Below are 57,157 nucleotides of genomic sequence, written 5' to 3'. Positions count from 1 at the left end.
AGTGCTTTTTTGACCACCGTCTGTGTGGACTTTAAAACATCGAGTTTATCATTGTTTTCGTTTGCAGCATCTGTCGGCTTATCCGCTACCATCCATTTACCTCCTAATATCCGTGCATTCGCTTTCAGGGTTTTCTTTCAGTCAATAGTATACACTTTCACCTCTATTATGGAAAGCGTGTTTTGGCATTCCAGTGTCTTTTACCCAAACAACTTGTAAGCGATTGCACTCTCTATTAATTATCAAATTGGGATAGTTCTACGAATTTTTCAATAAGATCGTCGTAACTCCAGCCTATTTCTTTGGCGGAATCAGGGAATAAACTTGTAGGCGTCATCCCCGGAAGTGTGTTCACTTCCAAAATAATTGGCTCCTCGTTTTCATTAATTATGAAATCAACACGAGAATAAACTTCGCACCCTAATAATTGATGGGCTTTTACCGCTTCTTCTTTAAGTTGTTCGGTAAGACTATCCGGCAATTTGGCAGGAACAATATGTTCACTTCCACCTGGTTTATATTTTGAGTCAAAATCGTAATAATCATTCTTAGGGATAATTTCAATAACTGGAAGCGGCGTTTCTTTTCCTTTTCGACCGATAACCGGCACAGTAACTTCTCTTCCCTGAACATAATCCTCAACTAGAATAGTAGAATCAGACTGAGCTGCTGTTTGGACAGCTTTTTCAATTTGATCTTCATGTTTCACAATTGTTAGTCCTAGTGTGGATCCTTCCTGGTTCGGCTTAATTACAAATGGCGTAGGAAAATGCTTCTTTATATCTTCCACTATATCGCTCATATCCAATAAGCCAGCAACATCAAACGTTTTGCTGTTTGCAGTTTGAAGTCCATTTAATGAAAAGATCTGTTTCGATTTTGCCTTATCCATAGCTAAAGCTGATGATAATACACCTGAACCCACATAAGGAAGGTTAATCATGTCAAGCAAGCCTTGAATTTTACCATCTTCACCAAAACGTCCATGAAGTCCCAAGAACACAAGATCTACCTTTAATTCCAGTATATCTTTAATTTTTTCGGGGGAAAAATCTATTGCCGTTACTTCATGACCTTTGTTTTTCAACGCTTTTATTATTCCCTTACCTGTAGATAAAGAAACTTCCCGTTCTCCAGAAGTCCCTCCATACAATACTGCAATCTTCATTATGGACACTCCATTTCTTACCAGCTTAAAAATCTTAAATATCCTTATCTATAGTAACATGTTCTATAATGAGCTTCTATTAAAAATAAAAAGAACGAAGCTTAAAAAAGCATCGTCCACTTAAAAAGGATTAAGAAAAATGGTTTTTAATTGTATCGCACGCATTATCTTTCATAATTTGCTTTCCATATTCAGCGAGTCTATACGATGTAGCTGATGATGCAGAAGCAAATTCGGATAGTAAAGCGATAACTTGATCGATATCCAGGTGAATAATATCTTCATCCATAAGGAGCATATAGTAGTAATCATTGTAATAGTATACACTGCCACCCGTAACACCTAGCGTGTGTAAATGAATACCAGCTTGGATGACATGTTCAAAATCTTCAAATGAAAACATCATTTCTTTACTTTCATCCAATGTAACTTTCATTTCCATATAATCTTCTTCGTCTTCCATATCAGCTGGCTCAGTTTTGGTAACGACTATTAACATGCCTTGTGCCTGCAAAAGATAAACTTGCACAAGCAACACCCCTGTTAACTCAACCCCGAGTTCAATTCCCGCGTCATACATCATATCGCTGAAAATCCGATGGACTCTCGGAAGGTCACTCCATAATTCTTCTTTTGATAAACCTCTATCCAACAAATCATCAAAGGTGAGAAAAATTTTAAATTTTTCATTTGTCATTCTTTCAACTCGCACATGATCGCCCCCCTGTCACAATATGTGTTATCTATATAGTATGATGACTGATGCGATTATGGCACCTTTTTTCGAATTATATCTAATGTGTGTATACAGGGGCAACCTTTTTACTTAATCATTCATTTTCATTGCCGCTAATGTTTAGACAGCCAAGCTTCCCAATCTTTTTTAGTGTTACCGACAATGAAGGGCTCCATTCGCTTTTTTTCAAGTTCTGATAACTGATCATAAGCCATTCCGCCCAGTCCTATTTTCAACTCAGGAAACTGCTTCTGTAAAGATTCGGCCAGACTAACAGTAATAGGAATATTCTTCTTTAAAGTACAGGACATAAACATATACAACGGTTCTATTTCGTCTATAACGATATCGATGTCGCCGCCGGCAATGCTTTGTCCCAGGTAAATGACATCATATCCTTTACGTTTCATAAATAAAGCAAAGATCAACAGTCCAAGTTCATGACGCTCATTCGGACCGCATACGAGAAGAGCCTTAGGAAGCATTGCATCTGTAGGTATGGAGAGAAGCATCATCCCCATTCTGGAACGGAGGAAATGGCTTGCAAAATGTTCATGAGCACTGGTGATCCGGCTTTCTTCCCAAAGGTCTCCGATTTTCACTAATAGTGGCCCAATAATATCAATAGCTACTGTTTCCGGGGTAAACAAGCTGAAAGCATGATCCAATTTTTGCTGTGCTTCACTCTCTTCAAATGATAACAGTGCATTAAGAAGATCATCTCCCAAGATTTCTAGTTGATTACTGCTTTCCGTATTACTTGAAACGTTCACTGCACTTTCATTGCTTTCAAGGAGGGAAACTGCCTGGGATATAGTGAATCCTTTATCCACTTTTTCCATTAGCCACTTTAAGATTTTAATATGCTCATCTGAATACAAACGATGTCCAGCTTCGTTTCGTGATGGCCGTATCATTTGATACCGGCGCTCCCATGCTCGAAGAGTGCCGGGCTGAATTCCCACCATTTGAGATACAGCTTTAATATTATATTTTGCTTGCTTTGTCCCCATTCGTTTTCCTCCAACTCTTTCCTTTTTCTATAATTATATATGAATTATTGAGAACGTGTAAAATTTGTATATTCTTTATATAATATTTGAATAACCCTGTCAGGAGGATTTAATGGTAATGGAATGAAGTTCTGCTCTAGTTCCCAGACGCAAGGGTAGCAGCGATGTTCCATACCCCTCACTTATCAAAAGAGGAGGGATTTCAGATTCAAACCATCCGCCTCTTGTATAAGGACCTAAACCAAATAAGCGGATTTGACCACCATGAGTGTGTCCGCTTAGAACAAGAGCAAATTGTTTCTGATCTTCATGATTCATTTTCTGATAGACGTATGGATCGTGGACGCAAAGTATTTGATAATTGATTTGCTCTTTAATGTAGGCAGCCTGGCGTCTGGGCTTCATAAAATAAGGATCAATCCCACTTAATACAAACTCAGTATCCGATGGCAGGGTTACTACATAATCAGAATTAGAAATGACATGAATTTGATACTTATCAAGCACATCCAGAAGGTTAGCTTTTTCCAGTTCGTGGTCATTATTTCCGGGAATAAAATAGACAGGTGCTTTCCACTGCTTTAATTTATTTAGATTATTTTTCAATCTAGTAAGAGGTGTGCGCTTGTCAACCAAATCTCCGCCAATGATAACCACATCTACATTTTTCAACTTATTGAGTGTTTGTGTATTTATTTCACGGTTATGAATATCGGAAATAAATACAATATGCAGCTCTCGAAAATAAGGAAAGAATGGATCCTTAATCACATGCTCATCCAAGTGGTCGTTTTCTGCCCATAAATACATTCCTGCAAAAAACAACAACCCCATACTTGCTACTATTATGACACCAGTTAACACTTGCTCCACACTCCCATGATTAGAGTAAAATCAATCGTACCACAAAGATAACTCACAAAAAAACCGCTATGACCAAGTCATAGCAGTTTAATCTTTACACTTCTTTCACGCTTAAAATTCTAAATCCAGTCTTCTCCAGCTTGTTTGTGAATTGCTCTATATTATCTTTCTTCTCCACCTTTAGTACGATTCTTCGGGCAAGTTTATCCGTTTCATCAAAAGTAGCCAGAGATATGACATTTTCATGATAGCTTTTGATAATGTCGCCCAGTCTTTCAATTCGACCGCTCGACTCTTCCGATGTAAAAGCGATTCGAATGCCTCTTTTTTTAGCTCCAAATGCACTTTCAAACTGCTCAATTACATCAAAACGTGTGACAAGTCCCTGAAGATTTTGTTCTTTATCAACAACTGCCAGTAAAGGAAAACCTTTAAAAGCTGGTAATGTTCGTTCAAATACTTCCTCGTCATGGATATAGAAGTCATGATTTTCAGCAATGTCTCCTGCGGTCGTTTGATTTAAAAATGATTCTTTACTTTGCTCCGCATTAAAATATGCCCGATAAATAATTTCTTTTGAAACCATTCCTATGAACTTTTGACCATTAAGTACAGGCATGGCCTGGAGATCGTACTCATTCAATAATTCTAAAATGCCGCTTAACCGATCCTCTGTCTTTGCAGTGTATGATCGATGTGCAGGTTTCATAATACTTTTCACAAACATACGCTCACCTCTTCATATTCTATTATACATGCATTCTTCTTTAAAGCATTTCTCTAAAGACCGGGTTTATTCCTTCTTTTATTCGAATAGGACATGCTGGAGGATCATAAATTTTGATAATGAGCTCAGGAAGGGGATATAAATGTTTACTTTGATTAAGTGTTATCAACCATATCATGGTCCATTTGATCCATGTTCACCTCGAAAAATAGCTTGCTATCAAACTCCTCCCAATCTTTATGTTGGATTTCAGCAGCCAAACCTTCCCCAATTCCCATTGGAAAAAGCGCTTTACAAAGGAACGCTTTGGCCCTGCTTTTACGATCCGTATCCAACACCGCTCGGGAAAGGAGATCATTCATGAACAATCCATCCGAAGCTGCATCTAAAAGATACGAATTAATGGAAAAAATTCAAATGGTAGACTTTGCACTTGTGGAGCTCACTCTTTACTTAGATACTCACCCTAACGACTCTCAAGCCATCCAGCAATTTAACCAGCTCGCGGTTCAAAGCAGAGATTTAAAAACGAATTATGAAAAACATTTTGGACCATTGCGGCAATATGGGGCCAGTTTCTCAGGCTATCCCTGGGATTGGAAAGATAGTCCCTGGCCGTGGCAATTGTAAAGACGAAGAGGAGGGATTTAATGTGGTACTATGAAAAGAAATTACAATATCCAGTTAAAGTAACGGAATGCAACCCAAGACTCGCTAAGTATTTGATTGAGCAGTATGGAGGGGCTGATGGGGAGCTATCTGCCGCGCTTCGTTACTTAAATCAGCGTTACAGCATCCCTGACAAGGTAATTGGTTTACTGACTGATATAGGAACAGAAGAGTTTGCCCACCTGGAAATGATTGCTACCATGATCTATAAATTAATCATTTCCAAAATGCAACCTTTATTATGTATCCATTAAAGCCCCACATATGCCTTACATCCCCTGAAAGCTTACTTCAAGTTCTTCTTATCTTTCAATATGTTTACCCTGTCAATTTCCTCATTTACTTTTTCAAGAACCTCTTTAAAGAATCCAAACATGTCATCTTTATAAAGGTTAAATATGTGTTCCCGTCTTTCGGCAGTATTTTCTTGCACTCTCATAAATAGGTTATTTAATTTAAAAAGTGTATCAGCATCTAACTTTGTAACATAATACTGTATCATAAGTTCTTCTAGTAAGTCACTCTTATTTTGGGTGTTTTCAGACACTGCATTAAAAAGACCACCATAGAACTCAAAGCATTTTATCAGGTCAACTTGCAACGCTACATCTACCACCTTATCTAAATAATCTTCAGTTTCAGGTAATGACATACGATGGTAAATATTAGTAAATAGTCGGCTTCTATCAAAGTCATAGTACAATACTTCCAAATATTCTTCCTCAGTATCAAAATCTTCTCTTTCTGGAACCTTAACCTTCAAGATTCCCCTTTCAACATTTTCTCTAATTTTTTCCAACTCAACTATATATCTTTCCAAAGCTATTTTCGCCCTCATTAATGCAGGTAATTGATTAATTTGTTTTATTATATGTTCTTTTTCTAACTCTTTATTTGCTTGTTTTTCTACTTGTGAGTTCGCCACTATGTAAGCTACAAAAGCACTCAATATTCCACCTGAATAATTGCCCCAAAAACTTATCCAACTATCTTCATTTCCTTGTACTCTCCATCCAGAAAATTGTAACGCCGTATAATTAAAGATTATAGGAAAAAATAAAAAAACACAAAGCACCCACCAAAATTTCTTATTTTTTAAAATAGACAAGTAACCTTCCCCAATCTATATACAGTTATACCATCATTTTACAATAAAATGGAAAATAAAACATAAAAAAAAGACCTATTCAAAAAAAAAACAGGTCTTTCTTATCTAAGTTTCTTCCTTATTGCTTCGTATGCATAGTCGTTTAAAACGTCTTCTAAAGTAGTTCCGTATAATTTACATAAAGCTTCTACCCTCTTTTTAGAACCATGCCCATTCTCTAAATGATAAATAGGTTCAGCTTTGTTTTTCGCTTTAATTCCTATTTTCTCCCCTGCATCCTCTGCAAGTATCTTCTTTTCATTCCTTATTTCTTTTAATCCCTTGCCTATTTCCTTCTTTATATAATAAGGAAGTTTTGTGTAATTATCAGGTGTAATTTCCATTTCTTCATTAGAAGCTTCCTCAAATTCAACAAAGTCTTCAACCTGAATATTAAAGGTTTTCGCAATTGCCATTGCTAGTTCGACACTAAAGGTTTGAAGTACATTTCTTTCTAATTGACTGTAATGGTGGGTGCTTATATTCTGCCCCTTCTCCTGAAGTGAATTAATAATGTCTTCTTGCTTTAATCCCCTTTTTTTCCTTATATATTGTAAAACAGTCATGTCTTTATGTTCTTTTATTTTGATTGGCATGGTGTCACCCCACTCTGTTATGTATTATCTCATTATAAAACAAAAGAAAGGACAATATTAGTTTGCCCTTCCAAAAACTTGTGGCGATACGATTCCTTCAAATTGCAGTGGAATAATTTCACCATCGTATATTAGTTGTCCTTTGTATAATGGACTTTTAACAATTTTTTGTACTGTGGCATGGTTCCAATTCTTATTAGAAGGGGCAGGCGTTCCTTTGTCATTCATTTCCTGTGCAATCTTTCTATAACTCTTTCCATCATAAGCCCTCATTTTGAATATCTCACGAACAACAATAGCTTCTTCAGGTTCTTGATATAACTTTCCATCATCAGATACATTGTAGCCAAAAGGCTTCTTAGAGATATAAGCACCTGCTTTTAATTTAGCTTTCTTTCCCATGTCCAAACGTTCCTTAATATTTCTTCTGTCAATCTCCCCAAAGGTACTGAACATTTGGAAGCAAGCGTGTCCAATGTCTGTACTGGTATCTATATTGTAATTAGTGATATATAGATGAATAGGTTTTTCAAAGTCTTCTCTTAATGCGTAATATGTTTCCATCATCACCCTGAAATTTCTGCTAAACCTATCAGGGGAATAAACAAAAACCATATCAAATTCTCCTGCTTCAGCATCCTTCATAAGCCTTTGAAGTTGTGTCCTTTGCTTGGTTGCACCTGATTCACCTACTTCACGGTACACTTCCACCAGTTCACATTCTAGGAACTTACATGCTTTCTTACATTGACGTTCTTGTTCCTGAAGGCTTACACCTTCCACCTGCCCCTGTGTACTTACACGGCTATATATTACGGCTTTCAAACCCTTTGCTTGCCCTATCAGCATTGCCGTTCACCCTTTACTAATTACTCGGTTACAATTCCAATTTCAAACTTATTAGAATATCTATCTACAATACCAACTACAACTGTAAAGCCATTTAAGAAGGCATATATTTCTTCCAAATCATCTGTTGAAATAGATATATGTTCCCCAATTTCAATTACCCCTTCATTATTGAAGTCATAGGCTACGGAACCCCCAACTACATTTATATTGCTTGCAGTGCCTACGTTTTGAAAACTAATATAGTCAGCAACCTTGTCGGATAACTTGTAAAGCAAATCTTCAAGCTTTCCCTTTGATATATCTTCAGATTCACTTGTTAGTTGATAAACTTCTGTCAATGGCTTGTTTTTTTTCATGTCCTTTTCATTTAAGAAGCTTGTGACTTCCCTAATCTTCTTTTTATCTTCATTAATTTCTCTTTTCTTTACCTCTTTCATTTCAGGCAAGTTTCGATATTCAGATTCAATATCTCTAACTCTGTCATTATTTTTCTTAATAAGGGTTTGCAATAAATCTTCTGCACTTGCTGCCCCTTCTTCCTGAATCCATTTTGAAATACTCATTTCCTTCCCCCCTAGTGATTCTATAAAAGATGCTTCAGCTTTCTAGTCCTGAACTGAAGTCAAGGTGGTTGAAACCTTATCTTTATCAACTTTCTACCACTACTTTAACATGGTTAAATTATAATTTCAACATGTTTGCAACAAAAAAAGAGTACTTCCTTTAAGGAAACTACTCTTAAACTTCTGTCCTTTCGAAAATACGTTGAATATGTCATATTTTTGATTATTATTGCGGATAATTACGGAAAATTCATTTGCCTTAAGAAAAATAACTTAGAATTGAGGCTTGATATTCTTAGGCATAAAAAATAGTTCACTCTCCAAATCAATTCTCAAATTTCTATTATTTTTAAAGTAATTAACAAGAGTACTACCTAATGTTACTAAAGCAACATGATAACTTTTCATTTTATTCTTGTTTAGATAATTATTAAGTTCAGCTTCGTGAATGAGTTTATGTCTACTTTCTACCATTTCCGATAATATTGATATCAAACTATTATCTTCATCATTTATTAAAACTTTCTCGGATAATATATCTTTAAATAAGTCAACATCCACATATCTAACAAATGCTTTATTTGCTGAATTGAAATTTTGAAAAGAATATTCTTCTATTTCTATATCAATAATTGTTTTATCTCTATTTAGTAATTCTTTGACAGTTGAATATGGAAGTTTTCCATTCTTTTTATAGATTAAGTTTTCGGCTTCTTCATTGGTTTCAATAAACCTATACAGAAATGTTCTAAGGAAATTTTCCATAATAGAAACAAAAAAAGGTAATAAAAGGTTGTTGCGTAAAAATTCCTTCTCAAATATTGGAGGCATTCCAATTTTAGTGTACTTATGTAACTCCTCTAAATCGGCATCTTCAATTAAGTAACTTGTCATGAGTAGATTCTTTTTAAAAGTGGAATATGCATTACCACAAGCAATTTCGGTTTTAGAAAGTTTAGGATATTTATTTTCCCCTAGATAATCACCAGCTTTGTTGTCATATAAGAAACCACCATACTTCTCTTCAAAAGCCCTTATAGTGTCTACTTGTTTCTGAACATCATTATAATTCTTCACTCCAGATACATTGGCAGTTATTATAGTTCTATGTTCTTCTTCACCTTTATTATTGGTTCCATACCCAAAAAATACGGAACACCCACTTATTGATACGTAATCATCAAACCAATGAAAATCATCTCTTTTATTATCCTTTTTATATCCTAAATTAAGAAGCATGTTTTCTATGATTTCCTTATCAATACGCTTTATTATCTCTATTGAAATTTCTGACGCCGCCAATACTCTCCCCCCCCTGTTCGCTGCATATGGTATCTTTTGTTTAACTAACTTTTAATTACACAAAAATTAATCTGCCTTTATATTCAATTTTTGTTTTATCTCTTCCCATTCATCTGTGATTTGCGGTTTAATTTTATAAAACAATTTAGTATCTTGTTTAACGCCTGAATATGCTTTAGCAGCTTCATACTTTACAAATGCATCTAACAGCAATGCTGATAATTTATCATTTTCTTCTTTCTCTCTGTTTTCATGATAATAAAAGATAGTGTATAAATTATTGTAGATAGACAAATTTTTCGCATGAAGAACTTCTAGCCTAATATGTGATGTAAGCAAAGTGCTTGTAAATAGAGTTTGGGCTACAATTGATAAAAGTTCTAAATTAGTTGTTCTTAAGGTAAATACAATCACCAAAATCATTAAAAAGCTACCTATTTTTATTCTCTCACGAAATACCATTTCTTTAGTCACGGCTTTTGAATTCAGGGCATTTTCAAAAACATTTGCCCCCAATTTTAATAATGAAGGTTTAAGATTGTTATTGTAATATTTGTTGGTATGTTCATTGTCTAAAGGGACATTAAAGGAATTTGAAAGAAAATGAACTCTTCGCTTGTCTTCAACTTCGGGTATTTTAAAGATACTTAAGTACCCCTCAGCAATAAAATAAAAAAGTGTTGTAAGAATAAATATGAATAGTATAGCAGACTTAAAAATCAAAAAGTCTTTCAAAAAATAAGTGGAAAAAGATAATAGCACGTTTATTACAAATAGACGGTTGACCCACTTTTTCAATACTTCTATTGGCTTATAATGTTTGTCTAATGAATCATATCTTTCATCCATGATATATCCCTCTTATATGTCTGGTAGTAGTTTCTCCATTTTATGTTTAGCCAGGGTATTATAACCTTTTTCCTCAAGCAACCTAACTTCTTTAATTATATGTTTCGCCCTATCCAATCTATCTTTTTGAGTTTGTGAATCATTATACTTAGGAACAATCCCTTCGATTGAATCGTAAAGAAAATATTTTAATAAGTGCTTATTGTTGTAGTCAAACCTTTTTACTAGGAAGTCTTCCATTAGATATGAAGAATAGTAACTATCCAACTTATTCGTGTTCCAATATTTCATTAATCTAGTCAAAGGCTTTATATGAGAATTATTATAAACATTTACCCGTGTTAATTTTTCATTGAATCCCAAAGGGTCTGTTTGCATCCACTCATCAGTAAACAAATTTTTCTTTGAAGGGATAAAGTAGTTTCCCCATATATCTTGAGTAGCTGGCACTAATTCAAATTTTATATGATTTAACACAAGAACCATTGTGGGGCTATCCCTATGTATATCAGAAGTCTTATAATGGAAATGCATAAAATCCTTTAAATACTTCATTAAGGTATTTGGCTTATAGTTGTTAGGGTTTTTAAAAACCACCATGTAGTCTACATCTGAATTTGAATCTGCTTTTCTGGGTAGTATTGTACCCCTTGTATTAGAACCAAATTGAAAATGTGTATGTAATTTGTCTTTGCCGAAATAAGAATTTAGCCGATTTGACAACGTTACTAAAGATATTTTTATATTTTCCTTTTCAATAGGAGATAACACTAGTTTGCTAGATAAGGATGTAAGATAGTGATTTACTGACACAATTAGCCCCCTCAATAAAGTTTTTCTATATTCCATTATAAACCATATTAGTATATTATGTAATTTTTTCATTCTATTTGCGATAATTACTAAACATATTCCTTTCAACTTCTTAGTGTGACTTATATCATTTGGAGAATACTTTTATTAACCGCCTCCCCCTCTCTGGTTATGCATAAGGGTTTTTATATTAATTCTTAGGAATTCAAGTTGCTTTAGCCTGCCCCTTATACTGCAATAAGCCCTGCCTATTTCCCTGACAAGGGCTAGGCATGTTACAAGAATAGCCCCACCTGTCAAGGCGGAAATATGCCCTACCCATGCACTAGAACTGCCTGCCCTATTACTAGAAAGTTTGCTTATAAATTCAAATAAAACTTTGGCATAGACTGCCTAACGTTCTACTTAGAAAAAGTTTGAAAGGTCTGCACAATTAAACCATAAAAATGTACTGAACTTCCTAAAGAAAAGTTAATTTAAATGGTAGATAATTTTAGTTTAATTTTGATAGAGAAAGGCACTCAAAACCCGTTCACAAAATCCATCCAACTCTATACACTAAACTTACTTCATGAATGTCTAACTGAACTCATTACTTCTTTCATTATCACTTCTAAACACTAACAAGCTTGAAGCATTGGCAACACTGACTAAACTGCTTATAAGTGGTTACAATCTTACGAGAACTTAACCAGTAGAGGGGGTGCCAGTGGTGGGGTTACCCTTGAAATAATTAGCGGATTTCACAAGTCACACCCGCAGTCTATTAAGTGCATAGCAGGTGATTTTTTAACCCCTTTATTTCCACCTGTTCCCAATTGTATATATATTCAAATACTTGAATAAAGGGTATGTTCACAAGAACATGGGGGTATTCATTTGTTCTGAACCCGTACCCTTCTTAGGCAGTCAATGCCTAAAAATCAATGACCCCTGAACCCCATTAGATTTTTCTAGTAATAATTTAATTCAAAAGGCAGATAAGGGGCAGGCAGGTTTAAGGCATAAAAAAAGCACCCTTCAATCAAGACAAAACACTCGATAAGGATGACCCCAAATGCCGTATTAGATTTTTCCAGCCAGTAAACTGTACTAGTAAAAATAGAATACCTGTTACATTATCCAAATATTCACAACCTTGACCCTGTTCTAATTCCAAAAAACAAAGCAAACTAACATTCACACTCAAACATGCCATTCAGACTTCACAGGAAGCCCACACAGATTCCTCACTATCTTTCGAGGGGTAATATAGCACCCCACCCTTAAAAATTCTCACAAAATCTACTAGATGCCTTAGAATTAATCACCTGATTTTTCCGCCACCAATTCCACACCCTAACCTGCCGTAATAACTGCCATTCAGAAGCACACAGAAGCCATATAAGCCATTCTATGCCCTGCCTGAATACTAAAACCTAAACCACCTAGACAACTACGTTGTAAGCCTATGGCTTCAGGTTCTCTGTTAGTTCATAAGGCAGTACAGGGGCAGGAAGGTAAAAGGTCTATGACGTTCTAACTCTCTTGACTATATACTAACCCTGCCCCTTTACCTAAAAGAAAAGTATATAAAAGAAAAGGGTGTTCCCCTTCCCTTACTCTGCTACAAGAATGGGGCAGCTTAACTGCCACAAATTGACAGGAAAGAATTACTGAAAAAACATTGACACTTGAACAGAAATTGTGCTACCCTGTTCCGTTCTCTCCGAGAACGGTTACTACGTAACTAGGTATAGTAATAAGGTCAAGTAATAGGTCATTGAGGATAACGCACTCTATTTTTTGTGTCAAACTGAAATTTCTCAAAAAAAATTAAAAAAAGTTTCAAACCTTGCCATGACAACGTTCAGCAGGGTTTTTGTTTTGTTATTGGCTTCAAAATGTCCTACACAGGCGAATATTTTACAACATAGGCGGTACATCAGCGAACTCTTAAGAATAGGGGCAAAGAAAAGCCCAGAAAAAAAGTTTAAAATTTTTTCAAGACTGATATGACGGGGTTCAGGGCACTTTACTTGCCTTTCAGAATCTCAAAAAGGGCTACAAGCTTGAACATTTTATAGTAGAGACAAAAACACAAGGAACACCGCAAGGGCTTGAACCCTTCACGGCAGTTCTACCAACTAGGTGCAGACAGTTAAGGGGCAGGACACACTGGCTTACTGGTCAAGCTTCAAAACTGATTTGATAACTCTTGATAGGGTTCATCAAACAGGGCGAACTTGTAAAACAAGCTTCAAGGCTAACTACGGTTCAGCCAGTCAGGAAGCAAAACTGATAGAAACACAATTAAATAGCATCTTTAAAGCGGTTCAGGGCAATCCTGAAAGGCTTCATAAGGTGCTATTTTTTATATACACCTAGTTCGGTCTTGTCAACCGAACGACCTCCACTCTTTTAGGTGTGGAACTCCATAAATTTCAGTTCTAGGTGCTTCGTGGCATCAGCAGGTGCCTAGAACCTCTTTCATTTTTATCTTTTAGCTTTCAAATATGGTGAATTTTCTTTTGAAATTCATTTAAGCATCCTTTTGTGAAGGAAGGTAGTCTTTTTGAATTGGTTTGAATATGGTGCAAGGCTACCCTATCAGTCCTTGCCACTATATTTGAAGGCTAAAGGGCTTTGGCTTTCAACTTACAACTGAATATCTTGTGTGTTTATCAGGACACCGCAGGGGCTTCCACCACCCGTGAAGCTTCTGCACTACATAACATATATAACAGCATCCTGTCAAACACTATAACAGATTCACTATTTCATAATAATAATAAAAGCACTTCTTTTTTAGATTCAATATATACATAACTAAACTTAATAGATTTCAAGGGCGAACCGCATAGGGGCTTTAGATGTTTTCTAGCCTTAACTGCCCCTTCCCTTATCTCTATAACTTTAGTTGTGAAATATTTTATCTGAAAAGAGGTGCTTTTTTTATATGTCTAATAAAGAAGAAATTCAAGGAATCATCAAGCTTATGGAACAGTACGAACAGGGGCAGAAGGAAATGAACAAGGTCAATAATGTGGAACCGTCAAAGTTCAGTGAACTTGAAGCGGATTCACCTGAATATGCAACTCTTCAACTGAAGAATGGAGAAGTTCTAAACCTTCACTATAAGTCAACTGCTTTTGAAGAAGTCAAAAAGGCAGTTAATGGAGAAGAAACAAAGAACTTTATCCGATTAGGTGACGGGGTGAACATGTTTTCCGCTTCAGAAATTGCAAAGTTCCGTGACATTGACGAACACAAGCTTCAGGAACACTTAATTAATCAGAATACTACTTTACCTGAAGACGAAAAGAAGTATGAAGAAGAACTTAAAAAGGAAGCTGACAAGGCTTTCAATGACAATTCTGATTCAGGTATGAAAGAGTTTTCTGACGGTTCCTATCGAGGTGACAAGTAATGACTTATGAAGAATTTGAACAGTTTTTAGAAAATAAGAAAGAAGAAATTGACGATAGCAAGGCAGAAGCTTTTACAGAAGCTATGAAAGCTAAATTTCAAGAATATCAAGCCCTGAAGGAAAAGGCTGAACAGGTTGAAACCTTCAAGGAACGGGCTGAACAGGCTGAACGTCAAGCAAAGGCACTAGAAGTCGCTGAAGAAGTTGAAGACCTTCAGGAAGAAGGCAAAGTAAACGAAAAGCAGGTTGAACACCTGAAGCAATTACTTGTTTCTATGACTAAAGAACAGAAGGAACATTTTGACGAACTCATGGAGAACCAACCAGTTTAAAAAAGTCTTAAAGAACAGGATGTGTAACCCGTGTTTTTCCTTTTTTCATTCGTTGGTATCAGTTTATACGTTATGAGTGAAATTTGTAAGGAATTAGAAGAATCAAAATAAGATTTTAAGAAGGAACTGGACAGATAGAACGGGTGGGCACCCTTAAGCCTGCCCCTTGTACCAGTCTTTGAATATACCATTTTAGAAAGGATTTGATTTAATGCGTAACACATGTTATGTGCAGGATAATATTGCCATTATTGAAGTTGTGGAAGATGACAGAAAGCACAAAGTAATTATTGATATTTGCTTTTTGCCTTTGGTTCTTGAAGGCAGTCCAGAAGCAACTTATGAAATTGAACGGGAAAAGAAAAAATCTTCACAGAATCAACACGGAACATATTACAAGAAAGGGCAAATAACAGGTGTTTTTAAAAGAGTGCAACACAATCAAAAAGTTTACCTGAAGAACATTACTCTGAATCCTGATTCAGATGAACAAGTTCACACGATTGAAAGTCCTTTGAATCTAACATTTAGTAACTTGCTTTTGACACGGAATTAAAAATACATTTTTGGAAATAAGGACAGGCGGTTAAATCATACAATTTCTGTAACATCAAAGAATTAACAGGAGGGGCAGATTATAGAATGGAAGTGATAAAAGAGTCTCCAGTAGTTAAAAAGCAGATTCAAGGAAAAGAACTAAAGGTCAAACAGGAAGAAAACACCTATCATGTGGAAGGGCTTGGAAAGGTCACTAAACACGGTGAACTTGATTTATCAAAATTTATAGATGATGTTATGGATTCATAGCATAAAAAAAGGCTTCCCGTTATATTTGGGAAAGCCCTGTTTTTTTGTTTAATTCAAGCACTTGAATTTCCTTTAAAATGAACATCCATTTCTATTTTTGCTTTATGGTTGCCTACTCTTACATACTCAATATAATCAATGTGTTTCCTTAATAACTCGTTTATCTCTTTAGCTTCTGAATCACTGGTTCCATCCAGAAAGCTTCTAATCTTTTCTAAGCTTTCTTCTAGTTCGTCAAGGGCTTCCCCTTTTGATTTCTTATTTAGCTTCTCTATTTGCTTCTCTGTGTCTTCCTTGTATGACTTCAATTGTTTTATTTCCTTCTGTGCTTCTTCTTCTGTATAGATTTCAGCAATAAAGCCTTTTTGAACTTTCTTTATCTGTGCATCTATCTTCTTAACCTGCCCCTCTAGCTGCATCTTTTCATCCAGTGGGGTATCTTTGGATTCCTTCAGGTTCCCTTTTATCTGTTCAAGATACAATTCTAATTGGTTTACATAGTCTTCAAGCATTGAATAAAAAATCTTCTCGAAGTTATCAAGCCTACACCCTTTATTCTCGCATGTCGTATAACTTCCATCTTCTTGATAATGTCTAGTTTGGCAGGAAGTAACCCTTAACTCCTTCCCTTTTCTTCTTTGGAAGGAATGAGTTCTACCGCATAAACCACACCTTATAAGCCCTGTGAATACTTGTTTCCCAATTCTTGCAGAAGGTGCCCTTTGTAGTCTGCTTTTCCTTATATCTTCAACCCGTTCCCATGTTTCAGGGTCTATAATTGGTTCATGGGCTTCATCAATTACAATTGAATCCGCTGATTTCACTTGCCGTGGTGCCCCTGAAGGCTTTTTACTTGTCTTTGATATTTTGGTCTTGCCGTAAATTACAGTGCCTTTATAAACAGGGTTTGCAAGAATAACTGATATTCTAGCCTTATCCCACTTACTGCCTGAAGGTGTTACAAGCCCTTCAATCTCAAATTGCCGTGCAATGTCTGTACTTGATTTACCTGCTAGGTAAAGGCTATATATCTTTTGAATAACTGGTGCACGGTCATCAGGTTTCAGCTTCTTTGTCGTGGGGTCATATTGATAACCTACGGGGGTTTGACCGCCTACCCAATTTCCTTCCTTTGCAGACTGCCTTTTACCTCTAACAAGTCGCTTCTTAATGTTCAGGTATTCTTGTTTGGCAACTATGCTTTGCATATCGGACATTAAATCATCTTCCTGCGTTGCATAGTCATATATCTTACTTGACGTAACCACCTGAACCCCGTAATTTGTGAGTATATCTTTAATATGTGAAAATCCTGAAGTAGTACGGCTTAACCTGTCTTGGTCTGTGACCACTACCGCATCATAATGAAACCCCTGCACCCTATCAAGCATTTTATTTAATTCAGGGCGGTTTATGTCCTGTGAACTTCCCACTTCCTGAAATACTTCATATTCCCATCCACTTTCATCACACTTTTCAATGAGAAATTGTAACTGCCTTTTGATACCTTCATCCGTTTCATCAGGTCTTGATTTCCTGCTATATATGGCAACCCGTTCAATTTGCTTCATTTCCTGCCTGCCCCTTTCACCTTAAAAATACCGTCATATCAATCTTCTAGGGCAATTATAGCATGGTTGCATAATAGTTTCAATCTATAAATTAACAAAAGATGCTACCCCTGAACAAATGAAAGAAGCTGGTTTAGGTGCTCATTATGCTAACCACGATCATGCCCTGTTCTATAATAACGCGGCCGGGAGTCCGTGGACAGCTACTTATATCCAGGCAAAAGGAGACCCGATTGCAGATCTCTACGAAGACATCGCAGCCGAAGAAAAAGCAAGAGCTACTTATCAATGGATTATTAATATGTCAGATGATCCTTGTCTAAATGACAGTCTTAAATTCTTAAGAGAAAGAGAGGTTGTTCACTCTCAACGATTCCGTGAAGCTGTGGAAATTCTTAAATTTGAGAAAGATCGAAAGCAATTCTTTTAAAATATCATAATAAAGCCCTGCCTTTTGTAGACAGGGCTGTTTCATTTTCGTTATTATTTTTCTACTTTAGAATCAGCAATAAGGTGACGAAAATGAATAGGAAAATAATGATATAACGAACCCATAGAGGATTTACTCCCCACTTGGCCAAAAAAGTTTTAGATTTATCTTCATCCCGGCGTGGAGGTAAATCCAAAGTGTTCATAGTTTCACTGGTTAATCTTTTCTCATTCACATTCCTTATACCTTCACTCTGATGGGATTGAGTCATTTGATTCCCCCCTATTCCCTAGACGTATCCACATGGCAAGGACCACATCTATAATAAAATGAGCAGTAATTGTAACCAAAAGGCTGCCTGTTAATTCAAACATATATCCAATAAAAAAGCTCACAAACAATACAGAGATTAAAAGAACGAATTTTGATAAATAACGGAAATGCAGAAGAGCAAATAATAAACTAGCTGCCAAATACCCATATTCCGTATGTAAGACACCTCTAAATAACATTTCTTCGCTTACAGCGACTAATAAAGTAACTCCAATGATACCTGGTATGGATCGATTTTTAAATACTTTGTTATTAATACCACCATCATCGTAATATTTTGGGGGAAGGGTGGTCATCAATATAAAATCGATCAACAGAACAATTACCCCTGGCAATATCCCGAACCACACCCAATCGGTAAACGTTACTTGAAATATGGATTTCCATTCTGACCAGAAGGAGTCAAATAGAAAAAAGCTTCCCAGTATAGAAAGAATTAAAAGTAAAAGCTGAGTAAGAATCAGTTGAAGCGTGACTTCCTGATCCGTCATCAACTTAATAACCTCTGCCTGTTTTTTTCGTTTCATACCTCGCCCCCTGTCCAAAGATAATTGCTAAACGTTCTTTCCAAGAATCGATAGTTTCATGGACCTCGGTCTTTTCAAAGTTCAAAGTATCCATAGTAAATCCACAAGCATCGCAGCAGGGTACTATGGGTTCACGAATATCTTTTTGAAAGGATTCATATAAACTCTTTCTTCTACATGCAGTTTGATGTACCCACTGGAGCATTTCGGTTAATTTTCCCTGTTTGTAATTCCACCTCGTGTTTATTAAAGTCTCCAGACTATGTTCAATAACAGTTTCTTTAGGATCTTTTAAAATAGTTCTCTCTTCCAACACTTTATATTCTTCCAACTGGAAGCGTAAGAAGTTCCATTGAGACTCGGATAACTCCAGTCGTTCTGTCAATTTGTCGTCCGGAGGTATTACAGTATTCTCCTTCCATAACGTATTCAGATGACTTAACACACTTTGCACCAGATCCATTTGCGGCAATTCACTTTCGATTAACATCTGAGGAAGATAGTGATCCTTTGGACCATAAAGTACTAAGCTCGCACAGGGCTTCCCATCTCTACCAGCTCTTCCAACCTCCTGGATGAATGATTCCAGCTGGGAAGGCGGATGAAAATGAATAACCAGGCGGATATTAGATTTATCCACTCCCATTCCGAAGGCGCTCGTGCAGCAAATGACATCGAGTTGATCATTCATAAATTGCTGCTGGACCAGCATCCTATCCATTTGATCCATTCCTCCGTGATAAAAAGCCACCCTTTGTTTGAGCTTAGTCTGGAGTGTATAAGCTGCTTTTTCGGCCCATTGCCTGCTCGAAAAATATATCATCGTAGGTACTGCCTGATCGGAAAGTAGCTGAATCAATCGATCTATTTTTTGATCAGGGGCTGCATAGTGCTCAACCGCGAAGCTTACATTCTGCTTGTCCATTGGATAAATATGTTTTTCCATTTGAGGACGCTTTAATTTATCCATAATATCAGTTTGAACTTCCGGTGTTGCGGTTGCACTTAAAGCGAGGACCGGCGGTTCGCCCAAATCGGAAATGGTTTGATGCAATTTTAAGTAATCCGTTCTAAATTCATGGCCCCATTGTGATATGCAATGAGCTTCATCAATAACAAACAAACTAACGTTAAGCTTCACAAGATGCTGTTTAACCCAATTATTCTGGAGTAATTCTGGGGACATATAAATAAGATCATATTGATTCAGCTGTTCCAACGTTTTTCTGCGCTCTGCACGATCCATAAAACTATTTAATGCGACGACTGACTTATAGCCTGATGCTTTCAACTGTTTCACTTGGTCAATCATTAAAGAAATCAAAGGAGATACCACAATTGCAGTTCCAGATTGGATCTTTGCGGGCAGCTGATAGCAAAGGGACTTACCTGTGCCAGTAGGTAAAATCCCGAGAACATCGTTACCAGATAAAATGGACTCGATAATTGGCTTCTGTCCTTCACGAAACTGAGAAAAACCGAAGTGTTTTTCTAATTGAAAAGATAAATCATACATCTGCATAAGATTGTCCTTTCGCTGTTAACTTATTACCTTTTGCTAAAGCCAGCCTAATTTGAAAATAATTGAATTGACCATTAAGAGCCTGGTGAATTTGTTTTAAACGCAAAGTTTTCATATGATCAGCTGCTGTTAAAATTCTTTGCTGATCCTTATCACTAAGAAAACGGTCAATTGAAAAATCAGGTATAACAAGCGCTGCTTCAACTATATGATCCTGAATTGTACTTTTTTTCAAACGGCGTTTATCCACAATCGCTTCTAATGTCCACCCTTCCTTTAAATAATGATACGTATGCTTAGCTGACTGAGTGATCATAGTCTCACAATCTAAACCACTAGTGCAGGCAAAAAGAAAAGGATAGGACCTTGGTTCTTTTTTAGCTTCGTGGAATAAATAATAAAGTACATGCTGAATACATAAATAAGCATCTTCCGTTGTAACCTTATATTTATGCTTCAATTGTTCATAAGTAAGCCCTATAACTTCAGCCCCGCTCAACCGAAAAGTGAACAGTTCTGACTCTAATTGGGATCGGTTATTCAAAAGAGCCAAAATTTCATTATACATTCCTTCGACTTCTAAATGCAGGTTATGGGGAAGAGAAGCATAGTAACGTTTAACCCACCTTTGCGCTTTTGGGTCTTCGATAACAGGGATAAACGAATAATTGCCTGCATGAATTGAAGTAATAGTTTGTATAACAAGTAAAAGTCTGTATTCAAATTCCCTAATATTACGGTGATCATTCATTCCGCTAAAATATTCAAATGAAGGCCCTCGATAATTATCAAGATAGCGAACCCCTTCAGGTGTAATGATTGGTGATGTTCCATCTTCCAGATAAATTAAATGGTTGTTTTCGATGCGCTTGAATCTCTCTTCAAATACATCACGATCCAACCTTTCATATATGCCAAAATAACGTTCTAATGCGTAACCCTTGGCATCCTGCAAAGTTTGAGACGAACGTTTTCCTGTTAATAAGTTATATATTCCGGAAATCGTTCGTTCTCCATTTAACTTTCGTACACACGTCAAAAGAATAACTGTAAACACCCCGGTTTCCTCCTTCCAGATGATAGGGAATCTACCGTTCGTGTTGAAAACTCCTGGCGGGAGTTTTACAATAACTATGTACCCTATTTATTTTCAATTTTCCTCTTCGTGAGTGAACATACAAAGGAGGATCATCATTCGTGGCTAAATATACGATGGTTGATCAAGAAACGTGTATCGCATGCGGTGCTTGTGGAGCAGCTGCTCCTGACATATATGATTATGATGACGAAGGGATTGCTTATTCTGTACTCGACGATAACCAGGGTGTCTCGGAGGTACCTGAAGTCTGGCAAGACGACATGGAAGATGCTTTTGATGGCTGCCCTACGGATTCTATTAAAATTGCAGAATCACCTTTCGAAGGCGATGCATACAAGCACGAATAAAAATAAGGACCTCTTCGTTATGCGAAGGGGTTCTTTTTTTTAGTGGATCCTATGTGTTACTCAACTGCGCAAACCTTTTGTAAGCTTCTTCCTCATCAAACGTAGAAAACCATCGAATATATTGACGATCTATGATTCGGAAATGCTTGCTGATCATATTTTGCTGCAGAAAAAAATCGTCACTTTCATTGAGCGAGGTCCACCAGACCTTTCTTCCCATCGTTTTTCCCACCGGACGCTCTACTTGATGGTGGGCAATGGTTTCCGTAATCTCAAGTGGTGCATCACCAAGTACACCTTTTAGAACCTCACTATCCTGAAAAAGAGCACACACGGCAACCACTGTGGTCCAGCCCGCAACCGTTCGTCCCTTCTCAATTTGGACAAGAGTTTTTTTAGACAATCCAAGCACTTCAGCCATCCTTGTTTGCGTATAGCCATATTCCACACGTATCAGTTTTATTTTTTCAGACACTTGGACCCTTAACTGATCTTTATCCATCTTATATCGTCCCCTTTATAACGTCCTCCTAATTTTAACATGTCCACTCCCCACCTACCTATTAAAGTGATCAAAAACCCCGTATCGATAATACGGGGTTTTAGGTTATTGATTCACATCTATTGGATTGATAAAGGTGGGTACCGGGACAGGTTCGTTTAAGTTGTAGTATGAATTTATTTCCTGATTTATATTATCAAAGATCACTTCATTAAAACCGAAGTTCTCAGCTGTAGCTAACACCGCATCAATCATCATCATTAATTGCTCATCGCTTGCCCATGAATCGTGTTCAACAGTCACCGTTAGAACAGATCCTTCCGCTGCAACCGAAGAGAATGTTACGTGATTTGGTACAGCAGAAGCTACGTTGTTATAAGTCTGCTTTTCTTTCATTCGATTTAACGCATCCTGAATGGAGAGCTCTCTCTCTGCCTTTATAGGAACAAGAAATTGACGCTCGCTGCCCTGATCGCTGTATATTTGATAAAAATATCGTTTTTGTTCAACGACAGGAAGGGTGTTTATTTTTCCAAAATTGCCAAGGACGACTGGTGATCCACTCTCAGTCTTAAGCTTAATGCTTTTCACATCATAAGGGTACAATCTCCAACGGATACTCTCAGATATAATGGACGTGTAAGCACTGCCGCTTATGGAAAAGTTATCCGGAAAGATTACCTCAGCCTCGTTTCTTTCTTCATCGATATCAAAGGTTAAATCCTTGAGTAAATCTTCAGCCAGCCCCCACTCTTCAGCCTTAACGAGTGACGAAAGGTTTTTATCTTCCTGGTCATCAGGTTTTACTACTGTAAATGGTACGACTACCTCTCCATTTTTTCCAGGAAGAACATAAGACTCCATACCAGGAGAAGGGTTCGGAATTGTATAAGCTGATTCTGCATTTTCAATCGATTGAGCTCTTTGCTCTTCAGAAGGAAAATTATTACCTTCCTCTCTATTGACATCATCTTGTATTGAAGGTTTTTGTTGAGTAGTTTCTGCTTGGTCTTGAGCACGCTCACTTGCAGACTCAGTGGATGCTTCTTCCTGGTCTGATGACCCGCTATATTCATTTGAAGGTAGTGAACTCAAGAAAACAGGGAGAACAATTGCAAGGATAAGTAGTACAGCAACTGTAGCCATACTTGGAGTTATCCAGGGAGCGATCTTTCTTTTTCGTTTATTAAGCTTAGGCTCTATGGAGCGATAAAGATCTTCTTTGCTTTGCTTATCTTCTATCTTCGGAAATTCCTCTAACAGTTCTTTTAATTCATCTTCACTATAAGATTTACGCTTCACGCTGTACCCCCCCTTCCACGGGCTTATCCATGATCTCTTTCAAGGCTTTCATTCCTCGATGCTGAGTCGTTTTCACTTTACTCTCGCTCCAATTTAATATTTCTGCTGTTTCTTGTATAGACAGCCCTTGTATGAACCTGAAAATAATTACATTTCTTTGATCTACCGTACAGTTATCCAGTGCTTTATAAACTTGCTTCATTTCATCATTTTGAATTGCAATCTCATCCGGCAAAGAAGCATAATCTTTAAGCTGCTCCCCTTTTTCATTCCAATCAAAAAAATCCATAATTCGATTCCGTTTGCGTTTTTGCTTCCGGAAGTGATCAATCGCTACATGCCTCGCTATGGATAGCAGCCAAGTTTTTTCAGTACTCCGCCCGTCAAAAGAATCATAAGATTTAAGCACCTTTATATAAACTTCCTGGACAAGATCCTCAGCTAGATTGCGATCTTTGACCATGTAGATTAAATATTGAAACAAATCATGATGATAATTATCGTAAAGTTCGTCAAAGAACGTTTTCACTAATGGTACCTCCCACTTATCTATTTAGTCGTTATATGTATGAAAAAAGTTACATCACTATCTTAATATGAGGATTTAAAAAAAGATATAAAGGAAGGGCCCTTAAAAGGGATTTATAAATAAATGGATCTCTTAGACGTTCGTGTTAATTTTCACCAATGGCTTATTAAGCTAAAGGGCCGGATTGTGGAAGACTCAGTTTCGAGATATTTTGGGTCTGTTACGTTAGTTGGTGGAGGGCTGGTGGGGAAATAGCTCGCTTTCCTATGGGGGAACGGTGAGCTTCCTCGCTCGTTTCACTCCCTGCGAGATCTCACCTAGTCCCTATTCCCATGGGAGTCTCGCCATTTCCCCACCAACCCAGCCAAGGAGAATAACGGACCCTCTGAAAAGAGAGTATCCTATCCTCCTTACCCCGCCTGACTGCTTATATAACAGGCGATCCCGCATAGTTCCAGACTGGAAAAGTATTTACGCCCATGTGATTATTTCTTCTCAAACGGGTGAAGGATGAAGCCGTTTCGAGTTTCTGATTCGGCCAGGTCCGGAGGGGAACGGGGAGACTCCTGTGGGATCAACATGATAGGTGAGACCCCGGAAAGCTTTAGCTTGAGGAGGCTCAGCACATGCCCACGGAAAGCGAGTCGTTCCCCGCAGGACCTAACTCTCTCACTAGATATCTCGAAACTGAGTCTTCCAGTAACGGGAGCTTTACCTTAAAATTAATACGGAAGTTTAAAGAGCCAAATAGAAAGAAAAAACACAGGCGTCAGGGGATCCCTGGCATCCTGTGTTTTTAAGAACGATAATTCGTTGTTCCAACATACGGTGTTTGTTCAGTTAGCCCATTTCTCTTTTTGTACCGTTTAAACAATGTGCCTAAAACGGGAGAAAGAAATAGGATGAAGATGATATTGGAAATAGCATGATTCAGATCGTAAGGCAGGCCTGCCAAATAATAACCCCAGAAAGGCTGACCGATGGAACGCATGGTAAGGGAAATTACCAGCCCGAAGAATATACCTGAGAGAAATCCATATATGGAAAGGCCCCACACCGGGAAACTTGGCTTATACTTTCCAATAACGCCCGCAAGCAAACCGATGATTGACCATGCAAATACCTGCCATATAGTCCAGTAGCCCATACCAAGAAGTGTATTCGATACGATGGTTGTTAGGAATGCCATGATTAAACCGGCAGCGGGTCCCATCCAGAACCCTGTCAAAATGATAATTGCAGTGACCGGCTGCACATTTGGAACATGGCTTAAAGCAATTCTGCCTGCAACAGCTAATGAGGCAAGCATGGCAATTAAGGTAATTTTATAAATATTCATTTTCCATCATTCCCACGAATGATAATCAAATACAATCTCGTCGCCTTGTTTTAATTCGTATTCGTTGGCTCCTACCTGGGCTTCCTCCCCATTAATGGTGTACATCCAGGCCATTTTCTTTTCTTGATCTCCTGATATTCCTTCAATACTATTAATAAATCCGTCGCTTTGCTCCACTTCAAAATTATCTTCCATGACATTTAACAGGGTAGCGCCTTCCTCAACGGAAAGTTCTTTATCAGCTAAGGTTTCTTCTCCATTATTTTTGGAGATCTCTATTTGAACACTGACTTCCTGTTTTTCCTCTTCCTGAACGGCGTTAGCTTGCTCCTCTTTCTGTGTTCCACACCCGCTTAGGGTACCTGCCGTTAATAAGACCGCCACAATTAAAGCATAAAGTTTGTTCATCTTGCTTCCATCCTCTCATTTTTTAGTAATGGCTTTTTCGAAAGGACGAATGGACAACCTAACACTATGTATCCATCAAAAAAAGCCTGCCTTCGTTAAAGGCAAGCTTAAGACAAACCAGATGGTTTTAATTGAAATATTTACATAGAACCGATCGGTTGTCTCAAACGCTCAATCCCCGAAGCTTTGAAACATGGGATCAGGCAGGTCTACTGACTTGTGCGTCATCCTACTAAGGACCCTTCCCGTGCATTTGCACAGTGGAGCTTCCTTTTCGTCTTCACATACAGTTGCGAGGACAGTCCCGGCCTTTCACCGGGTTCCCATTTTAAGCCTTTTCAGGCACCTGAATCCACTCAATATAAAGTTATATACTCATTAATAGATTAACTCACTTTTTATCATTTAGCAACTTAGTTTTCGGTCAAATCTACCCTTTTGGGGATTCTGAAAGAAAAAGTTGTCCCCTCTCCCACTTTGCTGTGTACGCTGATCATACCATTATGTGCTTCTACAATATTTTTAGCAATGGCAAGTCCTAGACCAGTTCCTTTCTTGTGCTTAGATGCTTCTCTTTTTCTTGATTTATCTGCTTTGTAAAACCGCTCGAATATAAATGGCAGATCCTCTTCAGAAATTCCCTGTCCAGAATCATGTACAGATGCGGCCCATTCATGACCTCCATCTTCAATTATAACTTGTACGGATCCATGCTCAGTTGTATGTCGAATAGCATTATCAATAAGGTTTGTAAATACTTGTTCAATCCGATCCGCATCAAAATCCAGCCAGTCTAATTTTGAATCTACGTCTATCATCAACTCCACCTGTCGTTCTCTGGAAAGACCCTGAAACTTCCTCTCGATCTTATCCATGTAAGGAGCAATCTCTACAGATTCCACGTATAAATTAATATGACCTGCTTCCATACGAGCTAAGTCCAATAATTCATTTACCAGCCTGCCAATTCGTAAGGACTCATCATGAATGATCTGGGCGAGTTCATTCTTGTCCTCTTTACTCTCTGCAACATCGTCTACTATTGCCTCACTGTACCCTTGGAGCATCGAAATGGGTGTTCGTAGTTCATGAGAGACATTCGCTATAAAATCTTTGCGCAGTTTATCCAGTCTGCGCTCATCTGTCATATCTCTTAAGACAGCAACCGCACCTCTAATGGTGTCTTTATCATATAATGGTGTCATAATAATGACCCAGGAACGGCCTTGCAAAGATACTTCTGTCATTGCTTCTTGTTCTTTAGATATCACTTCATCGAACAGTTCATAAAGAGGAGCCGGAAGATGGGTTGTATCCAACACCCCTTCTTCATCATTCTCAAATTTATCGGCTTCCAAGTATTGTTGAGCAGGAGGGTTAGAAATCAGCACTTCTCCTTCACGATTAATGGTAATAACGCCATCTGCCATAGAGCGCAAGATGCTTGAAAGCTGTTCTTTTTCCTGATTTAAGGCATTAATATGAAATTTAAGCTGACGTCCCATACGGTTGAAAGCCATAGCAAGCTCTCCTATTTCATCGTGAGTCAAAATAGGAATCTTCGTATTAAATTCTCCTTTTGCCAGTTCAAGAGCCCCTTCGCGCATTTTTATCAGCGGAGAGGTGATCCGTGTAGATAAGAAAAATGCAAAGATCGTCGTTAAAATAATGGCAATCCCTGCTCCGAGGAAAATAATTTTGGTTGTTTGTTCAGAAGTTTCCTCTATGGTATCCAAGGACTGATAAACAAAAACGGCTCCATTTCTTTCCGTTAATGGAGTCCCCACCACCATAACCTCTGTATCAAACTCCCTTATTTCCGTAACCTTTTTCACATCGCGCCCTTCACTGATTACTTTCGATAAATCATTGTCGGAGGAGATCCAATTATAAGTCATTTCAGGTAGCGTCTGTGATTCGCTGTCACTAATTATTACTTCGTCCGGACCATAAGTAATCATTGCCCGGCTTGCAGGGTTCTTAACAAGCGCAGTAGTAGAAAGAAGCAAGTTTCTATCTTCATATCTCTCTACTACTTCTGTAATTTTAGAAGCCGTTTGAAGTAACTGACTCTCTGCTTGTTGGATATGATAATTCTGAAAAAATTCTAATAGTAAGACCGTTAGAATAAACAGGACAAAGCAAACAAGGAATAATATAGTAAACCACAGTTTACCTACTACACTGCGCCAGAACATTATTCTCCACTTACCTCGAACTTATAACCAATGCCCCATACTGTAACGATCATCCCCGCAGCATCAGCGGATACCTTACTCAACTTTTCTCTCAATCTTTTCACATGTGTATCCACGGTTCGAAGGTCACCGAAAAATTCATATTGCCAAACTTCTTTGAGAAGCTGTTCTCTGTGAAAAACTTTATCAGGGGACTGCGCCATGTAATTAAGCAGCTCATACTCTTTGGGAGTCAATGCTACTTCTTTTCCGTCGGCCGTTACACGATGAGCATCATTGTCGATGGTCATGTGAGGGAAGACCAGGACGTTCCTTGCAGAAGTATCCGTTTCCAAAAATTTAGTAGAAGAAGCGCGGCGAAGAAGAGCTTTCACTCTTAAAACTACTTCTCGCGGACTGAATGGTTTCACAATATAATCATCAGTCCCAACTTCAAAGCCTTGAACTCGATTTGCTTCTTCACCTTTAGCCGTAAGCATAATGACCGGTGTCGCTTTCTTTTCCCGCAGCTCTTTACAAACTTCTATGCCGTCCATACCAGGAAGCATTAAGTCGAGCAGAATAACATCGTAATCCACATCAATTGCTTTTTTTAAAGCTTCATCTCCATCTGCTGCTTCGTCAATAATATAATTTTCCCTTTCTAAGTACATGCGGATCAAACGTCGAATACGTTCTTCATCATCAACTACTAATATTCTGGATTCTTGTTCCATAAGTCTAACCACCCTTAATTAATACTAATCGTCACATTACACAAATAAAAATGGCAGGGGGGGTAAAAACCCTTCCTGCCTTTAAGAATAAATCATGCATAGGAGTGAAGTCCAGAAATCACCAAATTTACCGCAATTAAGTTAAACATGATGATTCCAAAACCACCAACGGCAAGCCAGGCAGACCTCATTCCCTGCCAACCTTTTGAAAGCCGCAAGTGTAAATAAGCCGCGTAGAAAAAGAAGGTTATCAAAGCCCACACTTCTTTCGGATCCCAACCCCAGAAGCGATCCCAGGCTTGCTGGGCCCATATCATGGCAAAAATAAGAGCACCTAAAGTAAATACAGGGAACCCAATAGCGACGGCACGGTAGGAAACTTCATCTACCAGTTCTGGATTTACTTTCTTCCTAAGCAAAGGCTGTAAGAAAGCTGCAACTCTTTTTCTCATCAGGAGTCTTGCTGCTCCATAAATTACGAGACCGCCAAGCAAGGCTAAGATAAAGGTATTTAGCTTAACCGCAGCATCCTCACCACGCATCCACCCCGGTGCCTCAACAAGGGGTTGCATAGCTTCCTCGGTAACCAGCTCTCCATCTGAAGGGCCGATAAAGGCAGGCATCTGATAAGTAATTTCCGTCTGCTGACCTTCAATTGGCGCTTGAAAAACCGATTGATAATTGAATGCACTAAAGGTAGACGATAGAACGATGAAAGCTATCACTGCAGCTATCGTATAAATGACGAACTCGAGCCAGGATGTATGCTTGCTGGTTTTGGACTGATCGACCTGGGAGATTAAGTAAATCAATCCAGCTACGAAGCTGACTGATAAAATACCCTGGCCAAGCGAAGCTGTAGTAACATGGATATAGAGCCAGTGTGATTGCAATGATGGTACTAGTGGAGAAATCTCAGTCGGAAACATGCTGGCAAAAGCTATGATTAACAAAGCTGTAGGCAATGCAAATAGACCAAGTAGATCCACTCTGTAAATAAAATACAGTACAATAAATGCAAACACCAGCATCATCCCGAAGAAAGTGGTGTATTCAAATAAATTACTAACTGGTGCATGGTGACTTGCAATCCATCTTGTTATAAAATAACCTACCTGGGTTATAAAGCCAAGAATAGCAATGGATATACCTATATTACCCGCTTTTCTGCTTTTCGTTCTCTTTTTGTCCCGGATCGTTGCCCCAAAGAAAAAAGTTGCGATCAAATAAAGGAAAAAAGCAGCATATAGTAAATTTCCACTAATTGCACTTAAATCTCCCATTTTTATCCTCCTCAAACACTAATAAATTCTATTCTTTCATTTCATACTGATCCCGGGGCTCCTGAATATGAGTTCCAGAAATCACTTTGTTTATCTCTTGTCTAAGAGCATACCAGTTCTTGTTCGTGTGCCCGGCAATCCATACTCCATTTCCCTTAGGCTGAAGCCAAATCCTCCGGTGGTTCCAATACATTCCCTGGATAACGCCTATCATAAAAATGGCACCACCCAAAGCAATAAGCGGAAGCGTGTGATCCTTCTTAACAGTGAGTCCTGTTACGTCACGGACATCGAAATTGACAAGTCCGATTTTATAGTTGTTGTCTCCACTTGCATCCACATTCGCTCCAATTCCTAGAAAGCTAGTTTCTGCTGCTTCGGAATCAGGAGGGTAAAGCGTAAATACAAAAGCAGGGTTTTTTGGAAATTTGGATACAGATACAGGCGCGCCATCCTGCATTTCATATTCAGGGAAATAATCATCTATCTCCACACGATAGCCGCTATCGAGAGTATATTCATTTTTAGGATCAGTCAAATCAACCGTAAACTCTCCATAGTTTGTATCTTCATTTCCTTTATCATGAATCTTAAATGTCATTTCTTTAAACTCATTCAACTGATAACTTGCTTGATAAAGAGCAAAATCATCAAATTTAATCGGATGGTTCATTTTAGCAGAAGTATCTTTAAGTTCTGTTAATTCTGGTTCCTTTCCAGGGACGATCTCATCAGTCCGTTCATAAATAACTGCGTTAGTCTGAAAGGTTTTTGGAATTGGTCCGCCTTGGTTTTGAATCGCTTCTTTAAAACGGGCATCTGTTTCATCGTTCTCATCGTAGGTTTCCAGGATAAAGTCTTTATTCTTTATATAATACTTACCTTCTGTTCCTGGAATCATGGAAGTTTCACCTTCACGTATCCATATGAAATCGTCAATATAAAATGCCGGAACAAACCGCAACAATGATCCTATCAAAAATATAATGAGACCTATATGGTTTACGTATGGCCCCCAGCGGGCAAACCGATTTTTTTCAGCAAGAATGTGACCATCCTGCTCGGAAATTTTAAATCGACGCTTTTTTAAATTCTTTTTGTAAAGCTCCAAATCTATCTGATTGGACTCTGTCACACCAAAAATACGTTGTTTTTTCATGAACATTTCATGGCGTTTTGGCTTTTGTTTTTTCAATGTCTTATAAAGAGGGAAAAACCGGTCGATACTGGCAATGACAATTGAAATACCAATCATGGCAAGTAACAGCATATACCACCATGAGCTAAATAAATTATGAAAACCAAGCTGGTAATAGATCTGTCCCAAAAGACCATATTGATCTCTATAGTGTAAAGCCGGATCTACGTTCGGAGGTATGTACATTTCCTGTGGAAGAATGGTACCCACCGCTGAAGCAATTAACGTAAGAACAATCAGCCATACACCAACCTTCACAGAAGAAAAGAAGTTCCAAATTTTGTCCACAATGGTGCGGTTATATGTTTGAGACCGCCGGGCACTGCCATCATACCTCATGTTTAAAAGCTTTTTATCTTCGTTCCCATTGATATGCTGGTTCCCTTCAATCGGCTTCCCACACGCTTCACATAGAACCGTCCCTTCCGGGTTCACATGACCGCACTCACATGTAATTTCATTCATATTAAAACCTCACAATATCAAGTAAACTCTACTCCTCAGGTACAATCTTCTGTAAATGGCCTTCCAATTTACTTAGCGTAAGTGGGCCAATTACTTTCTCTACAATTTCACCTTCAGAGTTGATGAATAAAGTCGCAGGGAGATTGCTCACGTTGTATAAATCCATAACCTGTCCGTTTTTATCTTGTAAAACCGGAAAGCTTAAACCATATTGGTCTATAAAATTCTGTACGACTATTTCAGTGGAATCGAGGTTAACTGCCAGGATTTCTACCCCTTTTTCTTTAAACTCAGGATATAATTCTTCCATATACGGCATTTCATCTTTACAGGGACCGCAGTACGTGGCCCAGAAATTAACCATAACTCCTTTTCCTTTTAAATCATTTAAGGATATACTTTCCCCGTTACTTCCAAATTTCTTCAGTTGAAAGTTAGGAGCTTGCTCTCCTTGAGCTATCACAGACTTCTCTTCTTTTGCGTTGGAAATAAGAGCAAATATAACCAACCCTGCCATTACGGCCAGAATAACTGTACGAAAAACGAGCCTTTTTCGCTTTTTCTTTAGTGTTTGTTCCTTCATATCATTCACTCCCAACTCATTATAACATTGATTGGAAACGGAAAATTTGAACGTTATTCAACATTTTTTTCTGCAAGCTGCCGAAGCTGCTTAACTTCGTGAGGTTTTAATGGACGTGAGTCTCCAGCGTTCATTCCATGTAAATCAAGCGTACCGTATCGTTCACGCTTAAGCTTATCGACAGGGTAACCTAGGGCTTCAAACATCCGGCGTACTTGTCGGTTTTTTCCTTCATGAAGAATTACTTGTATAATGGCACTGTTTTTTTTCGGGTCAGAAGAATTAATCTTAGCGTGGACAGCTTTTAAGTACTCTCCATCAACGTTTATTCCTTTTTTCAATTGCTGAAGCTGCTCTCGTGATGGAATTCCTTTGGTTTTTGCAATATACACTTTATCCACTTCGTGCTTTGGATGCATAAGAAGGTTGGCGAATTCGCCGTCGTTCGTTAAAAGGAGTAAGCCAGAGGTATCGTAATCCAGTCTTCCAATTGGAAAAATCCGCTCATCCACTTCCGGTAGATAATCGGTGACAACTTTACGGCCTTTATCATCGCTTACACTTGAAATAACACCACGGGGTTTGTAGAGCAAATAATAAACCGGGGCCTCTTTCACAATTGGCACTCCTTCTACCTCAACGTCATCATTCGAACTCACTTTTGTTCCAAGTTCCTTAACTACTTCACCATTCACTTTAACCTTTCCATCTATAATCATTTGTTCTGCTTTTCTACGAGAAGCTACACCTGCATGGGCGATTACTTTCTGCAGTCTTTCCATTTCCGCCATCTCTGGTCACCAGCCTTTTCACTCTTTAATCTATACACAACAGGAAGCCACGCTGATGTATTCCAGCGCGGCTTGTCAGCTCCTTAACATTATACACATTATATCTACATTTGCACAAAAAGTCATCCTATCAACTAAATAGGATGACCACAACTACTATAGAAGCTATTATACCAACCAAATCGGCCAATAGTCCAACCTTTAAAGCATCTCCCATTTTTTTAATTCCGACGGCCCCAAAATATATAGTAATGATATACAATGTCGTATCAGTACTACCCTGCATGACCGAAGCGAGCTGTCCGATAAATGAATCCGGTCCGTATGTTCGGATGAGCTCGGTTGTCATGCTTAAGGCTGCCGTACCCGATATGGGGCGTATAAAAGCAAGAGGAAGTATCTCTTCAGGAAATCCTACCGCTCTTGTTACAGGTTCAAAAAGGTGTAAAATAGCTCCCATAGCTCCGGAAGCTTGAAAAATAGCAATTGACACCATCATCCCTAATAAAAAGGGAAGTAATGATATAGCAATTTGAATACCTTCTTTACTGCCTTCTACAAACACCTCGTAAGCAGGAACTTTTTTAAGAGTTGCTGTAATGAGTACAATTAATATAATACCCGGGATTAACCATATGCTGATCATATCCTCATCAACCTTTTTCTGCGATAATAAAAATATCGATCAATTAAAAGGGCAGCACATGTTGAAATTATAGTTGCAAGAATAGTTGCACCTACAATGCTGGTAGGGTCTTCTGATCCGTATTTCATGCGAATAGCAATAACGGTGGTTGGAATTAAAGTAAGAGAGGATGTATTAATAGCTAGTAACGTTATCATAGATCTGCTGGCTTCCTGTGAGTCTGACAATCTCTTAAGTTCATTCATTGCTTTTAAGCCCATGGGAGTGGCTGCGTTTCCCAGTCCGAAAATATTAGCTGTCATATTTGAAAGAATGTAACCAAGAGCTGGGTCGTTTTCCGGAATATCTGGAAAAACTTTTCTTACAAAGGGTTTGAATAACTTAGCTAATCCTCTAAGTAATCCTGCCTCTTCCGCTATTTTCATAAGTCCAAGCCAGAATACAAGGACTCCGGCAAGACTTAGTGTAATCATGACAGCTTCATCAAGAGTAGAGAAAATTGCTTTGTTCACAGCCCCCATTGTACCGTTAAAAGCTGCATAAACAATTCCTACTACAGCTAGCAGGGCCCAAATTAAGTTGACCACGGCACCACCCCCGTAATCCTCCCAAGAAAACTTTTCATTCCGGATATAAGGGATTTTTTAGGCCGTTCATGCCATACTGATGCTTGAACGAGAGGAGTCTCCCCCACCATAAATTGACGCATACCCGCTAGATTGTCCAGTTCGACTCCATTGTATCGATAGAAAGTTGCTTTTACCTCTTCTTTTTCAGCTGCAGTAAGTGGGAAGTAAATATCACGTGGCAAGTAGTAGCTCTGGCCATTGGTTTCAACCGTACCTTCGGATTGAAGCTTAACCGTTTCAAAGTTGTCAAATCCCCACTCAAACATTCGCTGATGATCGTTCCAATCGTCTGGTGCATTTAACGTTACAGCAATTAATTCCATGCCGTCTTTCTCAGCACTGCTTACGAGGGTTCGTCCTGCTTTCTTAGTAAATCCAGTTTTCCCTCCATTTGCAGGTGCATAGTATTTAGTTAATAATTTATTTTTGTTCATCCAGGCATAGTCTCTGTTTTCAGAACGGAAGGATTCGCTTCCGGTAACTTCGCGGAAGGTTTCATTTTTCATAGAGTAAGCCATTAGTAAGGCAAGGTCATAAGCACTTGATAAGTGCTCTTCCCCATCCAGACCGTGAGGATTCTCAAAGTTACTGTGATTCATACCAAGCCAGAGAGCTTTCTCATTCATCATTTGCGTGAAACCTTCCACGCTTCCGCCTACATGCTCGGCAATCGCAACTGCAGAATCGTTTCCTGAACGCAACATTAAACCATAGACTAAATCCTTAAGAGGGATCTTTTCATTTTCGGTCAAATAAATAGAAGAACCTTCTGTATGTACCGCTCGACTGCTCACTTTTACTTTTTCTTCCATTTTACCTGATTCAATTGCTATAATTGCTGTCATAATTTTAGTTGTACTTGCGATAAGGGACGCCTCATAAGCATCTTTTTCATATAAGACGCGGCCTGACTCAGAATCCAGTAATACCGCATGCTCAGCAGAAACGGATAGGTTTGGATTTGCTTGGACTGGTTTAACTATAAAAAGTGATATAACCATTGCTAACGATAAAGAAGACAATATAAGCTTTTTCAACCGGGGGACCTCCCTGTTTTGGTCATTTGATTTACCTTATGCTGCCCGGTACAAGCTTATGAGTACTGCCTTCTATATCTAATGATTAAGCTGCCTCAGCTTCTCGATAAGAGGAGAGTATCCTTCTATTTTTTTAGTCTCTGTTAAACTTCCGTGCTAATTTTAAGGTTAAGCTCCTGATACTGTAAGACTTAGTTTCGAGATAACGGTTAGGAGGGATGTCCTTCGGGGACGATTTCAGCCAGCTGCATCGCCTATTATTAACGGAACATCTTTATTATTAGGAAGGCAAATATATAAAAATAAATTAAAAAAAGCGGCTTTAGCTCTAAAGGTTTTAGAGCTGAAGCCGCTTAGAACTATGTTCACTGACTGTTTGATAGCCGTGGGGCAGTTTAATTTTTTGCCTCTTTCTCTATTCATCTGTTCCAGTAAAATTACCAAAGAAAAGATCTGCTTCTTCTTCTAGATTTTCTGCTTCTTTAAGTTCTGAAAGTGGCGGCAGTTCTTGTAAAGAAGTAAGGCCAAAATAAATTAAGAAATCCTTCGTCGTACCAAAGAGCACCGGTCGGCCAATAGCTTCTTTCCTTCCTTTTTCCTCAATAAGCCCTCTGTTAACCAGCGTCTGCACCGCGCGGTCACTTTTAACTCCTCTAAGATCATCAATTTCTATTCTTGTAATTGGCTGCTGATAAGCAACAATGGCGAGCGTTTCAAGAGCTGCCTGGGAAAGACGAGTGTTTCCCGGTGAATCTATCAGCCGCTTATAATAAGAGGCATGTTCCGGCTTCGTGGTAAGATGCAGGACACCCTGTGAATCCATAATGGTAATTCCTCTATGAACGTGCTTATACTCTTTTTTCAATTCTTCTATTATGGCATTTAACTCTGTTTGTTTTATTTCTAAAACATTGCTTATTTTTTTGCGGGTTATGCCCTCATCACCAGAGGCGAACAGCAACCCTTCCACTACAGCTTTGTATTCCTCTAACTCCATGGGGCATCCTCCATTTTAAATACAATTAATTCTTCAAAATGCTGCTGCTGCACACAAACAATATCATTACTTTTCATTAACTCCAAGATAGCCATGAATGTAACCACTATGTGCGGGCGGGATCGTTTTTTAAATAATTGATAAAAGGAAGTTCCCCCTTCTTGCAAATCAACTTGAGTTAGAATTTCTTCCATTCTCAGTTGAATAGGGACCTCATCCCGTTTAATTTTTGTCTCTTGAACTTGTTCCTCAGCTTTCGTTCTGGAAAGCATTTTACTCATAGCGTGGATCATATCATAAATGGATGCCTCTCCAGGGTTGATGGCCGGTGCTTCTTCTTGAACTTCCTCCTGACGCATGGGTGGTCGAGTGTAGATTCTATTCGCTTCTACTTCTTTCTCTTTCAATCCTTCAGCTGCCTGCTTATATTTTCGATATTCGATTAGCTTTCTCATAAGCTCTTCACGAGGATCCTCTTCAAAGCCTTCTTCATCTACTTCCTCCAGAGTCGGATTAGGCAGAAGCATCTGACTCTTTATGGCAAGCAGTGAAGCAGCCATCACTAAATATTCACTGGCAAGGTCTAATTCCAATTCTCTCATCGTATGAATATAATTCATATACTGATCGGTTATTTTAGAAACCGGGATATTATAGATATCGATTTCATAGCGATTAACTAGATGTAAAAGAAGATCCAATGGGCCTTCAAATCCATCTACTTTAACTTGATAGCTTTTAGTCATCGTATTCTTCCTTTGTTATTAATTGACGAATACCATCGTATCAAAAAATAGTGAGTAAGTGAATTGTACCCTCCAGCTTGTTGTACAGTTATTCGGTCATATACAATAATGATAAAAGGGAAAATGTTTCGGAGGTTTCGTATATGTATTCTGAGAAGTATATAGAGTTCTTAGCTCATTTTCATGGAACGAGAGATTACTTTGAGTGCCATGAAGTTCTGGAAGAACATTGGAAATTAGTTGAACCTAAAAACCGACTTTCTGTATGGGTTCTACTCATTCAAATTGCTGTTTTTCTGTATCATTATCGGAGGGGTAATTTGCGTGGAGCGCTCACCCTTGTAAACAGGTGCTTAGAAAAGCTTGAACCTAACATTTATAACATTGAAAAACTAGGTATATCCTTTTCTTTATTATCTAATAAATTGGAAGAAATGAAAACACAAATCGAAAATGGTTATTCTTATAGGAGTATGAACCTTCCAATTAAGGATGAACACTTGATTGAAGAGGTACAGGTTTTATGTAAAAAATGGAATGTTACTTATGGAAGCCCGAGTAATTTAGAAGATAATTTTTTAATTCATAAACACAAATTAAGAAGAGAATAATAGTTCATCACAAATAAAGGAGATGTCTACAGACATCTCCTTCCCTATACTTGTGAAGAAGGTCTATGTGCCTCACACTTTACCACAAATGACTCCGTAGCTTCATCAGCACATATTTCATATTGATTGCCGAAATTTTCTTGAATACGCTGAATCATTTGTCTTCCTATACCTGAGTTTCTATGAGATGGGTTAACAGAGACATGCTGAATGACCACTTTCTGACCTTCTAGTCGTATACCAATGGTGCCAAGAATGTCTTCATCTTTCCATAAGAATAAATTCCAATCTTTATTGGTCTCATATTCTTTAATGATTTCTTGAAGCAGTTTTAAATCGGAAACCTCAGGCATAAAAGACAAGAGCCCCATCGCAATTTTTTCAAATGATTTTTTATATCGTATTAACATAGTTACCCCTCAATTATGAAAATAACTTTTCTTAATCTCTACTATAGCATGGTGAAGTTAACACTATAGAGCCGTTATATTTCTTACCAGCACTGGACTATTGTACAATTCCAAACCAGTAGTAGATGCCCCAGGCAAACCCTAGTACAAGCAGAACAATAAACAGTGTCCAATTCTTCTTTCTCATTCAGCTTCCCCCGAAATGTTTGGATTCACATACAAAATACACAATAACAAATTCAGTTGAAGATGCAACCCTTTAGGACTTGGCAGCTCCTAAGTATTGAAAAAAACGGTAACCATCTGATTTTCTGCCTTTAATACAAAAGGGAAAGCTGTTGACTATGGCAAGATATCCGTTGAACATACAGAAGTAAAAAAATCCTTCCGATTGCTCTGCTGCTGGCCCCAGAAAAAGAAGAAAAGCCACAGTTCCGTTTAGCAGAGGACCACCTGCACTTATCCAAGCTTTCTCTTTAACGGCAAATGATGGAGTCTTCTCGTTTATCGAATGTCCACCATTAAAGAAAATTAAGCGAACGTATACATGCAGTCTTCCGAGACGCAATTTGCACACCTGCCTACCTGTTCCTATAATAATATCGCTTTTTTCAGCACGAAATATCATCGCTGACAGGACATGACCCATCTCATGAATAAAAAGACTAAGTGGGGCTATTAAGAAAATCAGGAGAAGTACATCGACGACCATGAATGTATTCCTTTATAGGCTTACTTGTCTTCCACTCTAACCTTGTGCATAACATCTCCAGGACGTACGCGGTCTACTATATCGACACCTTCAATTACTTGACCAAATACCGTGTGTCGTCCATCCAAGTGTGGCTGAGGAGAGTGGCAGACAAAGAATTGACTTCCTCCAGTGTCTTTACCGGCATGAGCCATAGACAAAGTACCCCGACTATGTTTATGCGGGTTACCTTCCGTCTCACATTTTATAGTATATCCAGGGCCTCCTGTTCCATTTCCGTTAGGATCTCCCCCTTGGATAACAAAATCAGGGATAACCCTGTGGAAAGTAAGTCCATCATAAAATTCACTATTTGCTAATTTTTCAAAGTTTTGTACCGTGCCTGGAGCTGCCTCATCATATAATTCAATTAGCATTTTTTCTCCATTTTCAAATTCAATTGTTGCTTGTTTCATAACTTTTTACCCCTCTCTGTGCAAATAAGATAAATCTAACCTTGTCAATTCCTGATAGCTCTCTCTGCGTACGACCAACTGATGGTTGCCATTCTCAACAAAAACGACAGCTGGCTTCTGAAAGCGATTGTAATTGTTTGCCATAGAATAACCATACGCTCCTGTGCTAAAAACTGCAAGTAAATCCTTATGTTCGACTTTTGGAAGTTTAGTGTCCCAGATCAGCATATCACCAGATTCACAGCATTTTCCTGCAATAGCGTATTCCTGATGGTTTCGTTCGTGCATTTTATTTGCTAAAACAGCTTCGTACTTAGCTTGATAAAGCGCCGGACGGATATTATCTGTCATTCCTCCATCGACCGAGACATAGGTTCTAATTCCTGGAACGTCTTTGATGGAGCCAACCGTATATAAAGTAGTTCCAGCTTCTCCTACGATGGCCCTGCCTGGTTCAATCCAAATTTCAGGAATAGGATAATTGTAATGTTCAGCAAGCTCCGTCACTTCTTTTATTAAGGAGTGGGCATATTGATCTAGTGCTAACGGCTGGTCTTCTTCAGTATATTGAATACCAAATCCTCCCCCTAAATTCAGGACAGAAGCCTGGTAGTCATACTTCTCGAACCATTCATTCAGAGCAGAAAAGAGCTTACGAGCAGCCATTTCAAACCCACTAGTCTCAAATATTTGAGAACCAATGTGGCAGTGCAGCCCCTTCATATGAATTTGACTGGCTTCAGTAACTTTTTGAAAGGCTTCTTCTGCTTGTCCACTCGACAAATCGAAACCAAATTTTGAATCCTCCTGACCGGTCAGGATATAATCATGGGTATGTGCTTCTATTCCTGGAGTTACACGAAGTAGAACGTCCATTTCCTTTTGCCGTTCCTTTAGAATTGCATTCAGTAGTTCAATTTCATAGAAATTATCAACCACAATACAGCCTATTTTATTCTCAACAGCCATTTCCAGTTCCTGAATACTTTTATTATTTCCATGCATGTGAATTTTTTCAGAAGGAAAGCCGGACTCCAATGCCGTATGAAGTTCTCCTTCTGAGACAACATCAAGACTTAAGCCCTCCTGGTGAGCCACTTCAAGCATGGCGATTGATGAAAAAGCCTTACTCGCGTATGCTACCTGGGCAGGAATGCCATAATCCTTGAAGGTGCGTACGAAAGCCCTTGCGTTCGCTCGTATCTTATCCACGTCATATACGTATAAGGGAGTTCCATACTGATCGGCCAACTCTTTAGCCGAGATACCGCCAATTAGCAGCTCCCCTCGCTGATCTGTTTCATAATTCATTAAAAACACCGCCTTTTGTAGCTCCTAAAAAGAAAATGCTCCTTCAAAAAGGAACATCTCTCAAGTTGATTTATTTTAATTTATCACATTGATAAAGAACCGGCAATATGATTAAGACCTTTGCCTCTGATTATTCTGGGGATGAACAATACTAGGTCTTACTTTCAGCGAAGGCATAGACATACGTAATACAATTTGAGTAGCTGCTTTAGCGTTAAACGGGATAAATGGCCAGAGGTAAGGAGTATTTAATGATTTAGTACGAGCAAGTATTATAATGTATAATGTCATACCAATCATAAATCCTTTAATACCGAATAAAGCAACAAATATGACCAATAGGACGCGGGACATTTTATTAGCTACAGAAAGCTCATAGCTTGGAGTAGCATATGAACCTATAGCACTGACAGCCACATATAAAATAACTTCGGGCACAAACATCCCGACATCAATGGCGATCTGCCCTATTAATACGGCAGCAATTAAACCCATGGCGGTGGATAATGGCGTAGGCGTGTGGATGGCTGCAATTCTCAGCATCTCCAGTCCTAAATCTGCTAATAAGATTTGAACAATCACCGGTATCGTACTTTCTTCATTTGGGCCAACAAATGAGAGTTGCTCGGGTAACAAATCAGGTTGCATAACGAATAGCATCCACAGAGGCAATAGAAACACTGAAGCAAATATACCGAAAAACCGGACCCACCTGACGAACGTTCCGACAGCCGGTGACTGACGGAATTCTTCCGCGTGCTGTACATGGTGAAAATAAGTAGTAGGAGTTATGATGATGCTTGGGGACGTATCCACCATAATCACTACATGCCCTTCAAATAAGTGAGCGGCTGTAACGTCTGGTCTTTCTGAATACCTTACGAGCGGAAAAGGATTCCGGCCCTGATGGACTAGAAATTCTTCCAGTGTTTTATCAGCCATGGATAGCCCATCAATCTTTATGTTTTTTATTTCCTTTTTGAGAAGCTTAACCAGCCCTGGATCTGCTACATCCTTAATATACGACAAGCAGATATCTGTTTTTGAACGCTCTCCTACTTGCATGATTTCATGCCGCAAGCGTTCATCACGGATTCGCCTTCTAGTTAGTGCAGTATTTTCAATGATATTCTCTGTATAACCATCCCTAGATCCACGAATAACTTTTTCCGTGTCTGGCTCCTCTGGTGTGCGTCCAGGATACGAACGCACATCTACAATAAAGGCTTCTGTCTCCCCTTGTACGAAGATTACAACTAAACCAGATAATAATTGAGTGATACATTTTTCAATTGAAGAAACTACTTCAACTTGCTGGTGAGGGATCTCATCTTTGATCTGCTGAAAAGCCGAGCGTTTCTCACTTTCGTCTTGAAATTCATTAATTTCAAACAGCTGCCTCATCAGTTCGACGATAATTGGGGTTTCACATAATCCGGTAACATAGTAAAGATTAATTTCATGATTTAGCAGGTGCAACGTCCGAAAACCTATATCAAATGATTGATCGACACCCACTCGCTCATTCATTACTTTTCGATTTTGTTCCAATTTCATCACGATTGGTGTTTTAACCGGCTCAGCCAAAGATGCCACCTCCCTAATTACTTGCTATCCTTTCGGTTTAAAAAATACAGCTACGATAAAACCAAATAATATAGCTGATGCTATACCTGCGGATGTTAACTCAAAAATACCAATAGCTATACCTATAATGCCGTGTTCATCCGCTTGCTCCATAGCTCCATGTAAAAGTGAATGACCGAAGCTCGTAATTGGCACCGTGGCACCTGCTCCTGCAAATTCAATCAAATTATCATATAAGTCAAATGCATCAAGAACCGCACCTGCTACAACGAAAGAAGACATAACATGAGCTGGAGTTAATTTCGCAAAGTCAAGTAACAGCTGTCCAATTACACAGATTCCTCCACCCACAACAAAAGCCCATAAAAAATTCATTGAGAAAGTTCTCCTTTCGTTAAAACTACAGCATGAGCGATCCCAGGGATGGATTCTTTCTGCTGCATCATTGTTGGACTCATTAGAGCTCCAGTTGCGACGATTAATATCCGCTGATAAGTACCCAGCTTTAAATCATCCAGCAATTTACCGTAAGTAACGACGGCTGAGCAAGCGCAACCGCTCCCCCCGCTGAATACAGGCTGGTCACTATGATAAACCATTAAACCACAATCCTTATGAACAGGCGTGATATCATATCCATCCTGTTTCATAAGATCACGTAAGATCGGCGTCCCTACTGAAGATAAATCCCCAGTTGCAATGACATCATAATCTTCAGGCACTCTTCCCATATCTTCCAGATGAGTTTTAATAGTATCCCATGCTGCAGGTGCCATCGCAGACCCCATATCAAATGGATCTTTAATTTTGTAATCCATTACTTTTCCAATAGTGGCTGCTTCAATTTTAACCGGGGAAGGAGTCTTAGATACTAACGCCGCTCCACTTCCTGTCACAGTAAATGTTGCGGTTTTTGGTTTTTGTCCTCCGTATTCAGTGGGATATCTAAACTGCCTTTCCGCCGTAGCATTATGAGAACTTACTGCTACCAACGCATGTTTTGAGTAACCAGATTCCACTAGCGCTGCTGCCGTAGCTAAAGTTTCCATGCTCGTAGAACAAGCACCGAACATGCCGAGTAAAGGGATGCCTAATTGTCGGGCAACATAGTTTCCAGTAACGTTTTGGTTCAAAAGATCTCCTGCTAAAAATAAATCAACGCTCGATTCGTCTACTCCCGCTTTTTGAAGACAAGAATGAACGGCGTCTATCATTAACCGACGTTCCGCTAACTCCCAGTTATCTTCTCCGCAGTGAAGTTCATCGTAAATATGATCGAAAGTGCTGCTTAAAGGCCCTTGACCTTCTAAAGGACCTACGACTGTACCTGAAGACTGTATATAAACAGGATTAGTAAAAGACCACGATTGTATTCCGGTTTTTCCCATGTTGTACTCCTCCTAAAAAATAAGCGACCAAAGATAGCGTAAAATACCAAGAATATAAGCGGCCACTACACCAAAAACAATGACTGACCCAGCTAGTTTGAATAAGTTTGTAGCTACACCCAGAACTAAACCCTCACTTTTATGCTCAAGTGCTGCAGAAGTAATTGAATTAGCAAAGCCGGTAACCGGTACTGCTGAACCTGCTCCTGCAAACTGTCCGAGTTTATCGTAAACCCCGAATCCTGTAGCGAGTGCAGACAAAAGGATTAACGTAGCTACAGTCGGATTGCCCGCATCCTTTTCGGAATAATCAAACCAATGGACATACATTTCTGTGAGCAATTCCCCCAGTGCACATATTAGACCTCCGACAATAAAGGCCTTAATTACGTTAAGTACATAAGGAGGTTTGGGTTGATAAGCTTTCCTTGCCTTTTCAAAGTTTTGTTCATTAAGTTTTTGTTTGTCCAAAGTACGTACCCCCTCAATTTGATAGGTGATCATCGAACGAAGATCAGCCACTGAAAAAGCGAACCTGCAATTTTTCCAAGCACGAGAGCCATAAGCAGAGTAAACAAAAAGCCATCCACACCTACTCTTTTAAATAAAAGTGGAAATACATTTAATACCTCTGTCAAAGCTGCTGCCAACATTCCGATGAATATTCCGTGAAATAGCCCCCAGATAACGAGGCCTATGATAGAAATTTGTATGGGGCCATCTCCAAATGATAAATATATCCCAAAGAATACACCTAGAATCACGGCGGCCTCGTACAGACGCAGTTTAGACTCTGAATGACTGAGCTGCATTAATCGAGGTACAATTCCTAATACAGTTAGAAAAGCAACGAAACCGGTACCCACGGCTATACCAGAGGCTAGTCCGATAAGTGCTTCAATGATCTGCATCCTGTTTTTCCACCTTATTTTCTTTTACAGCTACGTACCTATCTAAATCCTGCTGATAGTTAAAGATTTCTACTTCCATAGGACTCGGCTCTTCATTAAAACGTTTTTGAAACCAGTGGTTAAAGAAGAGGATCATGCCTATTCCCAGGCCCAGGGAGTAAGGCACTTGAATCCATAAAGGGTGTTCTTTTTCTTCTCCGGTCAGCATGAAATGAAGTTTTTGCTGTACAGCTTCCATGCTTACGTCATAATGAAAGTTCATTATGGCCATAGCCGCTCCGATAAAAAGAAGCAGCCAAATTCCTGAAATCAGTAGAAGTGAAGGCTGCTTTTTATGTTTTTCAACGTGAACGACACATTGGCTTGGACCGAGCAGTTCTACTTCTACTTGAGGAAACTTAGAGAGAACCTGTTCAATAACCATAAATCCATCAATAACTACTATATTTTGGTCATCGGCTTTGACCTTGTGAACAATCATATTTGGCAGTACAGTTTCGTAACGTCTGGAACCAGTGATCCGGGCTATATCTCCTAATCGTATCGTCGATGAAGGGTCTATATTAATCGATTGTTTGATACGGATATACACAGGAGTCGTCATAATTTCGCCTCCCTGTCTGTGGCTTACGCTTATTATGTGTGTGATTGGAAAAAAACATACAATTACACACAACAAAAAAACTGCGCTCTATTTGAACGCAGTTTAACTCGTATCATTCATCGTCTGTTTCATATCAGCCAATATTTTTTTCTCAAGTCTTGATACCTGAACTTGAGAAATACCTAAGCGTTCGGCTACTTCCGTCTGGGTCTGGTCTTTATAGTAGCGCAAGTAAATAATCAGACGTTCTCTTTTTTCAAGCCGACTTAATACATCCTGCAGGGTTATTTGATCAAACCAGTTATCTTCCTCTTCTGCAATTTGGTCGACGAGTGTGATAGGGTCTCCTTCATTTTCATAAACCGTTTCATAAATGGATTGAGGAGATCGTCCAACTTCCTCCGCCTGGACGATTTCTTCTCTTGTCATTCCAAGAGCTTCAGCCAATTCATTCACCGTAGGGGATCGACCGAGAATTTTCATTAATTCTTCTTTTTTACCCCTGACTTTATGATTCAGTTCTTTTAAACTCCGACTGACCTTAACGGTTCCATCATCACGTATAAACCGCTGAATTTCCCCAATAATCATTGGAACGGCATAAGTCGAAAAACGCACATCATAACTTAAGTCAAATTTATCAATTGATTTGAGCAAGCCGATACAGCCAATTTGGTAAAGGTCGTCTTGATCATATCCCCTGCGTAAGTATCGCTGCACGACCGACCATACCAATCTTGTATTTTTTTCGACTAGAAAGTCTCTGGCATCCTGGTCTCCAGCTTGGCTTCTTCGGATCAGTTCTTTGACATTTTGGTCGGATAAGCGTTCTTTAGTGGTATCACTCATAGCGACCGCCTCAATTGCAAAGAGCTCTAGTTGACGTGAGCTGCTTCATCATACGGATTGTTGTTCCAATATCTGGCTCAGATGTGACGTCCACCTTATCCATGAAATTTTCCATAATAGTAAATCCCATACCGGAACGTTCCCATTCAGGTTTTGAGGTAAAAAGAGGCTCTTTAGCTTCTTCAATGTTGCTGATTCCTTTACCTTCATCTTTGATAATGATTTCAATTTGTTCACCGTCAATTGCACACGAAAGCATAACTTTCTGATGGGGGTTTTCTTCATATCCATGGATGATGGCATTTGTCACAGCTTCAGAAACAACCGTCTTAATATCAGTAAGCTCTTCCATTGTAGGATTCATTTGACTCACAAACGCGGCTACAGCCACACGTGCAAGCGATTCATTTTCACTTACACTTAAGAACTCGAGCGTCATTTCATTTCGCATGAAGCCACCCCCAATAGTTCAAGAGCATGCGATTCGCTATCAACCAGCCTCATAATCTTAAACATTCCGGATAGATCAAATAAACGTCTGACTTCTGGAGATATAGAGCAAATAATCATTTCATTCTCTAAAGCTTGGACCTCTTTATATCGTCCAAGCATGACTCCCAGGCCTGAACTATCCATGAAGTTAAGTTTTTCTAAATTAACAACTACATGGTCCACCTCGTTCTGGTGAAGCTGATTCCGCCAGGCTTCCCGAAATTTAGTGGTTTCATGATGATCAAGCTCTCCCTCCAGGCGAACGACCAATACGTTTTCTTTACTTACAAATTCTACGTGAAGACTCAATTGTTTTCCTCCTCTAACTTATAAGAGTCCTTAAGTCTTTCGTAAAACTTGCAGCTTATTCCTGCTTAAAAACAATACTAGTGGCGAAAAGCTAAAACCTCTGAAAGCTCGTCAAATTCCTCCATGAACGTTCCCATAAGTTTATAAAGCTTGCTTTCTCTACCTTCTCCTTCGTTTCCAAACGCACTTTGGCTACTTCATTTCCATCTTTTTCCACGATGAGCCATCCCATATGGTCCCCTCTGGATAAAGGCAGCTCCTTCTGTTCCACTAATTTAATTTTAGTGTCGTATTCCTCTTTTTTCTGAGTCTTTTTCTTAAGTACAACCACATCTTTTTCAGGGGAAAGCTTAATATTTTCAGGTTGACCTCTGGTCAGTTTCATTGTTTTTAACGTATCTTTTTTATCGTATAACTTTACTCCTTCATACTGTCCGAATCCATAATCAAGAAGGCTTGTAACGTCTGAATTACGATCTTTGGGTGTTTCCGCCCCCATTACGACTGCGATCATGTGCATGTCATCCCGCTTAGCTGAAGCTGTCAGACAATATTTTGCTTCAGAAGTGTAACCTGTTTTTAAACCATCCATTCCAGGATAGGATTTAATTAGTTTATTTGTAGTGACCAGCCAGAACTCATTATCCTTGCCTTTTCGTAAATAATCATCATAGATACTTGTGTATTGAGTTACTTCATCGTGGAGTAAGAGCTCACGGGCCATAACAGCCATATCATGAGCTGTACTATAATGGCCTTCTGCTGGCAAACCGGTCGGGTTTTCAAAGTGTGTATGTTTCAGCCCCAGATCCTGGGCTTTTTTATTCATTTGATTGACAAACTCTTTTTCAGACCCTGCGATCCGTTCAGCCATTGCCACACTTGCATCGTTGCCAGAAGCTACAGCAATCCCTTTTAACAAATCCTTTACGGTCATCTCTTCACCAGCTTCCAGAAAAATCTGGGAACCTCCCATTGATGCCGCATGTTCACTGATTCGTACCTTTTCCTCAAGACTGATGCTCTCCTTCTCCAGTTCTTCCATTATAAGCAAAAGGGTCATTACTTTTGTCATACTTGCAGGAGGAAGTTCCTTGTGGGCATCTTTTTCGTAGAGCATCATTCCACTATTTTTTTCTAATAGTATAGCTGATTTAGCAGAATTCACCAGATCTGGTGCAGATTTTTCCTCTGCTTTTATAGATACTGGCTGTAAAATGCTGAATGTTACCATTAAAATAATGATGGAGCCGATGAGTTTTTGCATAAAATTGACCTCCAATTTCTGTAAGTGCCCCTATTTTTCCCTTTATATGGTTTTCTATACAGAGTTAGAGGAAAGAAAAAACAAGGCACAGATCAGGATTCTGCGCCTTGTTTTTTAACGTTCTATTCTTCTATTTGATTCCTGTTTCAGCCAATGACGGATGCCTTTCCCTGCGTACGGCTCATCTTGAAACCTAGGTGTTATATGCATATGAGGGTGGAATATATGTGGCCTTCAGTTTCAAGACAATAGCCTATATTGTAACCAACAGGATTAAGTTCTCTATCCAGCCGCTTATTTACCATATGCATTAAATCAAATACAATTCATTTGTGACTTATAGGAACAATTAGTCCCAAGCCAGTCAAATTTTTTTGTTTTTTTTGCAGAAATAAACAGGTCTCATTTTCTATAATGATCTGCTGGGATGGATCCAATTCAGGGTAACAAAAAACACATGATTTCAAATTTCTGACTCTTTCCTACTCTTCTTTCGATATGAACTGGATATTTTAAAGCCTACACTAAAGGTTGTTTATGTTATTAAAAAAGCTCTCCCACTATAGAAGCATTTAGTGGAAGAACTTTTTTCGAGAAAGTGTGTCTTAAAGAGATTAAAGGTTTTATTTTATAACTGTATAAATAAGAGTAGGCTTTTCAACTGCAGTTTCTGCAATAGAATAAGCATCTAAGACTTTAGTAATAGATGATTGAGGATCTTCCTCATCGCTATGAAGGACAACGAGTGATTCTCCTTCCTCCACCGGATCTCCTATTTTTTTATTCAAGGTAATGCCAACCCCATGATTAATCTGATCATCTTTAGTAGCGCGGCCGGCCCCAAGGTACATAGCTGCAATTCCAATGGACTCTGCATCAATAGCAGCTATATATCCACTTTTCTCTGCTTTCACTTCTATTTTGTATTTAGCTTTCGGAAGTTTGTCTAAGTTATCGATCATGGATACATCGCCATGTTGAGCTTCGACCAGGTTCCTCAGACTTTGAAAAGCTTTTCCATTTTCCAAATTCTTAGCTAGAGCTTCATAAGCTTCTTCATAAGAATTGAATACTTCCGCAAGAACTGTCATATGAGAGGCAAGTTCTAGAGATAGTTCTCTTAAATCTTCTACATTCTTTCCTTGCAGAATTTCAGCAGCTTCTTTAATTTCATTAGCATTTCCGACTTCAAATCCAAGCGGCTGGTTCATATCGCTGATTACCGCAACTGTTTGGCGGCCAAGATTGTTACCGATATTCACCATTTCCCGCGCTAAATTTTCTGAATCCTCAAGGGTTTTCATAAATGCGCCCGACCCCGTTTTAACATCTAAGACAATGCCGTCTGCACCAGATGCTAACTTCTTACTCATAATAGACCCGGCTATGAGAGGCAGGGAATCAACAGTTCCTGTTACATCGCGCAGTGCATATAATTTTTTATCGGCAGGTGCTAAATTCCCTGTCTGACCAGCTACTGCCAGCTTATGAGTATTCACATTATGGATGAACTGGTCTTTTGTCATTTCAATTTCCAGTCCCTTAATTGATTCCAGTTTATCTAACGTTCCACCTGTATGCCCGAGGCCACGTCCAGACATTTTTGCAACTGGAACACCAACAGAAGCAACTAACGGACCTACAATAAAGGTAACTTTATCTCCGACGCCGCCAGTTGAATGTTTATCCACCTTATGTCCTTTGATAGCGGAAAGATCAATCGTCTCACCGGAGTCCACCATAGCTTGAGTCAATGTAGCTGTTTCCTCCTGAGTCATTCCTTGAAAGTAAATAGCCATCGTTAGTGCTGAAGCCTGATAATCTGGAATCTCCCCATTGGTGTATCCATCTACAAAGAAGTAGATTTCTTCTTTACTTAACTCGCCGCCATCTCTTTTTTTAACAATGATATCGTACATTCTCATTTAACTCACCCTTTACTATTTATGTCTTCAGGCTGGTAATGATTTTAATAGTTCTTTCACAAACCCAAGGAAGTCCTCTCTTACTTGAGAGGTGGTCTCAATAACTTCATCATGTGTGAGAGGCTGATCTAATATTCCAGCAGCCATATTGGAAATGCAAGAGATCCCCAGTACGCGAATTCCAGAGTGACTAGCTGTAATGACTTCCGGTACGGTAGACATCCCTACAGCATCTCCGCCTAGAACACGAAGCATTCGAACCTCAGCACCTGTTTCATAAGCTGGACCAGTGTTACCTACGTAAACACCTTCTTGAACGTTAATATCAAGCCTTTCAGCACTCTGCCTGGCATGCTCGATTAAGGCACGGTCATAGGCTTCTGACATATCCGGGAATCGTGGTCCCCTTTCATCGTCATTCGGACCGATAAGAGGGCTGTCTCCCATGTTGTTAATATGGTCAGTAATGATCATCAGGTTACCAGGCTCAAAAGATTCATTAATCCCTCCGGCCGCATTAGTCACAAATAAGGTGTCTATGCCGAGTTCTTTCATTACACGTACAGGAAAAGTTACTTGCTGCATATTGTACCCTTCGTAATAATGGAAGCGGCCCTGCATAGCAATAACTTGTCTTCCTTCTAACTCTCCAATAACCAATTGTCCCTTGTGGCCGGACACAGTTGATTCAGGAAAATGAGGAATATCTTTATAAGAGATCCTCGTTGGATTTTGAATTTCATCAGCCAGCACCCCTAAACCCGAACCAAGAATTAATCCTACGGTCGGCTGAACATTTAATTGTTTCGTCAAATATTCTGAAGCTTCTTCTACATGTAAATGATACATAATCGCCCTCCTATTTAATATCGTTTAAAAAACTAGTTCCATGCTCAGGCATTTTAATTGAAAAGTTTTCAGATATTGTGGCACCAATATCCGCAAAAGTCTGACGCTGCTCTAACTCTTTTCCACCTTCAATTCCATTATGATAGACAATTAATGGTACAAGCTCTCTAGTATGATCCGTACCATGATGAACAGGGTCATTGCCATGGTCTGCGGTTATTATCAAAAGATCGTCCTCATTTAATAAATCCAGCACTTCAGGAAGGCGTTCATCATATGCCTCAAGAGCTTTACCATATCCTTCTGGATCACGGCGATGACCAAATTTCGCATCAAAATCTACAAGGTTTAAAAAGCTCATGCCTGTAAAGTTCTGCTTCATCGATTGAACAAGCTTATCCATTCCATCCATATTATCATTCGTACGAATCGCTTCTGTTACCCCTTCGCCATCATAGATGTCGGAAATTTTACCGATAGCAATCACATCTAGTTCTTCGTCTTTCATTTCGTTCATAACCGTCCTGCCAAAAGGTTTTAAAGCATAATCATGACGATTAGATGTACGTTCAAATGAACCCGGTTCTCCCACAAAAGGCCGAGCTATTACTCGTCCAACCATATATTTCTCATCTAACGTGAGCTCACGGCAAAGTTCACAAATTTCATAAAGCTCTTTAGGGGGAATTACATCTTCATGAGCAGCGATCTGAAGCACAGAATCAGCAGAGGTATAGATAATTAAATCACCTGTATTCATGTGATGCTCACCTAGCTCTTTTATAATCTCGGTTCCGGATGCCGGCTTGTTTCCTACAATGCCCCGCCCTGTTCTTTCCTTAATTTCATTAAGCAGTTCATCTGGAAATCCATCAGGAAACGTGCGGAAAGGCTGATCAATATATAAACCCATGATTTCCCAATGACCGGTCATAGTATCCTTACCATTAGATGCTTCTTTCATAGTAGTATAATGGGCTTTAGGCTGTTTTGCGGGCTCAATTCCCTGAATCTCGCTAATATTGCTTAATCCAAGAGATCCCATATTCGGCATATTCAATCCATTCATATGTTCGGCTATGTGACCCAGTGTATGTGCTCCTTTATCATTAAATTGTTCAGCGTCAGGAGCCTCTCCGATTCCGACCGAATCCATAACTACTACAAATACCCTTTTAAATGGTTTCATTAACGATCCCTCCTATATTTTACTTTCCCATAACTTAATTATTTTACGCTATCATTTTAAGATGTAGGATGTCAGACAACTAAAAACAAAAAAGTTTATGCCCGAGGATGATACGAGCGATAAACATCTTTTAATCTTGTTTTAGTTACGTGTGTGTATATTTGAGTGGTAGAAATGTCAGCATGACCCAGCATTTCCTGTACAGCACGCAAGTCTGCTCCATTTTCTAATAAATGTGTAGCAAATGAATGTCTTAACGTATGGGGTGTGAGTTCTTTCATAATGCCAGCATCGCGGGCAACCGCTTTCAGTATTTTCCAAAAACCTTGACGTGACAACTTATTTCCATGATGATTCACAAACAATTCTTCTGTCTTTTTGTTCTTGACGAGCGCCCCACGACCTTGCTCCAAATAGGTTTGCACAGCATCCTTTGCCATTTCCCCTAGTGGAATAATCCTTTCCTTAGAACCTTTGCCTAAACAGCGTACAAATCCCATAGTAAGATGAAGATCACTTACTTTTAAAGATACCAGCTCTGTAACACGAAGCCCAGTGGCATAAAGCATTTCCAGCATGGCCTTATTTCTCAATGATAAAGGGTCCTTCGCTTGCACACTTAGGAGTTTGTCCACTTCTTCAGAAGACAGTACTTTTGGAAGCTTCCGTTCTTTTTTTGGGGTTTCTATATGGAGACTGGGGTCTTCATTCGTCAACCTTTCTCTAATTAAAAACTGATGGTAGAGACGAATGGAAGATAGCAGCCTTGCCACTGTAGCAGAGGACCGCCCTTTATCATTCAAGTCATGCAAGTACTTCATTATATGAGATCTTGCTACTTGATCCCAATCTGAGAGATTTAGATCCTGCTGTAAAAACTGTTGGTATTGCGTTAGATCACGTTTATAAGATTGGATCGTATTCGATGATAAACCTCGTTCGACTGTCAAATAGTGAAAAAAATCTTCTAACGCATAATCCATGCCCCATCTACTCTCCTAATTGAAAGAATATCGACAGTCGATCCGGCCAGCGTTGCTCCAGCGGATGGTACACCTTTACTGCCGCACCACTCGGCGGATCATACCGATGCTGCCTTTCATACTCTTCATGTACAAGACGGAGTGCCATATAAAAAACGCAAGTACATAAAGCAAATACAATAAGAACCTTAACTACATCCTGTATATTTTGACGCAATTGAACCATCCCGCTACCCCTTTTCTAGAGCCTTTATGTAAAAGGATATGCCCAGACAGTTGTCAAATATACATGATTGTCCTACCTACGATAAACCTACACGATTTCTAGCAGTTTGTAAATAGACCCAGCCTCACACTATCTATTGAAAATAACAGAGTTAAGACGAAAAAAGCCACTATGTAAATTCATAGCGGCAGTGCATTATTCTTCTTCGTTTTCCTTTGATGACGAGGCGGCTACGGCTTGTTTCTGGCAAACGCGGCAGACCCCATGAAACGTTAAACGATGGTCTTTAACTTGAAAACCCCATTGTCCTTCTACAAGCTTTTCAACGTCCCCTAATAAATCTTCCTCGATTTCCTCTACCGATCCACACTCTATGCAAACTAAGTGGTGATGAAAGTGTTCCGCTCCTTCTTTGCGTAAGTCATAGCGGGAAACTCCATCTCCGAAGTTTATTTTATCGACAACTTTCAATTCGGATAACAATTCCAGCGTACGATATACAGTAGCCAGACCGATTTCGGGTGCTTTCTCTTTTACGAGGAGGTAGACATCTTCTGCACTTAAATGGTCTTCTTCATTTTCTAAAAGCACTCGAACAGTAGCTTCCCTTTGGGGTGTTAACTTATAGCTCTGGGAATGCAATTGCTTCTTAATTCTCTCAATACGATGCTCCATATCGTTCGTCCCTCCCTCGTAATCAATTTAATTATAAGCAGAGTCAGAACGAGTGTCAAATTAAAATTATTTTAATCTATGATTTAAAATCATTCTAAACTGAATATGATTATCACCATTAAATTAATGATAAATCCACTTCAATACGTAGTCAAGAATGGTATTAGAAAAAAATACTTCTATGGTTGAAGCCACAACCAGGATGAGCATTAACGCACCGAAAAACACGCTGTAACGAGCAAATCCTTTAAGGATGGGCTGGTGTACCCTTCTAATAAACAACTGTTTACAAAGCGTTAAAGAAAAAATCAACGCCAGTGATCCTGCTATTAAGTATACAGGTATGATGAGTAGATTCTGTGGGGCTATAGCTGCTGAAGAAATCAAGAGACCATACCAGCCCATCTGATTAACTAAAAACCCTACAGAAAACCCAACAACCAGTCCTTTAATAAATAATAAAACAGTAATAATAGGCATGCCTATGACAGAAATACCTAATAAAAACAACAACAGCATGTATTTTAAGTGGTAAAGGATGCTATCTTTCCACAATGTAGCTTTTGTAGTTCCATTCGTGGAGATATTCTGTTCAAAGAATTGTTTCAAATAGAAAAAGAGATCCTGCTTTTGAACAAAATTCATGCTGTTAACAATCACAGCCCCAAATATAATTCCCATAATGAATAAGACAAATATGAAAACGAAAATATTTACATGGCTTTGGATCTCTTTTCCTGCCACCCGCATACCATTGTGCATGGAATCTCCATCCTTTCTCATAACCGGTCTATGACCAATCTATGAAGGAAAAGATAAAAGTAGACCATCATTTCATTGTCTTTACCGCTAACGTTCTCATACATTCCCCTGTCTCCAGAAGAAAACAGCGGACATCCATTTCTCATTATCCAATACCATATACAGTGAGCTTTAAGCCCTTGATTACCAGGAAGATTCATGATGAATAACTTCCATTCTTGATCTTAAATTTTTCTAGTAAATATTCATAGAGTTTACCGCCAATAACTGGAAGGAATAAAAGAAACAGCTTTCATCAGTGAAATGCTAATAAAGGATCTGAAGATAACAGGTATTTTCCATACCACGGGTGTTTCCTTGTCTTCCTTGATATTTACCAACAAAAGATGCTGGAAATCACCTTCAATCCAGATAGTAGGTTTTCATTTAGTTGATGCATCGTTCACCTTTCAGTCCTGTCCTGCAAACTATGTATCTTAACCGATAAAGGTTAAGGATCACTTAGCACCTCGAAGCTTCCAGTATAGAAGAGCGTAAGCTGTTTTAGCATCTTGGATTCGTTGGTCTTTTTCAAATTTTTCAGCTTCCTCTAGAGTTAACTCCATAAGCTCTACGAATTCGTCCTCATCCCCATCAGGTCGTTGATCAAGGACCTTAACTTGATCTGTGAAATAAATATGGACAATTTCATCAGCAAAACCAGGAGAAGTATAAAAAGATGTAACCCACTCCAAAGAATCAGTGGTGTATCCTGTTTCCTCCTCCAATTCCCTTAGCGCACATGTCGAAGCTTCTTCACCAGGCTCAAGTTTACCAGCAGGGATCTCCACCAGGCTTTTTTCCATTGGTTTTCTGTACTGCTCGACGCATATTAATTTACCTTCATCAGTAAGGGCAATCACTGCGACAGCTCCCGGATGCTTAATCAGCTCTCGTTTAGATGTATTTCCATCGGGTAAAGTAACACTGTCAATATTTAATTGGACAATCTTTCCCGTATAGATCGTTTCTGTATGGTAAGTTTTCTCTTCAAACTTTTTCACAGTCTCTCATCCTCTCCATTAATCTATGGATAGTTTATCATATGATCGTTTGAGAGACAGAAGATTCCGCGGGATTTTAATAAGAAATCAGAAAAGGATGATAATATGAAAAAACGTCAAATTGGAAAATCCGACTTATATGTATCCGAAATCAGCTTAGGCTGCATGTCTTTAGGTACAGACGAGGAGAAAGCAAAATCGATCATCGACAGAGCAATTGATGCTGGAGTAAATTACTTAGATACTGCTGATCTTTATGATTTTGGCACCAATGAGAAAATTGTCGGCAAGGCCATTCAGGGACGAAGAGACGATCTTATTATTGGATCCAAGGGGGGAAATAACTTTACCCCAGGACAGGAAGGGTGGACGTGGGACCCCTCAAAAAAACACATTAAACGTGCTGTGAAAGACAGTTTGCAGCGTTTGGGCACTGATTATATTGATCTATATCAGCTTCATGGTGGTACAATAGAGGATCCTATGGACGAAACAATCGAAGCATTTGACGAACTTAAACAAGATGGACTTGTCCGCGAATATGGAATATCCTCTATTCGTCCAAACGTTATACGTGAATATGTTAAAAAATCAAACATCGCCAGTGTGATGATGCAGTATAATGCTTTAGATCGCAGACCAGAAGAAGAAATCCTGGATTTGCTCTCTGAGAATGATATCAGTGTACTTGCAAGAGGTCCACTGGCCAAAGGAATGCTATCTTCAAAAGGTCACCAAAAAGCCAAGGATGGATTTTTAGAGTATAGTCATGAAGAAATTCTTGCACTTACTGAAAAGTGGCAGGATTATGGTAGTAATGAAAGAACACCAACCGCCCTGGCCCTGCAATATGTTCTTCATCACCCGGCTGTGGCTACGGCCGTATTTGGCGCAAGTTCAGTAAATCAGGTAGAGGATAACTTAAGCTATTTGGAAGCTGAACCACTTACGGAGCAAATCTTCGGTGAGATTCAAACCATGACGAGACCAATTACCTACCAGAAGCACCGTTCAAAGTGATAAGATCCGAATTAAAGAGTAAAACGCCGAAAGACTCTTTGCTTCTTTATATTTGACTCTGTTAGACCTCCGTGTTGATCTTAAAGATAAGCTCCCGTTACTGGAAGACTCAGTTTCGAGACAATTGGGCCCGTTGCTCTAGATAGAAAGGGGTTGGTGGGGAAATAACTCGTCTTGTTCCATCACCCAGACACTCGAGACATAAGCCGCTCATCAATGGATGGAAAAACCGCCATCCTTTTGATGAGCGGCTTATGCTGGTCGTGTCTATCGGGGTGATTCCACATTTGAACACTTTCCTATGGGGGAACGGTGAGCTTCCTCGCTCGTTTCACTCCCTGTGGGATCTCACCTAGTTCCTTCTCCCATGGGAGTCTCGCCACTTCCCCACCAACCCACCCACAGGAGAATAACGAACCCTGCCAGAATAGAGTGTGCTCTTTTTCTTAACAGGTCTTAAATGCTCCTATGACAGGTTATTCCCCATCTTTATAGCATGACAAATCCTCATGCTCCCATGCTCATTTTGTGCAT

Annotated in this window: 65 protein-coding genes, 2 pseudogenes and 1 riboswitch (1 of these 68 cut by a window edge); of the genes and pseudogenes, 11 read left to right on the top strand and 56 right to left on the bottom strand. The window is 39.0% G+C overall.

Features of this window, described 5'->3' with window-relative positions:
* From ACTWPM_RS14055 to ACTWPM_RS14030, 6 genes are all read right to left on the bottom strand, one after another.
* On the bottom strand, positions 1–92 hold the beginning of the coding sequence (locus ACTWPM_RS14055; protein WP_443133659.1) for a Glu/Leu/Phe/Val family dehydrogenase. The gene continues 1,189 nt to the left of window position 1, outside the view; the window shows 92 of its 1,281 coding nt (coding positions 1–92); its start codon is at positions 90–92; its stop codon lies beyond the left edge, outside the window.
* Between the two features lie 143 nt (positions 93–235).
* A complete protein-coding gene (locus ACTWPM_RS14050) occupies positions 236–1,168 on the bottom strand; it encodes a D-alanine--D-alanine ligase family protein (protein WP_443133658.1) in 933 nt (310 codons plus the stop codon).
* A 130-nt stretch (positions 1,169–1,298) separates the two neighbouring features.
* Complete coding sequence (locus ACTWPM_RS14045; RefSeq protein WP_443133657.1) at positions 1,299–1,880, bottom strand: genetic competence negative regulator; 582 nt, start codon at positions 1,878–1,880, stop codon at positions 1,299–1,301.
* Positions 1,881–2,017: 137 nt separating this feature from the next.
* Complete coding sequence (locus ACTWPM_RS14040) at positions 2,018–2,917, bottom strand: MerR family transcriptional regulator (RefSeq protein WP_443133656.1); 900 nt, start codon at positions 2,915–2,917, stop codon at positions 2,018–2,020.
* A 99-nt stretch (positions 2,918–3,016) separates the two neighbouring features.
* The gene (locus ACTWPM_RS14035) at positions 3,017–3,781 is read right to left on the bottom strand and encodes a metallophosphoesterase (RefSeq protein WP_443133655.1); all 765 of its coding nucleotides are present in this window, start codon (positions 3,779–3,781) and stop codon (positions 3,017–3,019) included.
* Positions 3,782–3,875: 94 nt separating this feature from the next.
* Complete coding sequence (locus tag ACTWPM_RS14030; RefSeq protein ID WP_443133654.1) at positions 3,876–4,508, bottom strand: CBS domain-containing protein; 633 nt, start codon at positions 4,506–4,508, stop codon at positions 3,876–3,878.
* 142 nt (positions 4,509–4,650) lie between these two features.
* Between ACTWPM_RS14030 and ACTWPM_RS14025 the strand changes: the two genes are divergently transcribed.
* The 3 genes and pseudogenes from ACTWPM_RS14025 to cotJC form a co-directional block, all read left to right on the top strand.
* Positions 4,651–4,872: a spore coat associated protein CotJA gene (locus tag ACTWPM_RS14025; protein ID WP_443133653.1), complete on the top strand. Its 222-nt coding sequence runs from the start codon at positions 4,651–4,653 to the stop codon at positions 4,870–4,872.
* The gene (locus tag ACTWPM_RS14020) at positions 4,869–5,138 is read left to right on the top strand and encodes a spore coat protein CotJB (protein ID WP_443133652.1); all 270 of its coding nucleotides are present in this window, start codon (positions 4,869–4,871) and stop codon (positions 5,136–5,138) included. Before ACTWPM_RS14025 ends, ACTWPM_RS14020 begins: the two co-directional genes overlap by 4 nt.
* Positions 5,139–5,158: 20 nt before the next feature.
* A pseudogene (cotJC, locus tag ACTWPM_RS14015) lies at positions 5,159–5,392 on the top strand (spore coat protein CotJC); the annotation flags it as partial.
* A 71-nt stretch (positions 5,393–5,463) separates the two neighbouring features.
* Here the strand turns inward: cotJC and ACTWPM_RS14010 are convergent.
* The 7 genes from ACTWPM_RS14010 to ACTWPM_RS13980 all read right to left on the bottom strand — a co-directional run bounded on the left by ACTWPM_RS14010 (position 5,464) and on the right by ACTWPM_RS13980 (position 11,299).
* The gene (locus ACTWPM_RS14010) at positions 5,464–6,285 is read right to left on the bottom strand and encodes a hypothetical protein (RefSeq protein WP_443133651.1); all 822 of its coding nucleotides are present in this window, start codon (positions 6,283–6,285) and stop codon (positions 5,464–5,466) included.
* Between the two features lie 101 nt (positions 6,286–6,386).
* A complete protein-coding gene (locus tag ACTWPM_RS14005) occupies positions 6,387–6,920 on the bottom strand; it encodes a hypothetical protein (RefSeq protein ID WP_443133650.1) in 534 nt (177 codons plus the stop codon).
* 57 nt (positions 6,921–6,977) lie between these two features.
* A complete protein-coding gene (locus ACTWPM_RS14000; protein ID WP_443133649.1) occupies positions 6,978–7,745 on the bottom strand; it encodes a recombinase family protein in 768 nt (255 codons plus the stop codon).
* 44 nt (positions 7,746–7,789) lie between these two features.
* Positions 7,790–8,335, bottom strand: coding sequence for a hypothetical protein (locus tag ACTWPM_RS13995; protein ID WP_443133648.1), 546 nt, complete (start codon positions 8,333–8,335; stop codon positions 7,790–7,792).
* A 273-nt stretch (positions 8,336–8,608) separates the two neighbouring features.
* Positions 8,609–9,637, bottom strand: a complete 1,029-nt coding sequence (locus ACTWPM_RS13990) for a hypothetical protein (RefSeq protein WP_443133647.1) — start codon at positions 9,635–9,637, stop codon at positions 8,609–8,611.
* Positions 9,638–9,703: 66 nt separating this feature from the next.
* Positions 9,704–10,486, bottom strand: a complete 783-nt coding sequence (locus tag ACTWPM_RS13985) for a hypothetical protein (RefSeq protein ID WP_443133646.1) — start codon at positions 10,484–10,486, stop codon at positions 9,704–9,706.
* 12 nt (positions 10,487–10,498) lie between these two features.
* Positions 10,499–11,299 carry an SMODS domain-containing nucleotidyltransferase gene (locus ACTWPM_RS13980; protein ID WP_443133645.1) on the bottom strand — a complete coding sequence of 267 codons (801 nt, stop codon included), beginning with the start codon at positions 11,297–11,299 and terminating at the stop codon, positions 10,499–10,501.
* A 2,938-nt stretch (positions 11,300–14,237) separates the two neighbouring features.
* On the opposite strand from ACTWPM_RS13980, the gene ACTWPM_RS13975 reads away from it, so the two are divergent.
* From ACTWPM_RS13975 to ACTWPM_RS13960, 4 genes are all read left to right on the top strand, one after another.
* Positions 14,238–14,708, top strand: a complete 471-nt coding sequence (locus tag ACTWPM_RS13975) for a hypothetical protein (protein ID WP_443133644.1) — start codon at positions 14,238–14,240, stop codon at positions 14,706–14,708.
* Positions 14,708–15,040, top strand: a complete 333-nt coding sequence (locus ACTWPM_RS13970; RefSeq protein ID WP_443133643.1) for a hypothetical protein — start codon at positions 14,708–14,710, stop codon at positions 15,038–15,040. The genes ACTWPM_RS13975 and ACTWPM_RS13970 overlap by 1 nt, the downstream gene beginning before the upstream one ends.
* Positions 15,041–15,251: 211 nt before the next feature.
* Positions 15,252–15,596 carry a hypothetical protein gene (locus tag ACTWPM_RS13965; protein ID WP_443133642.1) on the top strand — a complete coding sequence of 115 codons (345 nt, stop codon included), beginning with the start codon at positions 15,252–15,254 and terminating at the stop codon, positions 15,594–15,596.
* 86 nt (positions 15,597–15,682) lie between these two features.
* Positions 15,683–15,847 carry a hypothetical protein gene (locus tag ACTWPM_RS13960; protein ID WP_443133641.1) on the top strand — a complete coding sequence of 55 codons (165 nt, stop codon included), beginning with the start codon at positions 15,683–15,685 and terminating at the stop codon, positions 15,845–15,847.
* 53 nt (positions 15,848–15,900) lie between these two features.
* Here ACTWPM_RS13960 and ACTWPM_RS13955 read toward each other — a convergent pair whose 3' ends face one another.
* The gene (locus ACTWPM_RS13955; RefSeq protein WP_443133640.1) at positions 15,901–17,418 is read right to left on the bottom strand and encodes a recombinase family protein; all 1,518 of its coding nucleotides are present in this window, start codon (positions 17,416–17,418) and stop codon (positions 15,901–15,903) included.
* Between the two features lie 70 nt (positions 17,419–17,488).
* Here ACTWPM_RS13955 and ACTWPM_RS13950 point away from each other — a divergent pair.
* Positions 17,489–17,848: pseudogene (locus ACTWPM_RS13950) on the top strand (manganese catalase family protein); the annotation flags it as partial.
* A 61-nt stretch (positions 17,849–17,909) separates the two neighbouring features.
* Here the strand turns inward: ACTWPM_RS13950 and ACTWPM_RS13945 are convergent.
* The 4 genes from ACTWPM_RS13945 to ACTWPM_RS13930 are packed head-to-tail and all read right to left on the bottom strand — an operon-like array spanning position 17,910 to position 21,287.
* Entirely contained in the window at positions 17,910–18,119 is a 210-nt protein-coding gene (locus tag ACTWPM_RS13945; RefSeq protein ID WP_443133639.1) for a hypothetical protein, read from the bottom strand.
* Entirely contained in the window at positions 18,097–18,708 is a 612-nt protein-coding gene (locus ACTWPM_RS13940) for a CPBP family glutamic-type intramembrane protease (RefSeq protein ID WP_443133638.1), read from the bottom strand. The genes ACTWPM_RS13945 and ACTWPM_RS13940 overlap by 23 nt, the downstream gene beginning before the upstream one ends.
* The gene (locus tag ACTWPM_RS13935; protein WP_443133637.1) at positions 18,677–20,230 is read right to left on the bottom strand and encodes a RecQ family ATP-dependent DNA helicase; all 1,554 of its coding nucleotides are present in this window, start codon (positions 20,228–20,230) and stop codon (positions 18,677–18,679) included. Before ACTWPM_RS13935 ends, ACTWPM_RS13940 begins: the two co-directional genes overlap by 32 nt.
* Entirely contained in the window at positions 20,217–21,287 is a 1,071-nt protein-coding gene (locus ACTWPM_RS13930) for a helix-turn-helix domain-containing protein (RefSeq protein ID WP_443133636.1), read from the bottom strand. Before ACTWPM_RS13930 ends, ACTWPM_RS13935 begins: the two co-directional genes overlap by 14 nt.
* Positions 21,288–21,427: 140 nt before the next feature.
* Between ACTWPM_RS13930 and ACTWPM_RS13925 the strand changes: the two genes are divergently transcribed.
* Positions 21,428–21,676: a ferredoxin gene (locus ACTWPM_RS13925; RefSeq protein ID WP_443133635.1), complete on the top strand. Its 249-nt coding sequence runs from the start codon at positions 21,428–21,430 to the stop codon at positions 21,674–21,676.
* A 49-nt stretch (positions 21,677–21,725) separates the two neighbouring features.
* Here ACTWPM_RS13925 and ACTWPM_RS13920 read toward each other — a convergent pair whose 3' ends face one another.
* The 16 genes from ACTWPM_RS13920 to ACTWPM_RS13845 all read right to left on the bottom strand — a co-directional run bounded on the left by ACTWPM_RS13920 (position 21,726) and on the right by ACTWPM_RS13845 (position 37,045).
* Positions 21,726–22,178, bottom strand: coding sequence for a helix-turn-helix transcriptional regulator (locus tag ACTWPM_RS13920; RefSeq protein WP_443133634.1), 453 nt, complete (start codon positions 22,176–22,178; stop codon positions 21,726–21,728).
* A gap of 105 nt (positions 22,179–22,283) precedes the next feature.
* A complete protein-coding gene (locus ACTWPM_RS13915) occupies positions 22,284–23,480 on the bottom strand; it encodes a hypothetical protein (RefSeq protein WP_443133633.1) in 1,197 nt (398 codons plus the stop codon).
* On the bottom strand, positions 23,470–24,009 hold the full coding sequence (sigX, locus tag ACTWPM_RS13910; protein WP_443133632.1) for an RNA polymerase sigma factor SigX: 540 nt from the start codon (positions 24,007–24,009) through the stop codon (positions 23,470–23,472). The genes ACTWPM_RS13915 and sigX overlap by 11 nt, the downstream gene beginning before the upstream one ends.
* A gap of 796 nt (positions 24,010–24,805) precedes the next feature.
* Entirely contained in the window at positions 24,806–25,348 is a 543-nt protein-coding gene (locus ACTWPM_RS13905; protein WP_443133631.1) for an ECF transporter S component, read from the bottom strand.
* A 6-nt stretch (positions 25,349–25,354) separates the two neighbouring features.
* Complete coding sequence (locus ACTWPM_RS13900) at positions 25,355–25,756, bottom strand: DUF4430 domain-containing protein (protein ID WP_443133630.1); 402 nt, start codon at positions 25,754–25,756, stop codon at positions 25,355–25,357.
* A gap of 185 nt (positions 25,757–25,941) precedes the next feature.
* Positions 25,942–26,121, bottom strand: a riboswitch (cobalamin riboswitch).
* Positions 26,122–26,169: 48 nt separating this feature from the next.
* On the bottom strand, positions 26,170–27,954 hold the full coding sequence (locus ACTWPM_RS13895; RefSeq protein ID WP_443133629.1) for an ATP-binding protein: 1,785 nt from the start codon (positions 27,952–27,954) through the stop codon (positions 26,170–26,172).
* Entirely contained in the window at positions 27,954–28,670 is a 717-nt protein-coding gene (locus tag ACTWPM_RS13890) for a response regulator transcription factor (protein WP_443133628.1), read from the bottom strand. The genes ACTWPM_RS13895 and ACTWPM_RS13890 overlap by 1 nt, the downstream gene beginning before the upstream one ends.
* A 92-nt stretch (positions 28,671–28,762) precedes the next feature.
* On the bottom strand, positions 28,763–29,953 hold the full coding sequence (gene ccsB, locus ACTWPM_RS13885; protein ID WP_443133627.1) for a c-type cytochrome biogenesis protein CcsB: 1,191 nt from the start codon (positions 29,951–29,953) through the stop codon (positions 28,763–28,765).
* A gap of 28 nt (positions 29,954–29,981) precedes the next feature.
* Positions 29,982–31,616, bottom strand: coding sequence for a cytochrome c biogenesis protein ResB (gene resB, locus ACTWPM_RS13880; protein ID WP_443133626.1), 1,635 nt, complete (start codon positions 31,614–31,616; stop codon positions 29,982–29,984).
* A 28-nt stretch (positions 31,617–31,644) separates the two neighbouring features.
* Complete coding sequence (resA, locus tag ACTWPM_RS13875) at positions 31,645–32,199, bottom strand: thiol-disulfide oxidoreductase ResA (protein WP_443124211.1); 555 nt, start codon at positions 32,197–32,199, stop codon at positions 31,645–31,647.
* A gap of 53 nt (positions 32,200–32,252) precedes the next feature.
* Entirely contained in the window at positions 32,253–32,981 is a 729-nt protein-coding gene (locus tag ACTWPM_RS13870) for a pseudouridine synthase (protein ID WP_443133683.1), read from the bottom strand.
* A gap of 139 nt (positions 32,982–33,120) precedes the next feature.
* Complete coding sequence (locus tag ACTWPM_RS13865) at positions 33,121–33,636, bottom strand: spore maturation protein (RefSeq protein WP_443133625.1); 516 nt, start codon at positions 33,634–33,636, stop codon at positions 33,121–33,123.
* Positions 33,633–34,223 (bottom strand): nucleoside recognition domain-containing protein, encoded by a 591-nt coding sequence (locus tag ACTWPM_RS13860; protein ID WP_443133624.1) that lies wholly within the window; start codon positions 34,221–34,223, stop codon positions 33,633–33,635. The genes ACTWPM_RS13865 and ACTWPM_RS13860 overlap by 4 nt, the downstream gene beginning before the upstream one ends.
* A complete protein-coding gene (locus ACTWPM_RS13855) occupies positions 34,211–35,302 on the bottom strand; it encodes a D-alanyl-D-alanine carboxypeptidase family protein (RefSeq protein WP_443133623.1) in 1,092 nt (363 codons plus the stop codon). Before ACTWPM_RS13855 ends, ACTWPM_RS13860 begins: the two co-directional genes overlap by 13 nt.
* A 415-nt stretch (positions 35,303–35,717) precedes the next feature.
* Positions 35,718–36,299: an SMC-Scp complex subunit ScpB gene (gene scpB, locus ACTWPM_RS13850; RefSeq protein WP_443133622.1), complete on the bottom strand. Its 582-nt coding sequence runs from the start codon at positions 36,297–36,299 to the stop codon at positions 35,718–35,720.
* Entirely contained in the window at positions 36,290–37,045 is a 756-nt protein-coding gene (locus ACTWPM_RS13845) for a segregation/condensation protein A (protein ID WP_443133621.1), read from the bottom strand. The genes scpB and ACTWPM_RS13845 overlap by 10 nt, the downstream gene beginning before the upstream one ends.
* A 143-nt stretch (positions 37,046–37,188) precedes the next feature.
* On the opposite strand from ACTWPM_RS13845, the gene ACTWPM_RS13840 reads away from it, so the two are divergent.
* Positions 37,189–37,656, top strand: coding sequence for a DUF309 domain-containing protein (locus ACTWPM_RS13840; RefSeq protein ID WP_443133620.1), 468 nt, complete (start codon positions 37,189–37,191; stop codon positions 37,654–37,656).
* Between the two features lie 44 nt (positions 37,657–37,700).
* On the opposite strand, the gene ACTWPM_RS13835 is transcribed toward ACTWPM_RS13840, so the two are convergent.
* The 22 genes from ACTWPM_RS13835 to ACTWPM_RS13730 all read right to left on the bottom strand — a co-directional run bounded on the left by ACTWPM_RS13835 (position 37,701) and on the right by ACTWPM_RS13730 (position 55,603).
* The gene (locus tag ACTWPM_RS13835) at positions 37,701–38,066 is read right to left on the bottom strand and encodes a GNAT family N-acetyltransferase (protein WP_443133619.1); all 366 of its coding nucleotides are present in this window, start codon (positions 38,064–38,066) and stop codon (positions 37,701–37,703) included.
* Positions 38,067–38,325: 259 nt separating this feature from the next.
* The gene (locus ACTWPM_RS13830; protein WP_443133618.1) at positions 38,326–38,778 is read right to left on the bottom strand and encodes a site-2 protease family protein; all 453 of its coding nucleotides are present in this window, start codon (positions 38,776–38,778) and stop codon (positions 38,326–38,328) included.
* A 20-nt stretch (positions 38,779–38,798) separates the two neighbouring features.
* Positions 38,799–39,233 carry a peptidylprolyl isomerase gene (locus ACTWPM_RS13825; protein ID WP_443133617.1) on the bottom strand — a complete coding sequence of 145 codons (435 nt, stop codon included), beginning with the start codon at positions 39,231–39,233 and terminating at the stop codon, positions 38,799–38,801.
* 6 nt (positions 39,234–39,239) lie between these two features.
* Positions 39,240–40,544 (bottom strand): diaminopimelate decarboxylase, encoded by a 1,305-nt coding sequence (lysA, locus tag ACTWPM_RS13820; protein WP_443133616.1) that lies wholly within the window; start codon positions 40,542–40,544, stop codon positions 39,240–39,242.
* Positions 40,545–40,655: 111 nt separating this feature from the next.
* Positions 40,656–42,101: a spore germination protein gene (locus ACTWPM_RS13815; RefSeq protein ID WP_443133682.1), complete on the bottom strand. Its 1,446-nt coding sequence runs from the start codon at positions 42,099–42,101 to the stop codon at positions 40,656–40,658.
* A gap of 54 nt (positions 42,102–42,155) precedes the next feature.
* Complete coding sequence (gene spoVAE / locus ACTWPM_RS13810) at positions 42,156–42,506, bottom strand: stage V sporulation protein AE (protein WP_014643580.1); 351 nt, start codon at positions 42,504–42,506, stop codon at positions 42,156–42,158.
* Entirely contained in the window at positions 42,503–43,519 is a 1,017-nt protein-coding gene (gene spoVAD / locus ACTWPM_RS13805; protein ID WP_443133615.1) for a stage V sporulation protein AD, read from the bottom strand. The genes spoVAE and spoVAD overlap by 4 nt, the downstream gene beginning before the upstream one ends.
* 12 nt (positions 43,520–43,531) lie before the next feature.
* The gene (gene spoVAC, locus ACTWPM_RS13800; protein WP_443133614.1) at positions 43,532–43,990 is read right to left on the bottom strand and encodes a stage V sporulation protein AC; all 459 of its coding nucleotides are present in this window, start codon (positions 43,988–43,990) and stop codon (positions 43,532–43,534) included.
* A gap of 29 nt (positions 43,991–44,019) precedes the next feature.
* Positions 44,020–44,430: a stage V sporulation protein AB gene (locus tag ACTWPM_RS13795; protein WP_443133613.1), complete on the bottom strand. Its 411-nt coding sequence runs from the start codon at positions 44,428–44,430 to the stop codon at positions 44,020–44,022.
* Positions 44,417–45,034 (bottom strand): stage V sporulation protein AA, encoded by a 618-nt coding sequence (locus ACTWPM_RS13790; protein ID WP_443133612.1) that lies wholly within the window; start codon positions 45,032–45,034, stop codon positions 44,417–44,419. The genes ACTWPM_RS13795 and ACTWPM_RS13790 overlap by 14 nt, the downstream gene beginning before the upstream one ends.
* A 102-nt stretch (positions 45,035–45,136) precedes the next feature.
* Positions 45,137–45,883: an RNA polymerase sporulation sigma factor SigF gene (sigF, locus tag ACTWPM_RS13785; protein ID WP_443133611.1), complete on the bottom strand. Its 747-nt coding sequence runs from the start codon at positions 45,881–45,883 to the stop codon at positions 45,137–45,139.
* Between the two features lie 10 nt (positions 45,884–45,893).
* Positions 45,894–46,334: an anti-sigma F factor gene (spoIIAB, locus tag ACTWPM_RS13780; RefSeq protein WP_443133610.1), complete on the bottom strand. Its 441-nt coding sequence runs from the start codon at positions 46,332–46,334 to the stop codon at positions 45,894–45,896.
* Complete coding sequence (gene spoIIAA, locus ACTWPM_RS13775) at positions 46,319–46,684, bottom strand: anti-sigma F factor antagonist (RefSeq protein WP_443133609.1); 366 nt, start codon at positions 46,682–46,684, stop codon at positions 46,319–46,321. Before spoIIAA ends, spoIIAB begins: the two co-directional genes overlap by 16 nt.
* A gap of 91 nt (positions 46,685–46,775) precedes the next feature.
* Positions 46,776–47,951 carry a D-alanyl-D-alanine carboxypeptidase family protein gene (locus tag ACTWPM_RS13770; protein WP_443133608.1) on the bottom strand — a complete coding sequence of 392 codons (1,176 nt, stop codon included), beginning with the start codon at positions 47,949–47,951 and terminating at the stop codon, positions 46,776–46,778.
* Between the two features lie 623 nt (positions 47,952–48,574).
* Positions 48,575–49,876: a pyrimidine-nucleoside phosphorylase gene (locus ACTWPM_RS13765; RefSeq protein ID WP_443133607.1), complete on the bottom strand. Its 1,302-nt coding sequence runs from the start codon at positions 49,874–49,876 to the stop codon at positions 48,575–48,577.
* Between the two features lie 27 nt (positions 49,877–49,903).
* Positions 49,904–50,725, bottom strand: a complete 822-nt coding sequence (locus tag ACTWPM_RS13760) for a purine-nucleoside phosphorylase (RefSeq protein ID WP_443133606.1) — start codon at positions 50,723–50,725, stop codon at positions 49,904–49,906.
* Between the two features lie 10 nt (positions 50,726–50,735).
* Positions 50,736–51,914: a phosphopentomutase gene (gene deoB, locus ACTWPM_RS13755; protein ID WP_443133605.1), complete on the bottom strand. Its 1,179-nt coding sequence runs from the start codon at positions 51,912–51,914 to the stop codon at positions 50,736–50,738.
* A gap of 95 nt (positions 51,915–52,009) precedes the next feature.
* Complete coding sequence (gene xerD, locus ACTWPM_RS13750; RefSeq protein WP_443133604.1) at positions 52,010–52,897, bottom strand: site-specific tyrosine recombinase XerD; 888 nt, start codon at positions 52,895–52,897, stop codon at positions 52,010–52,012.
* 7 nt (positions 52,898–52,904) lie between these two features.
* Positions 52,905–53,123, bottom strand: coding sequence for a DUF4227 family protein (locus ACTWPM_RS13745; RefSeq protein WP_443133603.1), 219 nt, complete (start codon positions 53,121–53,123; stop codon positions 52,905–52,907).
* A 195-nt stretch (positions 53,124–53,318) separates the two neighbouring features.
* A complete protein-coding gene (gene fur, locus ACTWPM_RS13740; RefSeq protein ID WP_443133602.1) occupies positions 53,319–53,798 on the bottom strand; it encodes a ferric iron uptake transcriptional regulator in 480 nt (159 codons plus the stop codon).
* Positions 53,799–53,921: 123 nt separating this feature from the next.
* The gene (gene spoIIM, locus ACTWPM_RS13735) at positions 53,922–54,560 is read right to left on the bottom strand and encodes a stage II sporulation protein M (RefSeq protein WP_443133601.1); all 639 of its coding nucleotides are present in this window, start codon (positions 54,558–54,560) and stop codon (positions 53,922–53,924) included.
* Between the two features lie 497 nt (positions 54,561–55,057).
* Complete coding sequence (locus ACTWPM_RS13730; RefSeq protein ID WP_443133600.1) at positions 55,058–55,603, bottom strand: NUDIX hydrolase; 546 nt, start codon at positions 55,601–55,603, stop codon at positions 55,058–55,060.
* Between the two features lie 105 nt (positions 55,604–55,708).
* Here ACTWPM_RS13730 and ACTWPM_RS13725 point away from each other — a divergent pair, with 105 nt between their 5' ends.
* The gene (locus ACTWPM_RS13725; RefSeq protein ID WP_443133599.1) at positions 55,709–56,623 is read left to right on the top strand and encodes an aldo/keto reductase; all 915 of its coding nucleotides are present in this window, start codon (positions 55,709–55,711) and stop codon (positions 56,621–56,623) included.
* The last annotated feature ends 534 nt before the right edge of the window (positions 56,624–57,157 follow it).

The sequence above is a fragment of the Halobacillus sp. K22 genome, from assembly GCF_052246795.1.
GTDB lineage: Bacteria > Bacillota > Bacilli > Bacillales > Halobacillaceae > Halobacillus.
This window is presented reverse-complemented; position numbering and strand designations above follow the sequence as displayed.

Coding starts and splice junctions, on each gene's coding strand:
- ACTWPM_RS14050 (WP_443133658.1), bottom strand. CDS start 1,168: ATGAAGATTGCAGTATTGTATGGAGGGACTTCTGGAGAACGGGAAGTT.
- ACTWPM_RS14040 (WP_443133656.1), bottom strand. CDS start 2,917: ATGGGGACAAAGCAAGCAAAATATAATATTAAAGCTGTATCTCAAATG.
- ACTWPM_RS14030 (WP_443133654.1), bottom strand. CDS start 4,508: ATGTTTGTGAAAAGTATTATGAAACCTGCACATCGATCATACACTGCA.
- ACTWPM_RS14025 (WP_443133653.1), top strand. CDS start 4,651: ATGTTTACTTTGATTAAGTGTTATCAACCATATCATGGTCCATTTGAT.
- ACTWPM_RS14020 (WP_443133652.1), top strand. CDS start 4,869: ATGAACAATCCATCCGAAGCTGCATCTAAAAGATACGAATTAATGGAA.
- ACTWPM_RS14005 (WP_443133650.1), bottom strand. CDS start 6,920: ATGCCAATCAAAATAAAAGAACATAAAGACATGACTGTTTTACAATAT.
- ACTWPM_RS13995 (WP_443133648.1), bottom strand. CDS start 8,335: ATGAGTATTTCAAAATGGATTCAGGAAGAAGGGGCAGCAAGTGCAGAA.
- ACTWPM_RS13985 (WP_443133646.1), bottom strand. CDS start 10,486: ATGGATGAAAGATATGATTCATTAGACAAACATTATAAGCCAATAGAA.
- ACTWPM_RS13975 (WP_443133644.1), top strand. CDS start 14,238: ATGTCTAATAAAGAAGAAATTCAAGGAATCATCAAGCTTATGGAACAG.
- ACTWPM_RS13970 (WP_443133643.1), top strand. CDS start 14,708: ATGACTTATGAAGAATTTGAACAGTTTTTAGAAAATAAGAAAGAAGAA.
- ACTWPM_RS13965 (WP_443133642.1), top strand. CDS start 15,252: ATGCGTAACACATGTTATGTGCAGGATAATATTGCCATTATTGAAGTT.
- ACTWPM_RS13960 (WP_443133641.1), top strand. CDS start 15,683: ATGGAAGTGATAAAAGAGTCTCCAGTAGTTAAAAAGCAGATTCAAGGA.
- ACTWPM_RS13955 (WP_443133640.1), bottom strand. CDS start 17,418: ATGAAGCAAATTGAACGGGTTGCCATATATAGCAGGAAATCAAGACCT.
- ACTWPM_RS13945 (WP_443133639.1), bottom strand. CDS start 18,119: ATGACTCAATCCCATCAGAGTGAAGGTATAAGGAATGTGAATGAGAAA.
- ACTWPM_RS13940 (WP_443133638.1), bottom strand. CDS start 18,708: ATGAAACGAAAAAAACAGGCAGAGGTTATTAAGTTGATGACGGATCAG.
- ACTWPM_RS13935 (WP_443133637.1), bottom strand. CDS start 20,230: ATGCAGATGTATGATTTATCTTTTCAATTAGAAAAACACTTCGGTTTT.
- ACTWPM_RS13920 (WP_443133634.1), bottom strand. CDS start 22,178: ATGGATAAAGATCAGTTAAGGGTCCAAGTGTCTGAAAAAATAAAACTG.
- ACTWPM_RS13905 (WP_443133631.1), bottom strand. CDS start 25,348: ATGAATATTTATAAAATTACCTTAATTGCCATGCTTGCCTCATTAGCT.
- ACTWPM_RS13900 (WP_443133630.1), bottom strand. CDS start 25,756: ATGAACAAACTTTATGCTTTAATTGTGGCGGTCTTATTAACGGCAGGT.
- ACTWPM_RS13895 (WP_443133629.1), bottom strand. CDS start 27,954: ATGTTCTGGCGCAGTGTAGTAGGTAAACTGTGGTTTACTATATTATTC.
- ACTWPM_RS13890 (WP_443133628.1), bottom strand. CDS start 28,670: ATGGAACAAGAATCCAGAATATTAGTAGTTGATGATGAAGAACGTATT.
- ccsB (WP_443133627.1), bottom strand. CDS start 29,953: ATGGGAGATTTAAGTGCAATTAGTGGAAATTTACTATATGCTGCTTTT.
- resB (WP_443133626.1), bottom strand. CDS start 31,616: ATGAATGAAATTACATGTGAGTGCGGTCATGTGAACCCGGAAGGGACG.
- resA (WP_443124211.1), bottom strand. CDS start 32,199: ATGAAGGAACAAACACTAAAGAAAAAGCGAAAAAGGCTCGTTTTTCGT.
- ACTWPM_RS13870 (WP_443133683.1), bottom strand. CDS start 32,981: ATGGAAAGACTGCAGAAAGTAATCGCCCATGCAGGTGTAGCTTCTCGT.
- ACTWPM_RS13865 (WP_443133625.1), bottom strand. CDS start 33,636: ATGATCAGCATATGGTTAATCCCGGGTATTATATTAATTGTACTCATT.
- scpB (WP_443133622.1), bottom strand. CDS start 36,299: ATGGAGTTAGAGGAATACAAAGCTGTAGTGGAAGGGTTGCTGTTCGCC.
- ACTWPM_RS13845 (WP_443133621.1), bottom strand. CDS start 37,045: ATGACTAAAAGCTATCAAGTTAAAGTAGATGGATTTGAAGGCCCATTG.
- ACTWPM_RS13840 (WP_443133620.1), top strand. CDS start 37,189: ATGTATTCTGAGAAGTATATAGAGTTCTTAGCTCATTTTCATGGAACG.
- ACTWPM_RS13835 (WP_443133619.1), bottom strand. CDS start 38,066: ATGTTAATACGATATAAAAAATCATTTGAAAAAATTGCGATGGGGCTC.
- ACTWPM_RS13830 (WP_443133618.1), bottom strand. CDS start 38,778: ATGGTCGTCGATGTACTTCTCCTGATTTTCTTAATAGCCCCACTTAGT.
- ACTWPM_RS13825 (WP_443133617.1), bottom strand. CDS start 39,233: ATGAAACAAGCAACAATTGAATTTGAAAATGGAGAAAAAATGCTAATT.
- lysA (WP_443133616.1), bottom strand. CDS start 40,544: ATGAATTATGAAACAGATCAGCGAGGGGAGCTGCTAATTGGCGGTATC.
- ACTWPM_RS13815 (WP_443133682.1), bottom strand. CDS start 42,101: ATGAAATTGGAACAAAATCGAAAAGTAATGAATGAGCGAGTGGGTGTC.
- spoVAE (WP_014643580.1), bottom strand. CDS start 42,506: ATGAATTTTTTATGGGCTTTTGTTGTGGGTGGAGGAATCTGTGTAATT.
- spoVAD (WP_443133615.1), bottom strand. CDS start 43,519: ATGGGAAAAACCGGAATACAATCGTGGTCTTTTACTAATCCTGTTTAT.
- ACTWPM_RS13795 (WP_443133613.1), bottom strand. CDS start 44,430: ATGCAGATCATTGAAGCACTTATCGGACTAGCCTCTGGTATAGCCGTG.
- ACTWPM_RS13790 (WP_443133612.1), bottom strand. CDS start 45,034: ATGACGACTCCTGTGTATATCCGTATCAAACAATCGATTAATATAGAC.
- sigF (WP_443133611.1), bottom strand. CDS start 45,883: ATGAGTGATACCACTAAAGAACGCTTATCCGACCAAAATGTCAAAGAA.
- spoIIAB (WP_443133610.1), bottom strand. CDS start 46,334: ATGCGAAATGAAATGACGCTCGAGTTCTTAAGTGTAAGTGAAAATGAA.
- ACTWPM_RS13770 (WP_443133608.1), bottom strand. CDS start 47,951: ATGCAAAAACTCATCGGCTCCATCATTATTTTAATGGTAACATTCAGC.
- ACTWPM_RS13765 (WP_443133607.1), bottom strand. CDS start 49,876: ATGAGAATGTACGATATCATTGTTAAAAAAAGAGATGGCGGCGAGTTA.
- ACTWPM_RS13760 (WP_443133606.1), bottom strand. CDS start 50,725: ATGTATCATTTACATGTAGAAGAAGCTTCAGAATATTTGACGAAACAA.
- deoB (WP_443133605.1), bottom strand. CDS start 51,914: ATGAAACCATTTAAAAGGGTATTTGTAGTAGTTATGGATTCGGTCGGA.
- xerD (WP_443133604.1), bottom strand. CDS start 52,897: ATGGATTATGCGTTAGAAGATTTTTTTCACTATTTGACAGTCGAACGA.
- ACTWPM_RS13745 (WP_443133603.1), bottom strand. CDS start 53,123: ATGGTTCAATTGCGTCAAAATATACAGGATGTAGTTAAGGTTCTTATT.
- fur (WP_443133602.1), bottom strand. CDS start 53,798: ATGGAGCATCGTATTGAGAGAATTAAGAAGCAATTGCATTCCCAGAGC.
- spoIIM (WP_443133601.1), bottom strand. CDS start 54,560: ATGCACAATGGTATGCGGGTGGCAGGAAAAGAGATCCAAAGCCATGTA.
- ACTWPM_RS13725 (WP_443133599.1), top strand. CDS start 55,709: ATGAAAAAACGTCAAATTGGAAAATCCGACTTATATGTATCCGAAATC.